This window comes from Algoriphagus sp. A40, from assembly GCF_002002735.1.
Classification (GTDB): Bacteria; Bacteroidota; Bacteroidia; order Cytophagales; family Cyclobacteriaceae; genus Algoriphagus.
Genome location: NZ_MUNY01000037.1, coordinates 1 through 57,671, shown reverse-complemented (window position 1 = coordinate 57,671; position 57,671 = coordinate 1). Strand labels below are relative to the sequence as shown.

Sequence of the window (57,671 nt, the reverse complement as noted above, 5' to 3'; positions counted from 1 at the left end):
ATTTTACTTATACAACCAGGATGAATTGCTCGAAAAATTGGAATTGCTGAAGACGGGTTCCAAAAAAGTTTTATTGCTGGGAGTGACCTTTGCACTGTTGGATTTGGCAGAATCCGGTAAGATTTTTTCTCCCATTGATAACTTGATGGTGATGGAAACCGGAGGGATGAAGGGGAGGAGAAAAGAAATGATCAGGGAAGAAGTTCATGATAATCTTAAATCCTTTTTCCGGGTAAAAACCATCCACTCGGAATATGGAATGACGGAACTGATGTCCCAAGCCTATTCAAAAGGGGAAGGAAAATATACGCTTCCGGCTTCCATGCGCGTTATACTTCGGGATGTGAATGATCCGCTCAGCTGGTCAACGAGATCACAAGGCGGAATCAACGTGATTGATCTGGCCAACTTCCATTCCTGTGCATTTATTGAAACCCAGGATCTGGGTAGATTTGATGAAAATGGGTTTCTGGAAGTATTGGGGCGATTTGATAATTCTGAAATTCGAGGCTGCAACTTGTTGGTGCAGTAATTGCTATCTTAAGATTTAATAGACATATTTGAAAAGCATAAAAATTGACCTATGAAATCGAGCATGACTCAGTAATCACCAAATGTGACGCTTATTCATCATGCGAGATTCCATCTGACCTTTAAAAACAAATTATAAACAGATGAAAAGATTAGCCACGATTGCACTATTGGTCGGGATTTTAGCTTTGGGAGCATGTGCCTCCAGCAAACCTTGCCCTGCCTACGCAAAAGCACCTACAGCGCAAAAATCCAATATCTAAAAAATATGCTGACCTTTAATAGTCAGCATATTTTTTTATGTCTTCGAGGCTGATTACCGGTTCTCCCAGAATCACCAATCTCTCCACTACGTTTCTGAGTTCTCGGATATTTCCAGTCCATGGAAATTCCTGCAGCATATGTAGCGCATCTTTAGCGATGCTTTTCTTGGCATCTCCGCTTTCCATAGCGATATCCTCCAAAAACTTGTCCACTAGCAAGGGAATGTCATCTTTTCGGTCTTTCAAGGCAGGTACCTGCACTAGGATCACACTGAGCCGATGATATAAATCTTCGCGGAACCTTCCGGCTTCAATTTCCTTTTTCAGATCCTTGTTAGTAGCAGCGAGTACCCTAACATCTACTTTGATGTCCCTGTCACTGCCGACTCTGTTGATCAGATTTTCCTGAAGCGCCCGAAGTACTTTGGATTGAGCCGAAAGTGACATGTCTCCGATTTCGTCCAGAAATAAAGTGCCTCCTTGGGCCTGTTCAAACTTACCGTTACGCTGCTTGTGAGCAGAAGTAAAAGCTCCTTTTTCATGGCCAAAAAGCTCCGATTCGATCAATTCTGAAGGGATTGCTGCACAGTTGACTGCTACAAAAGGTTCAGCCTGACGGTTGCTTTTTTGGTGAATCCAGTGGGCAACAAGTTCTTTTCCAGTTCCGTTTGGTCCGGTGATCAAAACCCGTGCATCAGTAGGAGCGACTTTTTCAATGGTGTTTTTTACTCTGGCGATAGCAGGAGATTCACCTACCATGTCAAACTTTTTGGAGAGTTTTTTCTTAAGCACTTTAGTCTCGGTGACCAGTTGCTTTTTGTCCAGCGCATTTCTGACTGTGAGCAAAAGTCTGTTTAGATCTGGGGGCTTGGGGATAAAATCAAATGCACCCTTTTTGGTTGCCTCAACGGCTGTCTCAATGCTACCATGTGCGGAAATCATGATAAACTGAGGAGGGCGATCCATAGCTTTGGCATGATCCAAAACCTCGATTCCGTCCATTTTGGGCATTTTGACATCGCAAAGCACCAGGTCAAATTCTTCTTCCTGTATTTTGGCCAAGCCTTCTTCTCCGTCTTGGGCTTCTGATACTTCAAATTTTTCGTACTCTAATATTTCCCTAAGGGATGCGCGTATAAAGCGCTCGTCATCTATAATCAGAATCTTTGGCATAGCGTAAAATAAAGAAAAAAGTGCAAGTCTGTAAGCCGGGTTCTGTATCCCTTTGCCGATAAAATCAGCCCAGAGTTTTTGTCATTTATCTAGTCCCGGCCTTGCGATCGGGATCCATCGATCTACCCACCCCGGAATCCCGAATGAACGAGAATCGAACGAGCAGCTCTTTGCCCGGGGCCTATTTGATCTTTCAACCCATAAGGTTTGCCTAGCTTCCGATGTCACCACCGGACCGGTGGGCTCTTACCCCACCTTTTCACCCTTACCCTTCGACAAACTCAGGGCAAGCCCTGTATCGATTGGCGGTTTGTTTCTGTGGCCCTGTCTGTATTCCTATCGTCACCAATAGAAATCCTTCCCGTTAGGAAGTATGGCGCTCTGTGTTGCCCGGACTTTCCTCCCTCCCGACCCCGGTAGCAATCGGGGTAGGACGGCGACAAAACGACTTGCACGCTGCAAAGTACGGCAATTTTTACCGATAGGTTTGTTCACAGAAAGGAAAGTCTACTAAGGGCTGAATTAATTTTCTGTTTTTTCAATGGGTTTAAACATTCCAAAGGCTATCCTGTTATTAAAGTATTAAAGGCTTTCTTTATAGTGCTGGGTTGGGCCGCTCCGAAAGGGGCGGTTCTTTTTTTAGATATTTCCCTTATCTTTTTTCATGAAAAATTCGAATCAAAGGAAATTCAAGCGCCTGATCCGTTTGATCAATTGGTATCCGCCCTACTTTTTCTCAGGAATCAAAATAGTGGACCATGCGCCTGATTTCTCCATGTTTCGATCCAGACTCAAACTGACCTGGTATAATAAAAATCTGGTTGGAACAGCATTTGGAGGATCGCTCTATTCGATGTGTGATCCGTTTTTCATGTTTATCCTCATCATTCATTTGGGAGAGGATTACATCGTTTGGGATAAATATGCTTCGATAGAATTTGTCAAACCCGGAAAAGGAACCGTTTTCGCAGAGTTTAAACTATCAAAAGAAGAAGTGGCTGAGATCAAAACGAAAGTGGATCTGGAGGGAAAGTCAATTTGTGAATTCCCCTGTGAAATCAGAGGTGAGTCAGGCGAATTGGTGGCGACACTGAAAAAAGGCATTTATATCCGAAAGAAGACTTCCAAAAAGGAGGAATAGGATTAGGCGACTTAGATTTTTACCTTTGTCCAAACCAATAAAGCGTATGATTCTGGTCGGAAATGCCGTGCTGTCGGACGATATCAAAGAAAACTTTTTCGTGTGTGACTTAGAGGCGTGCAAGGGTGCTTGTTGTGTGGAAGGGGATGCCGGTGCTCCGCTTGAAGACGATGAAACCAAAATCCTGGAGGAAATCTATCCGATTGTCAAGGATTATATCACCGAAGAAGGGCGCCAGGCAATTGAAAAGCAGGGTGTTTGGGTAATTGATAAGGATGGGGACAAAGGAACTCCCACAATCGGTGACAACCGGGAATGTGCTTATGCCTTATATGACAACCGGGGGATTCTCAAATGCGGAATCGAACAAGCCTACATCGACGGAAAAATCTCCTGGAAAAAACCGATTTCTTGCCATCTCTATCCGATCCGGGTCACTAAATACGAGCAGTTTGATGCGCTCAATTACGACCGTTGGCATATTTGCGATCCTGCCTGTCAGTTGGGACAAAGCTTGAAAGTACCGCTTTACCGATTTCTTAAGGACGCATTGGTCAGGAAATACGGAGAAGATTGGTACGCGGATCTCTTGGAAGAGATTGAGGGACCTAAATAGAACTCACCCTCCGGATTTTTTAGCGCCATATCCGGACTGATGCAATACCTGTAGAACTTTGTCCCGATGGTCACCCTGAATGAGGATTTCGCCGTCTTTAGCAGAGCCACCCACACCACATTTGTTTTTGAGCAGTTTTCCCAATTCTTTCAGATCATCCTCGGTTCCGACAAATCCCTCTACCAAAGTAACCTGCTTACCTGCTCTAGCTTTTTTGTCCAGCAAAACTTTTAGTTTTTGCTGGGAAGGGGGGAGGGTTTCCGACGCTTCCTGATCTCCAAAATTGTATTCAAAATTATCACTGGTGGAGTAGACCACTCCGTCCCGTTTTTTCCAGTCGTTGTTTTTCTTGCTCATGAGAAAATGAAAAGGCCTGCATTTTGGTGCAGGCCTCAAATTTAAGTTTTAATCACCGGGTTTTGTAAGTCCAAACGGGTCTTTTTGAATGATTGACCACATCCTCAGCAATGCTTCCTGTGATCAGATGCAAAAGTCCGGTTCTGCCGTGTGTGGTCATCGCGATCAGGTCTGCGTCTACATCGTCAGCAAATTCGATAATGCCAGACTCCTCGGACATTGAATTGTAAACTTCAGCTTTGATGTTTTCGAAGTGATATTTTTGGACAAACATTTTGATCCGGGCTATTGACTCTCTGGTGGTTTCAAAATTTCCAGGAGTATTGACTACTACAAAATAGAATTCCGCATTGAATATCGCCTGCATTCGTTTGATCCTTGCAGCTACTTCATCGTCGGATTCTTTGAAATCAGAGGCAAAAACCACTTTTTTCATTTTTTCAAAAGGAGTATCTGCCTTGATGGTGACTACAGGGCAGGTGGCATTTCTGACCACTTTTTCGGTATTGCTACCGATTAGCACTTCTTCGAGTCCGGAGCTTCCTTTTGAACCCATAATGACCAGATCAGGTGCCTCCTCTTTGATTGCCTCTACAATCCCTTTGAATACATTTCCAAGGACCAATTTGGTTTTAAAACCGTATTTGGATCCGATATATTTCTTTTCCAATTCCGCAAATTGCTTTTTGCGGGTTTCAATCAGCTCCATATAAAAAATATTGTTTTGCAGATCAGGAAGGGCATCAAATCCACCTCCCATCGTACTCATGCCGGTAGAGACAGGAGTTTCAACTACATGGAATACAGTAATTTCAACCTGGTGATAAGAGTCTGCCATACTGGTGGCAAAATTGAGTGCGTGTTGTGCTGTTTGGGAAAAATCAAATGGAACAAGGACTTTGATCATGGCAGTTTAGGGTTGTTGTTATTCCCCAAATTAGCCATTTAAAGCGACAGGAAAATGATTTTTGCCAGCTTTTGCTAAAAAAGCAAGCCCACTCCAAAAAGGATAACCCAAAGTAGCGTGCTTAGGGCCATTTTTTTGAGAAAAGGATCTGTTTCAGCAGAAGATTGTGCGTGCTGAACACCATATCCGACCTTCATCATCAATGGCCAAGCTAAAATTGCCAAAAGAGAAAATAAGTGGTCACTGAAAATGGCAAAACCGATCAGGCAAAAATAGCCCCCAGCCAATAGCCCCCAATTGTACCGAACAGCAGCTTTTCTGCCAATGCGTACCGGAATTGACTTTTTGCCGGCTTTTTGGTCGGACTCGATGTCCCGGATGTTGTTGATATTGAGTACAGCTGTACTAAATAATCCCAATGAAATGCCGATCAATAAAATGAGCGGCTCAAAGCTCAGGGTATGAAGAAAGAAGGTGCCCAATACTCCAAGTAAACCAAAAAACAGAAAAACCGAAATATCCCCCAAGCCGGCATAACCGTATGGATTGCTTCCTGAAGTATAGGAAATTGCAGCCCAAATCGCAGCTAATCCAAGCCCCAAAAAGAGCGCAAACAGCTTCCAATCCTGAACTGCAAAATAGAGCAGCAGCAATCCTGAAACCAGCGACAAAATCCCAAACAGGTACATCGCCCGCTTCATCTCAGCCAAAGAAATCATCCCGGATTGGACGGCTCTGACAGGGCCTTTTCTTTCGGCGGAATCTGCCCCATGGACTGTGTCACCATAGTCATTGGACAGATTGGACAAGATTTGGAGAAAAATGGTTGTGAGTGAGGCAAGGAGGAGGATTTCCCAGCGGAAGCTTTCTTGCCATTCTGCAAGAAAAGAACCTGCAAAAATGCTGGCTAAAGCCAAGGGTAAAGTCCGAAGCCTGACCGCGTGCAGCCAGGCTTCTTTTTTGGATTTAATTTCTTTTTTCAAAGCAAAAATACTGGAATCAGGCTCCGATTAAATTAAGGATTTCTTCATCCAATGGAGTCACAGAAGATGGGAAAAACTTAACCAGTTCGCCTTTTTCATTGATGAAATACTTGCAGAAATTCCAGCTCGGTTCCTCGTTGTTCCAGCCGTTTTGGGAAGCATCGGAAAGCCATCTGTAAAGCGGATGCTTATCAAAGCCTTTGACGGAAATCTTCTCAAACATCGGAAAAGTGACTCCATATTCAGTGGAGCAGAACTCCTTGATTTCCTCGTTGGAGCCCGGTTCCTGGCCACCGAAGTTATTGGCAGGAAAGCCAAGAATCAGGATATCGTCTCCGTGCGTGGCATACAATTCCTGGAGTTGGGCGTACTGTTTGGTATAGCCGCATTTGGAAGCCACGTTGACCAGGAGGAGTTTTTTGCCTTTGAATTCGGAGAAGTCAACTTCTTTGCCGTTGATGTCTTTCAGCTTGAAATCATAAAAGGAACTTTCCATTGTTTGATCAAATGAGGGGTGAAATTCAGCCTGGTCGCTTGGTCTTTCGAGAGTTTGGCCACAGGCAAAGAGGATAATGCTGATAAATAAGAGGGTAGTCTTCATAATTACATTCGTTCTGGGACAGCTATTCCTAGCAAACTCATTCCTTTTTTGATTGTTTTGGCAGTCAAGGCTGAGAGTGCAACACGAAACGCTTGAACCTGTTGTTCTTTTTCATGGAAAATAGGAAGATCCGCGTAGAATCGGTTGTATTCTTTTGCCAAATCAAAAAGATACTGAGCAATGACCGCCGGGGAAAATTCCTCAGCTGCCACTTGAATTTTCTTTTCGAAGTCATTTAGAAGCAAAATCAGGGCAATCTCAGATTCAGCCAATTCGCTAATGCCAGAGAAATCAGCGTTTTGGTAGGCCACACCGATCTGATCTGCTTTTCTTAAAATAGCTGCAATTCGCGCATGGGAATATTGAACGAAAGGCCCTGTGTAGCCTTGAAATTCGATTGATTCCTGAGGATTGAACAGCATCCGCTTTTTCGGGTCAACTTTAAGCAGAAAGTATTTCAAAGCTCCCATGCCCAAAATTTCATAGAGGATTTTTGCCTGCTCTTCGGTGAAGCCTTCGATTTTGCCGAGTTCTTTGGTATGCTTTTCGGCAGTTTCGACCATTTCCTGCATCAGGTCATCGGCATCGACCACAGTTCCTTCTCGGGACTTCATTTTTCCGGTAGGCAAATCGACCATTCCATACGACAAATGATACAATCCATCGCCATACGACCTGCCCAATTTCCGCATGATCTTAAACAAGACCTCAAAGTGGTAATCCTGCTCATTTCCAACGACATAAACAGATTTATTTATTTGAAAATCTTTGTATTTCAAATCGGCGGTGCCAAGATCTTGTGTGATGTAAACCGAAGTCCCATCGGCACGTCGGACGAGCTTTTCATCCAGTCCTTCATCAGTTAGATCCACCCAGACAGAGCCGTTTACTTTTTTGAAAAAGATGCCCTTTTCCAGCCCTTCTTCCACGATATCTTTACCCAAAAGGTAGGTGTCTGACTCGTAATAGAACTTGTCAAAGTTGACCCCCATCTTTTTGTAAGTGGCATCAAATCCAGCATACACCCATTCGTTCATTTGCTTCCATAGGGAAACCACAGCTTCGTCGTGAGCTTCCCACTTTCGGAGCATTTCCTGGGCCTCCAGGATTATAGGAGCATTTTTTTTGGCTTCCTCCTCAGTTTGTCCAGAGGATTTCAGTTCGTCAATTTGTTTTTTGTATTCCTTGTCGAAGAGCACATAATACTTTCCTGCCAAGTGGTCACCTTTCAATCCTGAAGACTCAGGAGTTTCGCCATTTCCAAAGTGCTGGTAAGCCACCATGGATTTGCAGATATGGATTCCGCGGTCATTGACCAAATTGGCTTTGATGACCTCATATCCGTTGGCTTTGAGGATTTCCGCGACAGAAAATCCGAGGAAGTTATTGCGCAAGTGGCCCAGGTGAAGCGGCTTGTTGGTGTTAGGAGAGGAGTATTCCACCATCACTTTTTGGCCGTTTAGAGGAAGTTGACCAAGATTTGGGTTGGAATAGATTTGCTGAAAAAGGTCTACCCAAACCAGTTCGTTCAAGACAAGGTTTAGAAATCCTTTGACGACGTTGTAGTCCGTAACTGCCGGAACGTTTGCTTTAAGATATTCTCCGATTTGCTTGGCAGTGGCCTCAGGATTTGCCTGGGAGATTTTCAAAAAGGGGAAAACCACAAACGTATAGGTTCCCTGAAATTCCTTTCGGGTAGGAGCGAGGGCAATCTGATCCAAAGGCAGATCATGATTGTAAATATTCTGAAAAGCCAGCTGAATGCCCTGGATGATATTTTCTTGAATGTTCATTTTCTAATTTTCAAACCGCTTTTTACCACGGAGGATTTTAACCGCAAAGAACGCGAAGGTACGCAAAGAATGCTTTTAGAATTGTCTTGGGCCTTTAGTTAAAATCACTCTTTTGATACCTGATTTCAAATGAGCAACATTAAAGTTGAGGATAAGCCCCAATTTAAAATTGCCCAATTTTAAATAATTTATTGCTTGTGCCACATGGACATTTGTAATCTCCTTTACTGATTTCAATTCAAGGACAAGTTTGTTTTCTACCAGGAGATCTATTTTATAACCCAAGTCAAGGTGGATTTCGTCAACCTGAATTGGCATCGATTTTTCCATTTCAACATTGAACCCTTCTTTAAGCAGCTTATAATAAAAGACTTGTTTGTAGACATTTTCCAATAATCCCGGACCTAGTTGGGAATGAACATCAAAAGCAACTCCAATGACTTAATTGCTAAGTTCGTCTTCGGTATAAAGGCCAAAATCCCCCATTTTCCTTTGTGCAACTTTGCGTCCTTAGTGGTTAAAAAATCCTCAGTGTTTAAAGTTAAAAATTTTCTACCAATGATTTCGTGGTGGTTTCCAGGACTTCGAAGGCTGCTTCGGCCATGGTGTTTTCGGTGTCGAGGGTAGGGTTGACTTCCACGATTTCCCAGCAGCAGACGCGCTTATCCCGGATCAAATGGGCATTGAGCTGGATGGCTTCCTCAACGGTCAGTCCGTTGGGAACAGGCGTACCGGTTCCCATAGAAATGGAACTGTCCAGACTATCCACGTCAAAGGAAATGTAGATTTGCTGGCAATCTTTTAAGGTTTCCAAAGCCTGAGCCGCGACTTTTTCAATGCCTTTTTCCCGTACTTCCTGGGTGCTGAAGTTTTTGATTCCGTATTTCCGGATCAGATGGTTTTCGGGTTCTTCTGTGTCCCGGACTGAAATAAAAACAATATCCTTCGGGTCAATTTTCGGAAAATCACCACCGATTTTTTTGATTTTTTCCCAATAAGTAACCGTCTCGGCTCCAGGTTCATTGACTTTGCAATCGAAATTGTCCAAGTGGGTTGCCATGGCAAGAGGCATGCCGTGCATATTTCCAGATGGGGTTGTAAAAGGCGTATGAAGATCTGCATGGGCGTCAATCCAAATCACACCCAGTTGCTTTTCTGGATTTGCGGCTTTAATACCCATGATCGTACCGGCTGCCGTGCTGTGATCGCCGGCAAGGACAATCGGAAATTTCTTTTCCAGCCGGAGAGATTCGATGGTAGAATACACGTTCTTCAAAACCTGATAAACTCCATCGATGTATTTGGCATTTGGATGCTTGTTTCCTTTCCAGAGAAAACTGTTGGCATCGGGAACATTAATCGGATCAAATTGGGTGAAAAAGCCTGACTTCTTGTCTAGGCTGGCAATTTTCAAAGCATCGATCCCCATGCTGGCTCCGCGTGTACCCGCAGCAATTTCGGATCGTACTTCTACGAGTTTGATTTTTCTCATCTCTGAGTTGGTATTTGGGCTTTTAAACAGGGTTATTTTTCTTGAAGTAAAACTACATAAAAGGCCTCAGATTTCAATTTTGGCCCTTTTTACAGGAAAGGCAAAATTTTTCCTTATCATTAGTCTATAAAAATTATAGGGAATGTAGGAAAATAGAAAATCACGCTTTACTTTTGGCTTGTAATCTAATTCAATATCTATCATCATGAGCGCTGTAGCACAATTCATCAGTTCCGATTTGAAATCAAATACCTGGACTGTTACTACGAAACCTGAATTGGCTCATTTCAAAGTGGGTAAACAGGAAATCCTGAAAATTTTTTCGCAGCCGGTTGCCAATCAAATGCAGGGAATGTGCCGTTTCGAGAAAGGTTTTGAGCAACTTCTTCCGCTGTTTAGAGGCTTGGTTTTGTTGGGAAAGCCGAAATCATTGAGTTTCATTTATGACTTCGACAGAACCCAGGCTTTCTTCACATTTTCCCAAAATGAGAAAAAAGAAGTGGTCCGGTTTTTTAACCAAATCATCGAACTCCTGAAAAAGGAAGTGAAGTTTAAAGAGATACTGGGTAAAGTAATTGAGAACAATAAGCGCTTTCGGGCAGAGCAAGCTTTGTTGAATTCAGCACTTCATGGTGCGGCTTGGGATTAAGCAAATATTAACTTTCAACTATAAGGGACAAATTCGAATAGGATTTGTCCTTTTTTCGCTTGAAATCCGCCAATAAAAGGGCAATTTTTGCAGCCTTATTTCATGTATTCTAAACCCCCGGTAAATGAACAGATACATTGACCTGATCCAGCAGACCTTTGATTTTCCAACCAAAGAGTTTCATGTGGAGAACAATGAGCTTTTTTTTAATGGTGTCAATCTGATGGAGATAATCGAAACCTACGGCACACCGCTCAAATTGACCTATTTGCCCAAAATTTCGGAAAGCATTCAGAATGCGAAGTCCTACTTCAACAACGCGATCCAAACGCACGATTACCACGGGAAATACACCTACTGCTATTGCACCAAGTCCTCTCATTTCAGCTTTGTTCTGGACGAGGCCCTGAAAAATGACATTCATATTGAGACTTCGTCCACGTTTGATATTCCTTTGGTGAGAAGTTTATATGCTAAGGGAAAGATTACCAAGGATACCTATATCGTCTGCAACGGCTTCAAACGTGAGTTGTACAAAAAATACATCAGCGAATTGCTGAATGACGGTTTTGTAAACTGTATCCCAATCCTGGACAACCTTGGCGAGATCGATTATTACCTGGAGCATGTGAAAGTTCCCTTTCAGGTTGGGATACGGATCGCTGCGGATGAGGAGCCAAAGTTTGGTTTCTATACGTCCAGACTTGGGGTGAGATACAATGATATCCTCAGCCTGTATGAGGAAAAAATCAAAAACAATCCTCAGGTCAGCCTGAAGATGCTTCACTTTTTCATCAATTCTGGAATCAAAGACACCGCTTATTACTGGTCTGAACTGACCCGTTTTATCCAGAAATATGTAGATCTGAAAAAGATAGCTCCAAGCTTGGATACCATGGATATAGGTGGCGGTTGGCCGATCAAAACCAATGTGTTTTTCGATTATGACTACCAATATATGGCGGATCAGATCGTGAAAAACATCAAGTGGATGTGTGCCAAAAACAACACCACCGAGCCTAACATCTTTACCGAATTCGGAAGCTACACAGTAGGAGAGAGTGGAGCGGTTTTGTATTCGGTATTGGAAGAAAAGCTCCAAAACGACAAGGAACTCTGGTACATGATCGACGGATCCTTCATCACTCAATTGCCGGACAGCTGGGGATTGAACCAAAAATATATCATGCTGGCTGTAAACAACTGGGATGAAACCTATCAGGGGATTTCACTGGGTGGTCTGACCTGCGACAGCATGGACTACTACAACTCTGAAGCCCACCAATTCAATATCTACTTGCCCAAGATCGAGCCCGGAAGAAAGCAGTACATCGGCTTTTTCCATACAGGAGCCTACCAGGAATCCCTCGGCGGATATGGCGGAATCCAGCATTGTCTGATTCCTGCACCCAAGCATGTGCTGATCGACCGGGACGAAAACGGCAATGTCACCCACAAACTTTTCGCCAAAGATCAGACCGAGGAAAGTATGCTGAAGGTGTTGGGGTATTGATTTAGATTTCGGATTTGTGAGTGAAGACACTCACAAAGGCTTGGAGGTATAAAACTCAAAAAGACCGCTGCGAGGCGGTCTTTTTTGTTGTCTGTCAATGGGAGAATTATCTCACCGTAATATGATAGCAGGCCTGCCTTCTCTCCTTGATAACATAGATTTTATTTGCCTTTTGGAAATGTTTGAGTACTGCTTCCAGGTTTTTTTGTGCCTTTTGGTCGTAGTTTCTTATTCCGTTGAATCGGATAAAGGAGATATCAAATGAGACTCCATAGGAATGGGAACTGGGACCGGCGGTTGCGTTTCGATTTCTCTTTTTTAGATTCTTTTGTTGATCTATCGTGCGAGTGGCCGAGGAAACAGTGAAATAGTTTCCTTCACCTGCCAACGCTTCGTAGGTTCTACCCAGCTCTTCCAGGACTTTTTTTGAATTTTGGGTAACAAAAGGAACACTATGTGTCAGGGAGTCAACTTTGTAACCTGCTCCTGCACTTGCTTCCACCAAAACTCCATTAGCCAAAAGTTGATTGAGTTGGTTTTCATTCTGAATCAATCCGATCCCAGAGCCTTCAGCAGCGATGAGGTGGTCTTCATAGGTGTCTTTTTTCAGCCTGCCCTTAAAATCTGGCAACTCGATGGGAGCGTGGATTTCTTCAGGAATCGGCTCAACTAATTCGATTGAATCTTGGTTCGTATTATTTTCGAGAAGGGTCGAATAGGTTTCCTTAAGTTTCTTTTTGAGTTCTGGCTGGTAGGTGACCATTGCCAGTGTTCCAATGGAAAAAAGGGTAATAAAGGAGAAAATAAAAAGGAGGGAGGTTTTCTTCATGAAGTAATGAAGCGCTTTTTTAAGCACTTAAGCAGGTTCCAATTTGACAGGTTTAGTGCAAGATATCGCGTTGCATTCAACTTATTCACAACATTTATTCCAAAAGATGACGGATGGTTGAAAATGAGGGAAGTATCTTTTTGGTCAAATCTATTTCCTGGCAGAACTTTTTTAAGTGTTAAGAAATAGACTTAGTATTTTCTTGTAGCCACGATGATCCCGGTAGACCAGTTCATTTTAGTGAGCGTCAAAAATCTGGAGGAATCGAGCTTTTCTATAAATTTTTCTGCCTTTTCCGCATGACCTTCCGGCCAATTGGGCTGAGGATTCATGTCGTCGACGATGTAAAAACCTGAGGGTTTCAGCATTTCCAAAATATGATCCAGCATCAGGTATTTTCCATGCCAGGTGTCCGCAAAGATGAGGTCAAATCGCTTGGCCAGGTTGGCATTTATCCAATCCTCTCCATCGATACATTGAAGATTAAGCCGGGGATCATTGCCCAAATACTTTTGCGCTATGCTCAGGCAGGCCACATCATTGTCGATGGTTGTCAGTCGTGAGTTGTGATCCATTCCTTCCAAAATCCAGGAAGTAGAAAGTCCAGTTCCGGTTCCAAGTTCCAAAAATCTTCCGCCTGGTTTGCTGACAGCCAAAGTTCTGAGCAAAGAACCTATGGCCAAGTCAGAAGCCATAGTAAAGCCACTTTCGACAGTGGCTTTTTGAATTTCTGAATAGGATTTGGGGATGGGAGAAAAGTCCTCGATCATGGGGATTTACGATTTTTGATTTACGATTTACGAGCTTTCGAATCGTTCACTATTTACTACTCACTACTCACTTCTCTCTCTTACTCCAAGCTTCCAGGCCTACTGCTTTTTCGCCCAAAGCAAGGCTTCCTCGACCCCTCTGATTTCAGCCAGGCCTTTCAAGCGACCAATGGCAGAATAGCCCGGGTTGGTTTTTTTGTGAAGATCGTCCAGCATTTGATGGCCGTGATCGGGGCGCATCGGAATGCTTTTCCCATATTTTTCCTGGGCATTCAAAATTTCATTGATCACAGCGACCATAGGCACATTTCCTTCCAGGTGGTTGTCCTCGAAGAAGTTACCTTCTGCGTCTCTTTTGGTGCTGCGCAAATGGATAAAATGGATTCGTTCTCCAAACTCCTTTACCATTGCAGGAAGGTCATTGTCTGCTCTCACTCCATACGAACCCGTACAAAAGGTCAATCCGTTGTGTTTGCTTGGGGTTTCGGAAAGAATCCTTCTGGCATCTGAAGCAGTGCTGACTACTCTTGGAAGTCCGTAAAGTGAATATGGAGGATCATCAGGATGAATACAGAGATAAACGCCAACTTCCTCAGCCACTGGAGAGATGGCATCCAGGAAAAGGCGCAAATGCTCGGCAAGTTTTTTGGCATCGATTCCTTCATAGGTTTTCAGCATGGCCTTGAACTCGTCCATGGTGTAGCCAATTTCCGAACCCGGTAGTCCTTTCAGGATATTGTCAATAATCAGTTGCTTGGCATCGGGAGAAAGCCCCTCGTAATAGGCTTTGACTGCGGCGATTTCGTCTTCAGAATATTCTGAAAATGCCTCAGGTCTTTGAAGAATGAAAAGGTCAAAAGCCTGGACTGCTTTTTTCTCATAAAGCAAAGCTTTTGCTCCATTCGGAAGCTCGTATTCCAGGTTGGTGCGGGTCCAGTCCAGAATTGGCATAAAATTGTAGCAAACTATGAAAACACCCTCAGCAGCCAGATTTCGAAGAGTTTGCTTGTAGTTTTCGATAATTTGAAGATAATCCCCGGTGCGGGTTTTGATCACTTCATGGACAGGCACCGATTCCACGACAGACCAGGTAAGTCCGGCTTCTTCGATCATGTTTTTTCGGGCCTGAATCTCTTCCCGGCTCCAAACTTCCCCGTTTGGAATATGGTGCAGGGCAGTGACGATACCGGTGGCACCGGATTGGAGAATATCTCTAAGACTAACGGGATCTTTGGGACCATACCAGCGCATGGTTTGTTCCATTTTGTAGCTCATGGAAAAAAGGTGTTTGGTTATTGGTTAGTTGTTATTGCTCTTTCAAGTTAAAGGTTAAGTGTTAAAAGTTAAGGGTTAATTCGATCAACGATTAACTTTTAACCATTAACTCTTAACCATTTTACACTCCGGAATAGGCGCTGAATCCGCCGTCAACAGGTATAATCGTTCCTGTTACAAATGCCGAAGCATCGCTGCAAAGCCACTGCAAGGCACCCAACAAATCCTCTGGTTTCCCAAATCGGTTCATTGGGGTGTGGGTCTTGATTTGATTTCCGCGTTGGGTTAGGCTGCCATCTGGTTCGGTCAGTAAAGTCCGGTTTTGTTCTGTGAGAAAAAATCCTGGAGCAATCGCATTTACCCTAAACTCAGGTCCATGCTTATGGGCCAATTCGACCGAGAGCCATTTAGTTAGGTTGTCGATTGCAGCTTTTGCAGAGGCATATCCCATCACTCGAGTCATGGGTCTGGATGCTGCCATTGAGCTGATATTGAGGATGTTTCCTTTCCCTACTTTAAGCATCAAAGGAAGCAATGCTTTGATGGGAAGAACTGTCCCTAGATAGTTTAGATCCATGACTTTTCGCAAAGCTTGGGAATCCAGATCCAGAAAATTCTGATCCGGTCGTATCACAGCTCCGGGCATATTTCCTCCAGCGGAATTGATCAGAACATCGATATGACCATGTTGAGATTCGATGACTTTGGCGACTTTTTCCAGAGATTCCTCATCCGTCACATCTGCAAAATATCCCCAGGCTTTGCCACTGGAAGCATTGACTTCAGCTACCAGTTCATTGACTTTCTCAGGTGTGCGGCCAAGTATCAGCAGTTCTGCACCTTCCGCGGCCAAATGAAGCGCCATGGTTTTTCCCAAGACACCAGTGGCACCTGAGAAGGCAATTTTCTTTCCTTCCAGGGAAAAAAGGGTAGATGTGCTCATTTAGAGTTTGTAGTTAGAAGGAGAAAAATCGAAGTAGTTTTTGGCGTTTTGGTAGCAAATGTCCGTGACCAATTGGCCAAGCCACTTTTCATCCCAGGGAAGTTCGCCGTTTTCGACATCCTTGCCTATCAGGTTGCAAAGGATTCTGCGGAAATATTCATGACGTGGAAAAGAAAGGAAACTGCGGGAATCCGTCAACATACCGATAAAACAGCTGATTAAGCCCATGTTGGAGAGGGCATTGATCTGTTTTTCCATGCCGTCTTTTTGATCCAGATACCACCAACCGGAGCCAAACTGGACTTTTCCTTTTACTGATCCATCGTTGAAATTTCCGATCATCGAAGCCAAAACTTCATTGTCGCGTGGATTAAGGTTATAAAGGATCGTTTTGGTCAGTTGGTCAGAGGAGTCGAGCTCATTGAGAAAAGCCGCCATTGCCTTTGCCTGGTCAAAATCCCCGATGGAATCAAAACCTGTATCTGGCCCCAATACACGCAGCATTCTGGTATTGGTATTTCTCAGAGCTCCCAGGTGAAACTGCTGAACCCAACCCTTGGCGTGGTATATTTTGCAGAGTTTTTTGAGGACTTTGAATTTGAAATATTCAACTTCTTCGACAGAAGGGATATTTCCTCGGAGAACTTTGATCAGGATGCTGTCTGCTGAAAGCTTGGTTTCTGAAGAATAGACCAGGTTTTCCAATCCATGGTCAGAAAGTCTGCAACCCATAGTATGGAAAAAATCAATCCGATTTGACAAAGCCTCAATCAAAAGGTCGAAGGAGGAAATTTCAAACCCAGCAGCAGATCCAAGTCTGTTGAGATAGGATTTATAGCTTTCAGGGTTCTCGATTGCGAATGATTTGTCGGGTCGGAAAGCGGGGTAAAGTTTTACTTTTCCATTGGCGTAGAAATAATCCACATGATGCTCCAGGGAATCTGCAGGATCGTCGGTGGAGCAGACCACTTCCACTTTCATCCTTTCCAAAAGCCCCTGTGCACGGAATTCCTGATTTTGAAGCATTTCGGAAGTGTGTAGATAAACTTCTGTAGCATTGGCAGAAGTCAACAACTCATCCACCCCGAAATACCTTCTCAATTCCATGTGCGTCCAGTGATAAAGTGGATTTCGCATGGTGTATGGGACTGTGTAAGCCCACTTGTCAAACTTCTCGGTGTCGGAGGCATCTCCGGTGATAAACTTTTCTGAGATCCCGAGGGTCCGCATGGCCCGCCACTTGTAGTGATCTCCTGCCAGCCAGATTTTGCTGATATTTTCAAACTGCCTGTTCTGGGCTATTTCAGCAGGAGGGAGGTGGTTGTGATAATCGATTATCGGAAGATTTTTAGCATAATCATGATAAAGGATTTTTGCAAAATCAGTATGCAATAAAAAGTCTTCGGTAAGGAAGGAGCTTTGGGTTTGAGTTGGTATCATAAAGGAGGTTAGGAGCTAATCAGGGGTCATATTGCCAAGTTAAATTTACCCTGAAATAGCACCTGAACGGCATTAAAATACGGAAACGATTGCGAAATTATATAAGTGGATTAATTTCTTTAAATTGACCCCCTCGAATTTATTCGACCAACCAATTGCACTATTAACCCATTATACCCTATGAGTACCGGAGTCAATCTGAAAGAGCTGGCAGCAGAGTTGAAGCTATCGCCTTCGACAGTGTCTCGTGCCCTAAACGACAGTTACGAAATCAGCGAGGAAACCAAGAAAAAGGTTGTCAGCATGGCTGAAAAGATGAATTATCAGCCCAATCCATTTGCCCGAAGTTTGAGAGAAAACAAAAGCAAGACCATCGCAGTGGTCATGCCGGAGCGGATGAGCAGTTTTTTTTCAAAAGTTATTGACGGAATCGAGGAAGTAACCCAACAGCATGGATATCATCTTCTGGTTTACAGCACACACGAGGATGTGGAGCGTGAAAAGAAAATTGTCAATTTGTTGATGAACGGTCGGGCGGATGCGATTGTGATGTCAGTTTCCAGCCAAACCAGTGATATTTCGCATTTGGCTAGGCTGCATGAGCGGGGATTTCCTTTGATATTTTTTGACAGGATTTGCGAAAGTATCCCAACAACCAAGTTCATTACGAATGATTATGAAAGCGCCTTTGAAGGCACTAAACATTTGATCCAGCAGGGGTGCAGAAGGATTGCTTTTCTGATGCTTTCCAAAGAACTGTCCATCACCAAGGAAAGGTACCGCGGCTACCTGGATGCTTTGAAGGCTGCCGGACTTTCGCCTACTCCTTCACTTCAGGTGACTTGTGCACATGAAGAGGAAAATAACATTGAGGCAATCCGTAAGATGTTGCTTTCAGAGGATCGCCCAGATGGGCTGGTTTCTTCGGTGGAAAAATTGGCTTTGGCCACCTACCATGCTGTCAAAAGAACAGACATCAAGATTCCTGAGGACCTAAAAATCATCAGTTTCTTTTCCAATTTAAGTATTGCAGGACTTTTGACTCCTTCTTTGACTACCATCACTCAGCCGGCATTTACGATCGGGGAGGAATGTGCTAAGCTTTTGATGAAAAAGCTGACAAAGCCCCGTCAACCAGACCTTCCCAATCAGTTGATTAGTATTCCTTCAAAAATCATCATCCGATCATCGACCATCGCAGTTTAATTTGTTTGGTTGCCTAAAACGAAAAACAGCCCCGAAATATTCAGGGCTGTTTTGTTTATGAGGGGAATTAGAAATCAATACCCTTCGTTCTGAGGAAAGGCACTTGCACCGCCCTGAGTTCTGTCAATTTGATTCTGAGGGATAGGTCTCAATACATGGTGGTTCTTTATGTTTGGAGCAGCTTGCGCATTGTAAAGTTTTACTCGCTCTACCAAAACTCCCCAGCGTCTCAGATCCAACCATCTGAATTGCTCACCGATCAATTCTCTCGCTCTTTCTTCCATGATGAATTCCATGGTCATTTGAGCAGGTGTGATTTCCATTGCTGCTGCTTTTCCAGAGAATGCAGCTCTTCTTCTCACTACATTGATCGTGGCTGTTGCATCTGCAACTTTCCCAAGTTTTAGCTGCGTTTCGGCAAGTAGGAGGTAAGTCTCACCCAATCGCATGGCGGGAAAATCCCGTCCACCTTGTTCCTGTGTCAAGTCTACTCGTCCCGGATCGAGGTGTTTTTTCAAAGCTGGGAATAATCTCTCGTCATATCGACTAGGAACCAATACCTGATACTTTTTGGTGGCTCGTTCAGCAAGAGACATTTCATATCCCGGAATATAGATTGCAGTATCTCCTTGAGCAAAAGTGACTGAGGTTTTAGAAAGGTCAAAGTTGGTATTGAAGGTCCCTGGTCTGTTGGAATAATACGTGTCTTTGAAGGAGGCTTTGTACCGACTGTCATTTACCCTGTCTGCAAACACGGTGTTAATTGCATAAGGAGTCATTCGGAATCTTTTGAATGGCCGGCCGTTTTCGGTATCCCTTCTCATTCCTGGCTGGACGTCATATTCCATCAGAAAATAGAGGTGGGAATTGTTTCCGTTGTTTAGAACAGGATTAGCTGCGGTATTTGCTTGCTGGTTTGTCAACGGATCACGGGTGTATTGAATAGCCCAGACGATTTCGTCATTTCTTTCATTTCCAAACTGGTGAATTTGAGAAAATTGTGGCAACAAAATAAATCCATAGTCACTGATCACGCTTTTCAACAAAGGCTCAGCTTTGGCAAAATCATCTGGAGAAGCTGCCTCAGAGGTTGCTTTGGTCATATAGACTTTGGCCAACAAATGCTGTGCAGCTGGCCTTGTCACCCTTCCATATTGGGCAGATGCCTTCAAAGCCTCCAAATCCGGAATGGCGGTTTCCAAATCAGAGATAATCGCGGAGTAGATCTCCGAAATCGGTGCACGGGTTACTTCTTTGGTAGGAGCAAGTGTTTCAGTGAGCCGCAAATCAACTGGTCCAAAAAGCTGAACCAACAGAAAATAGTGGTGAGCCCGGATAAACTTGACCTCTGCAATCCGCTGCTTGAGGGTTGTCTCATTGACACCTGTGACATTCACCGAACGGTCTATGACTGCATTACAGGTGTTGATACCCCGATAAAACTCATCCCAAATCTCTCGAACGAACCCGTTTTGGGAGTCAAAGTCAGTGGTATAGGTATTCATAAACTTCCATGACCCATCCGCTCCGTTGGTATAAATATCGGTACCAAACTCTGTTAAGCTGTGTCCTCGCTCTGTACCATACCAAGCTCTCAATGAGGTGTAAGCAGCATTTACTCCGTCATCCAGTCCTTTTGCTGTGTTCAGATAGTCGTTTCCGATATTGGAGACGACATCTTCCTGTAGTGCATCCTGGCATGAAACGGCCAAAGAAAGCGTCAAGCCCAAAGCTCCGGTCTTGATCCAGGATATCATTTTATATGTTTTTGATATTTTTTTCATCGTCAAATTTTCTTGGTGTTAAAATTTCGCGTTGATACCGAAGGTGAACTGAACGGTCGGCGGGGTAATATTCGCGTTGACAACTCCTGCTCCTACACCTTGCTCTCCATCCATAAATACTTCAGGGTCAATTCCCTTATGAACTTTTCGATAGTTTGCGAAAATGAACGGATTTTGGATGCTGCTGTATAGTCTCAAACTGGACAGACCGATTTTTTCCAAAGCGTTTTCTCCGAAGTTATAGCCCAGATTGATGTTTCTGACTTTGACAAACGTACCGTCATAATACCTGAGAGACGTATTGTATTTCGGAAACTCCTGGTTTTGGTTAGGTCTTGGATAAAGATTTGTTGGGTTGGTTGGTGTCCAATAGTCAATATCCAGGTTATTGTATCGACCAGCCAAATAGTTGGTGTTGGTGTGGAACTCACTGTTGATCATCGAACCAAAACGTCCAAAGATGAAGAATGAGAAGTCAAAGGATTTGAAACTGAATCGGTTGGTCATACCCATAGAGAAATCAGGGACTGTTGAACCCAAGATCACCCGGTCTGAGGCATTGATCTTGCCGTCATCGTTGGTGTCCTGTATCTTGATCGTCCCAGGTACATCAGAATAAACTGCAGCTTCGTCTTTCTCCTCTGTTTGCCAGATGCCTAGTTTTTTATAATCAAAGAAAACGGTCAATGGCTGTCCAATAAATCTGCCAGCCGCAATATCGTCTCCGTTGGGAAGCGATAGGATTTCTTCCCGGTTACGGGTAAAGATAATGTCCGTCTGCCATACAAAATCGCCTCTCTCAATGTTCAGGGTGGACAAACTAAGCTCAACACCTCGGTTTTGAGTTTCGCCGATGTTGGTAGTGAATCCTCCAAAACCAGTGGAGTTAGGTAAAGGCTGGGGAGCCAAGAGATCTGAGGTATTTGTGATGTAATATTCCAAGGAACCGAAGACGCGGTTTTTGAAAATAGAGAAATCCGTACCCACGTTGAATGTCGTGGACGTTTCCCACTTCAGGTCAGGATTCCCGATGGAGCTTGGGCGGTAACCAAATGCTGCGGTATTATCCCAGGCATAGCTGGTTCTTCCCAGCAAAGCCTGAGTTTGGTAAGGGTTGATCGCCTGGTTTCCGATAGCCCCATAACTTGCTCTCAATTTCAATTGATCTATAAAAGAGGAGTTTTTCAGGAAGTCTTCTTGATCGACATTCCAGCCAAAAGCCACAGAAGGGAAATATCCAAACTTGTTGTTTTCACCGAAACGAGAGCTTCCATCAGCCCGGATAGTACCTGTTATGAGGTATTTTCCTTTGAAACTGTAATTCGCCCTAGCCATGTAGGAGAGGAGGGCCCACTCTACCAAGTTGGTATTTGCGCCGGTGATTTGGGAAGCGTCGCCCAATCTGTGATATAATTGGGAAGGTGCAGGAATTCCCAATACGCTGATGGTGCTTTGCTCCCACTTGTCCTTCTGGAATGACTGCAGCAAGTCGATTTTCAGATTGTGATTTTGACCGAAGACTTTTTGGTAGGTCAAAATGTTTTCAATGGTGTAATTAAACTGGAATCTTTCGTCCACACTTCCAGTAGGGGGTGCACCGCGTCGTTCATTAGTCTGAGAACCAGTGAATCGACCGGATCTGCTGACGTTGAAGTCAGGTCCCAAGACCAATCGATAGGTCAAACCTTTGGTTATTTCCCAGTTTAAGAAGACACTGTTGAAAATTCTAGTTCTGAAGGTTTCATCGACTTGTGCGCCCGGCACCACTTCTGCAAATGGATTGGTTCTTAATCCATCTGATGTTGGCATAAATATTATGTTGCCTTCGTCATCGTAGGGTTTGCCAAGTGGGTTTTCAGCCAAAGCTCCTCCGATTGGGTTGAAATTTTCCCCGTTTCTTTCACTGTAAGTGACTAGAGTAGAGGTTCCGATCTTTACCTTTTTGTTCAGCTGATGGTCCAGGTTGATACGGAAAGTATACCGAGTGAAGTCTTGATTCTGAATAATACCCACATCTTTGAAATAGTTACCTGATACGAAGAAGGTAGTCTTTTCACTACCACCACTCACACCGATCTGATGGCTTTGGATATTTCCCCGTTGCATCAAACCCGCTACATAGTCAGTACTGCGGCCCATTTGGATGCTTTCAAGCTCTACCGGTTCAAAAATTTTGGCATCCGCTTCTGGAGTTGCAGCTCCTGCAGGATAGGTTCCGACAGTTCTTCTTGATTCTCTTTTGTATTCTGCAAACTCTTCACCATTAAATACGTCGATTCTGCCCATTTCCTCATTGATTCCATAATAGGAATCAAGGGAAACTACGGTTTTACCTACACTTCCTCGCTTGGTTGTGATCAGCACAACCCCGTTGGATCCTCTTGAGCCATAGATTGCTGTGGCAGAGGCATCTTTCAAAACTTCCATGGACGTAATATCTCCAGGGTTAATGTCGCCAATCCCCCCAACGGTTGGAATTCCATCCACAACGTAGAGTGGTTCGTTGGAGGCGTTGAAGGAACGGCGTCCACGGATACGAACCTGTGGAGCTGAACCTGGTTTGGAGCCTGCCTGGGTTACATCCACGCCTGCTGCCCGGCCTTGAAGGGCCTGTCTTGCATCGGTGATCGGAAGTTCCTGGATTTCTTTAGTTCCAACTGAGGAAATTGCGCCGGTAAGCTGACTTTTTTTGACAGTACCGTATCCGACTACGACGATCTCTTCCAGATCAGCTAAGTCAGGACTGAGACTTACATCAATTAGACTTCGGTTTCCGATTGTTTCTTCCAAAGGAGTGTAACCGATAAATGAAAATACCAGCACGCCTGTGGCTGGACCAGAGATGGAATACTTTCCATCTAAATCAGTGGTTGTGCCTTTAGTGGTCCCTTTGAGGAGAATCGTCACACCCGGTAGGGGTGATCCTGATTCATCCGCAACAGTACCGCTTACTTGGACATCCTGTGCTTGCGCATAGCCAGCGCTAAGCAACAGCATCAACACCACCGATAGGTAGGTGTAAAATTTTGTACGCATAGTTAAGTGGGTTATTGTTATAAGATAGAATTGGTTCAATCATTGGGTAATTTTTGGAAAAATGATGAGCGGAAAAATTCATCTATTTTCCTACATAAAAGGTAGACAGAAGGTCAGTGATGTTCAAAACTTCAAAAGCTGTAATTACGGAATCGATTGCGGCTGAAAAAATGACAATTCCAAAACCCGATTTTATTTTAATTTTTACCTAAAAACTTTCAATTGATTGAATAAATGTTAATCGAATGATTGTATCGTTATGATTATTGTAAAAAGTTAGTAAGTCATGAATTCGGGATCCAATTTGAAAAAAAACACCTGCTCTCGATTCGAAAGCAGGTGTTGGATAAAAAAGAAAACCAATCAGTTATTTTATTCAAATTTTTGGAGGTTCCCAGCCCTTTTCATACTCCCTTGTCCAAAGGGCTTTGGCTTTTTCAGAGTTCTGGATGTGGCCGTTTTTAGGGTCACAAATCAAAGTTTCCCCCGTTCTGCTGCTGATATTCGCCAAATGGCAAAGGAGCGTTGAAACAGCCCCGTCCTCAATGTTGGAGTTTTGTTTTTCAAGTCCCCGTACTGCATTGAAGAAATTGACCACGTGAGTGGTACTCATGTCTCCTCCACCTCCGAGTTGGGTACCACCTTCAGTTCCACCACCCATGTTTTCCTTTACCATTTTTCCGCTCCGGTCAAATTGCTTGTATCCGCCTCGGTCCACGTAAACTGAACCTTCAGTCCCATAGATAATTGTACCCCGGTCAGAACCGTATGTTTTGTAGGAGTTTCGGCTTTTTCCGTCCCACTGAATGACTTTGTTGCCCCCAAACTTGAAGGTAGCATCCATGGTGTCGTACATCGTCCAGCCGTCTTCCGGAAAGTGCATTTTGCCGGCCACTACCATCACTTCACTCGGATAATCCACCTGTAAAGCCCATCGTGCCACATCCAGTTCGTGAGTCGCATTGTTTCCTGTTTCGGCAGTTCCATAATCCCAACCGTACCAGTGCCAGTTGTAGTCCCAGGTATCATGCATGTAGGGTTTTCGTGGAGCAGGTCCTTGGAAAAGGTCCCAATCCAAACCAGCTGGGGCAGCCTGGGCTACGGGGTTTGGAACAGTCCCACGATTATTGCTGTAGAAGGCTTTCGCCATAAAGGCTTTACCAATCGCCCCGTTGTGAATCGCAGCGATTATTTCCCGGCTTTCGGGAGCCGAGCGCTGCTGGTTTCCCATTTGGACGACTTTGTTGTATTTTTTTTGCAACGCGATCAATAGCTCCCCTTCATGGGGATTGTGGGAGCAGGGCTTCTCGACATAGACATGTTTTCCTCTTTCCAAAGCCAGCCAAGTCCCCGGTGCATGCCAGTGATCCGGGGTTGCATTGATCAATACATCGAGCTCTTTATCATCCAATACTTTCATGATATTCTGCTCAAGTTTTGGAGCATAGCTGATGTATTTCTCAAAGTTTTTGGCCGCTTTTGGCATCTGAGACTGCATTGCATCACAGAGGTACATCAAGTTTACATTGCTCGATTCCAGACCGATTGGTTCATAGAATGCGCCAAGCCTACGGCCCAAACCAGCGATCGCTACATTCAACCGCTCATTTGCACCGATGATCCTACCATAGGATTTCGCGGAAAAACCAACCGCACCCAAGGCCGAAAGGCCCAAAGTAGCAGCAGTGCTTTTCTTGATGAATTCTCTTCTGTTTTGCTTACTCATGGTATTAGAGGTTTATTTCAGTTTTCTGATTTTGATGTTTTTGTACCTCACATCATCAGAATGGTCTTGAAGCAGAATGAATCCCTCAGAAGCTTGTCCAAAGTTTTTGATTTCCTTATACTTTGAATTTGCCACCAAGTCAAGATATTCCTTTGATCCACGCACATATTCAAGGACTTTCACGCCGTTGAGGTAATGTTCTACCCGGTTGTCTGGATAGGCAACAATACGGCCTTTGTTCCATTCTCCAGCACCTTTTGTGTGACGTGCGGTTTTGGAGGATGTGATCAGGTCATACAGGGAAGAAAGTGTTCGGTTGCCGGCAATTCCGTTTTTTGCATCCGGATGTTTTTCGTCATCCAAAACCTGATATTCCAAACCGCTGGCAGAACCGGTGTTTCCTTCGGAAAGCGTTACAAAGTATTTCACTCCGCTATTGGCTCCTTCGGCAAATTTGAAGTCAAAAGAGAAATCGAATGCAGCGTATTTTTCTATGGTCACGATGTCGCCAGGACGCTTGTCATCCCCTCGGGTAGCTGCTATGGCAAGTTCACCGTTTGTTGTTGACCAGCCGAATTCAGGAAAACTTTCACTTTTGCCACTTCTCCAACCCTCACTGGTTTTTCCATCGAAAAGCAATTTCCAACCGTTGGATTTTTCATGGGCAGTCAGTTCATTGTCGCGTGTGTTGACTACATAAATGGGGTTTTTGAATGGTTTTGGATCCAGGTTAGTTGTTTTGATTCGGACGTTCCTGAAGTAGGTTTTCCTTCCTGCGTGCTCATCCTTGACACTATGAACCTGCAAGCCGATAAATCCGGTCTTGTCCATATCATCCACCACGTAAGCCACCTCTTGGTCATTGACCCAAGTTTTGATCTCTCCACCGATCATTTCAATGCGATATTTATTGTACTGACCCATTTTAAAGGCAGTTTTTGCTGCAGGGTTTAGATCCAATGGATACAACCATCCTCTTCGGGCTTCATCGTAAATTCCACCTGTCCAGGCTCTTTCCAATGGATCACATTCGATCTGATAGCCGAAAACAAGTCCTTTGCCTTCACGGGCAGCGGGGTCAAATTGTCCTCTGACCATCACACCGGAGTTGCTGGTGAGGTCTTCTACTTTCAATTCCAATTCCAGGATAAAATCCCCGTAAGTCTCTTCGGTGATCAAAAAGGTATTGGGAGATTTGGCCACGGAGGTACCTACGATTTCTCCGTTTACCACTTCGTATTTAGCAGTTCCTGCGACGGCTTTCCAACCAGTTAGATCTTTGCCATTAAATAGATTTTTCCAATCTTTTTCGCCTTTTTGAGCTTGGGCACTATTCAATATTGCCAAACTTGAGAGAAAGAAAATGCTCTTTCTTAACATGTAGTTCATTGTTTTTTTGGTTTTGGGTACTGGTTAAAATTCCTGATTAAGTCCTGCTTGGGCAACCCAATTCATTTTCAATTTACGGAATCGATTGCGAGTTTTGTATCCGAAACGGATAAATGGTCAATTGCTTCATTTTATCGGAAAACTCCCGAGCCAATTCTTACTTTTGCGCATGATTGATTTTAACATAAAAGGAAAAGTTTTTATCACCTGCAAAGATCGTTCGGTCACTTACCTGGAGCAGGAAGTTCGTGAATTGGGATTTGTGCCGACCTCTGTCATTCGAACCGGGATCGAACTTCGGGCCAGTTTGGAGGATTGCATGGATCTCAACCTTCATTTGCGGACAGCCTCGCACGTGCTGTATGAGATTAAATCCTTTTACTTGCAGAATGCAGAGGACATCTACCGAAAATTCAAATCCATCGCCTGGGAGGAATACCTGGATGTGGATGGCTACTTTTCGGTGAATTCAGTTGCGGAGAATGAATCCATCACCACTCCGCTCATCGTCAATGTCAAGGTGAAAGATGCGATCGTGGACCGTTTTCGGGAGCAAAAAGGGAGAAGGCCGGACTCCGGTTCGGATTTCGACGGTCTGGTGATTCAGGTATATTGGAAAGAAACTCAGGCTTCGGTTTACATCAACACTTCCGGAGAGACATTGGCCAAGCATGGCTATCGCAAAATACCTGGAAAAGCTCCGATGATGGAAGCTTTGGCTGCTGCAACGATTTATGCTACCGAATGGAATACCCGTGTACCCTTCATCAATCCGATGTGCGGTTCGGGGACTTTGGCAATCGAAGCCGCGCTGATGGCCACTAAGCGCTATCCGGGTTTGTTTCGGGATCATTATTCCTTTCAACATATTTTGGGCTATAGTGAGGAAGCTTTTCAGGCTAAAAAGAAAAAACTGGAAGGTAAAATCGTGGAAGCAACTGAGGTAAAAATCATTGCCTCTGATATTTCACTTCAGGCGATTTCCTTCGCCCAGGAAAATGCAGCCTTCTCCGGTGTGGACCACATGATTGAATTTCAAACCTGTGATTTTGCAGAGACTGAAATTCCGGAAAGACCCCGTGGCGTGATTATGTTCAATCCGGAATATGGCGAGCGATTGGGTGAAAACGACGAGTTGGAAATCACCTACAAGCGGATGGGGGACTTTATGAAGCAAAAGTGTGCGGGTTATCGGGGCTATATTTTTACCGGAAATCTGGAACTGGCCAAAAAAGTCGGATTGAAAGCAAGCCGAAGAATTGAATTTTGGAACGGAACGATTGATTGCCGCCTTTTGAAATATGAGCTTTTTGAAGGAACCCGGGAACCGAGGAAAGGAAGTGAGCAGTGATCAGTTTGCAGTCGCGGAGATCAGTGATTAAAGTTCAGTTCTAGGAATGGCTCTTAAGTTCCAGTTTTCATAAAAAAATATCTGGTTATCCGCTTCTTTGCCAAAAGGTCAAAATGGCCTCGACTTCGCTCGGCCACCGAGATTGTGGCTAATAAGGGAATGGGAGGAAAATGCGGCTCAGCCGCATTTTCCTCCCATTCCCCAACTTTAAACAATATTCCGGTGGTCGAGCTTGTCGAGACCAATTGGTAAATTTTTTAATACTGATGTAAAATCGGATCCACAAAAAAATAAAAAGCCCGGGGGAATTCAATCCTCCGGGCTTTTGAATTTATCGCATTCGGCCTCCGCCTCCTCGTGCTCCGCCGCCTGCACGGGCACCACCCATATTACCTCCTCGGTTGGTTTGCTGAAAGCTTTGGTTTTGAGTAGTGCTTCGCTGGCGATTTTGGTAGTCTTTATTCATCTGGGAAGGCTGATTATTGGTTTGTTGCCAAGAATTTCCCTGCCGCTGACTCCAATTTCCGTTAGTATCCCGGTTATATACGTTTCCGCTTTTGTCTGAATATACATCTCGGGTCCCGGCACCAGCCATTGCCCCCCGGTTTGCTGGCTGTTGGGAAGCTGAAGGTGTTCCGGCACCAGAAGTTCTGTTTCTGTCATTGGTGGAAACTCCAGGTTGCGTGCTTGGTCTTTGTCCTGTTGCAGGTCTGGTAGTTGCTGAATTCCCTCTGTCTCCACGCTGAACATCACGGGTGGACACATGGTCTCTATTATTGTAGATATTATTGGAGCGGTCGATATTGATATCCCCGTTGTTGATAAAGACATTGTTTCCATATCCTCCTCCATAATAAGGAGGTCTGTAGGCTCCAGGTCCCCAGTATCCGCCCCCACCATAAATACCAAAGGTGAAAAATCCATAACTCATAGTGAAGCCCATGCTCCAGCCGGTCCAGGGATTGTAATGCATACTGAATCCATAAGTTACCGGACGGGGATAGTAATAGGGTCCGTACCATGGATTGTAATAATAACCGGTGCCATAAACCACAGTTGGACCATAGACGTAGCTTCCCATATATCCCGGAGTGTATCCTACATAGATCACCTCAGGAGTTGATTCATAGATGTAGACATATTTGACATTGTAGGCAGGTGAAGTGGCTGGAATATCATCTACATCTTTTGGTCGTTCGTCACTTGCCTTCCAGGGGCCTTTGGCATTGGAGGCTACAAACCAGATCCCATTGTCTACCGCGTAATACTTGTTGCCGGATTTAAGTACAGTGCTTTTGGTGTTCATTGCCAAATCCAGGGAAGTCCCCTCAATCTTTTCAAATTTGGGCTCGCCATCGTAAGTGACTTCCAAAGTCGCTTTTGCACGGTCTACTTTGGCTGTCTGTGGAACCTGTGCATCGTGAATCGCATCCAAACTGGCCTGGGTGCCCGGCACACTGGCAAGGACAATTCCTTTTTCAGAATTTTCAGGGATTTTGGCGAATTCAGTAGGTAACTTTTCCGCAGCGATGTATTCCCATGACCCCTCCAGTTTTCCTGAAGCGTACCATCTGCCGGAAAGCAACAAATAGTATTTTTGGTCATCGAGGTATCTGAAGATATTATTGTCTGAGTTGGACATATAAAGCAAGTTCGTTCCCTCGATGCTTTTAAAATCTGCCTTGCCATCGGATTGGATGATTTCGGCAGGGGTAGTGCTGGAAATCACCTTTTTGGGAGCTTTGACCTTAGTGTTGGGTTTTTCTGTTTGTTGCTCTTTGATTTGCTTATCCACCTCAGTTATGGACTTGGGAAGCTTGGATGTCAGGGCATAGCCCTCCTTGATCTGAGACGAGGAGTACCAACCTTGACCGGCATATAAGTAGTACTTTTTGTCTTCAGCGGCTTGTAAAATCAGGAAAGCTGTGTTGATTACCCGGCTCATTTTCAGGTCTTTGTCCTGCTCTGTTTTGGGTTCTCCGTCAAAAAGTAATAACAAAGTCGGTTCTTCGGCATAAAAAATATCCGGAGCTTCATTGTTAAGTCCCTCACTTACATTGATTTGATCAATTTCAATTGTTGCGTTGATTTCTTCTAGGGTGGATTCGAGTCCCCAAAGCGGAATTTCAGTTTCCAATAAGGATTTCAGTTTGGTAATCTTTTCCTGGTCTTCAACTCCCGGCAGTTTTACGTCAGTAATTTTTATGCTTTCCAACGTCATCATGTGGGAGTCCCGATCTGTATGCATGGTGGCAGAATACCAGAATACTCCAAATATCAATTCACTTCCGGTTGTTTCCTCTACAGAAAAGGCGGAGCGCCCCACCATTTGGTTGCCAGTCATGGATTCCGGTTGCGGTTGATAAACCGTAATTTTTGCTCCGTTTTTTGCAAAAATATCCTTGGGCCAGCCCACCTGAGCAAGGCTTATGGTGGCAGAAAGGAGCAAAAGTGCCAGCGTCAGGCAAATCCTACTAATACTATTTTCAATTGTTCTGAGTTGATTCATGTTCGATAGAACTTTAAGTTTTTTCTATTTCTAAATTTCAATCACATCGCCGATTTCAGGAAGTTCCGGACGGATTCCGAATTTTTCCTCAATCAATTGGGCCAGGATCACACGAGCGCGGTCTTCCCCATGTACCAACGCCAATTTAGGCTTGGAGGGTGCGAGATAAGAAAACCATTCCAATAATTCGGATTGTCCAGCATGAGCACTGAAGCCATTTAAGGTGTGAACTTTTGCATTCACTGGAATCTCTTCGCCAAAAATCCTTACCGATTCGGCCTTTTCCACCAGTTTTCGGCCCAAAGAACCCTGGGATTGAAATCCTACAATAACGATATGGGTATTTGGATCCCTGAGGTTGTGGCGGAGGTGGTGCAAAATCCGGCCACCGTTACACATCCCCGCACCCGCCAAAATCATACAGGGGCCGCTAAGCTCATTGAGGGCTTTGGATGATTCTCCGCTTGGACTGGAAATAAAATAGTGCTCATCGACCGGGAAAGCGCCTCTTTGTTTTAGAACTTGAAACTCCTCATCTAACAAATCCTGGTGATTTCGATAAACTTCCGTGGCACGGATTGCCATCGGGCTGTCCAAATAGACTGGAAATGGCTTTATTTTTCCGGAATTGTAGATTTCAGCCATATGATAAAGCAATTGCTGAGCTCTGCCGATTGCGAAAGTCGGAATTAGAATCTTTCCCCCGTTTTCACTTACATCTTTGACGATCTGCTCAAAATCAGCAACTGTTTCCTCGTAAGATTTATGGTTTCTGTCTCCATAGGTCGACTCCATAAAAACCAAATCCGCCTGTTGGAAATGTTCAAAAGGGCGAAGCAAAGGCAAATTCAATGGGCCAAGGTCACCCGAAAAAGCAATGACTTTCTTTTTTCCATCCTCTTCCACTATCAGCTCAATGCATCCTGAACCCAGCATGTGTCCTGCTTCGATCCATCTTGCTGAAATATCTTCCGTGATCTGAATCGAAATCCCAAATGAAATAGGCTTAATCAAGTCCCTCATTTTTTCCACATGCTCAGGTTCATACAGGGGTTCGACAAGAGGTTTGCCGGGTTCCCAATGCTTTCGGTTTTGGCGCTCAGCATCGGCATCTTGGAGTCGGGCGGAATCTTCGAGAATAATCTGACTCATTTCCAGGGTTTGGATGGTGCTAAAGATCGGGCCTTTGAATCCATGTTTGATCAAAAGAGGCACTCTTCCGGTATGATCCAAATGTCCGTGGGTTAATAAAACCGCCTGAACTTGGTCGGGTCTTGCCCCTTCGGGAAGCAGGTTTTTGGCTTCTGAATCTCTTCCGCCTTGAAACATCCCGCAGTCAATTAAAATGGCGGACTTTTCTGTTCGGACTAAGTAGCATGAGCCGGTCACTTCACCTCCAGCAGCACCAAAAAGTTTGACTATCATTTTATAATTTTAATGGAGTTAAATAATTATTGGGTTTAAGGTATTGTACCAAAGTTGAACAAAAACGTTTTTTTTATTCGGCTAACTCTGGTCTCCCGTCTTTTTTACTTCTTTGACTTTTTGGACTTTCGAGGCTTCAGCTTGTTTTTTTCTTTATCCAGGATTTTTTGAAGATCCTTGGGAATGCTTTTCAGAACTAACTCCACGGCTTCTTCCGGAGTGTCCACAATTTTGGAAAACCCAACTTCTTCAGGGGAGAACACCCCTTGATCGGCCATGAAGCCGACAAAATCCCGTAAGCCTTTCCAGAACTCCTGACCTATCAAAATGAGTGGAAATGGACCGATTTTCTTGCACTGGATTAAGGTAGCTGCTTCAAACAGCTCGTCCAAAGTTCCCAATCCTCCAGGCACTACGACGTATGCACAGGAATACTTGACCAACATCGTCTTGCGCACAAAAAAGTGATTGAACTCAATCGTATCGTCCACATAGGGATTGGGGTCCTGCTCGTTAGGAAGGATGATGTTGAGTCCGTAGGTTTTTCCTCCCACTTCAAAAGCCCCCTTATTGGCAGCTTCCATGGCACCCGGACCACCGCCTGTCAATACCGAAAAGCCTGCTTTGGCAAACACTTCTCCGGTCTTCCTGGCCAGTTCGTAATATTCATCTCCGGGTCGAAATCTTGCCGAACCAAACACAGTCACCGCAGGCCCGATTTTGTCCATTTTTTTTAAAGCCATTTCAAACTCCTTGTTGACTTTTTCCAGCTTCTTTTTGTCCTTTTGAGGACTTCTGGTTTGGGAAAGAAACTCCCTTTCATCCTTTAGTTTTTTACTGAGGTTGGGAGGTAATTCATAATTCATCTGGGATTTCGCCCAGTGCTCTTGCCATGATTTTTCCCACTCCTCAGGACTTAAGGGCTTGATGTCTTTAGCGCTTTTGCTCATACAAAAAGGATTTTGAAAAGAAATTAAGGGATGTGTCGTGCAATCTATCCAAACTCAACAGCAGATTTCATGACTTTTATCAGCCCCAAAGAATGGGCTAGTGGAGGAGGGAATTTGAGCCGGATTAAAAATGTGCTTCTCAATTTTACTTCCGGATTTAAATCAGGTAACTTCCTGATGATCAATTTATATAACTCTTTTTTAGCCATGTTTTTAAAACTCAAAATCAACCCAGCCCTGATCTTTGGGGCTATTTTAGTTTTTTCCTGTACTCAGGAAGAAAAGCCGTCGGTCTCCCTTTCGGAGAAAAATGAGGTGAAAAATGACCTGATTCCCCAATCGGAAATTGATCAGATCATTCTCAAGTCAATCCAGGAAACCGGAGATTTTGTATGGATGGAGCAAAGTGACCTGCTGCTTTTCAGTGCACTGATGTACGGGGATTCTATTTTGACAATCGGGTATAAACCTTCCGAGCTCCAGCAGCCAAATTCCAGGATTGGGCTGGATGATGTGAAGAGCGAGTCCTGGCAATTCTCAGCTTCAAAGATTGTAAGTATGATCTCTGAGACTTTGGAGAAAAATGAAAGCCCAACTTACCGGGTGAAGGGTCAAGAGGCAGAAATCCATGGATCACTTCCTTACCTCGAAGTGAAAATCGCGGATTTTGAAGTGCTTCAGAATCTCCGTAAAATGCCCGAGGTGAGGTATTTTGAGCCGGTAGGTTACCAGTTTAATTACGAGCTGCTCAACGGTGATAATCCCTACGGAAGGATCACAAGTGATTCGGGATGCTCCAATGAACCTCAGTCAAATCTTTCTGCTTCTGATTATTCCGTCGTTTCTCCCGAGGCAAAAGCTTCCTGGAACTATCCCCAAATGGGAATCACCCAAGCTTGGGCTCAAAGTACCGGAGCGGGAATTACAGTTGGAGTGATTGACACCGGACTTTCTCCCAACCAGTCCTTGTTCGGATCTTCCTTCAATTCGGGAGAATCTTCGGGCAGGACACTTCTGAAATTCGGAACCTTCAAAACCGGATTTTTGATCTGGAAAAACTATGATGGTCCAAACGACCAATGCGGACACGGTACAGCAATGGCCGGAGTTGTTGGTTCTCCTCGAAATACCGTTGGCAATGCTGTAGGTGTCGCTTACAATTCCAATCTGATCTCGGTCAGAGGCACAAGCGATGTGATCGTTAATACTTCAGATGAAAAGAATGGTGTGGCAGAAGCCTTAGTCTTGCTAGGTAATAGAACTGATGTCAAAATTATCAGCATGTCCATCGGTGATGTTTTTTCCAATTCCAAAGTTGCTGATGCGGTTCGTTATGCATACAATCGTGGCAAACTGATCTTTGCTGCAGCTGGGACTTCCACTTCATTCACCAATTGGTTTGGAGTGATATTTCCTGCCACCATGGCCGAAACTGTGGCTGTGACCGGGGTGAAAGAAGGTATCGGCTATCAACGATGTGATACTTGTCATTCCGGTTCAAAAGTTGAATTTACAGTCATAATGGAAAGGGCTGGAACCAACACCAAACCGATCACAGTCGCAGACTCCGGAAATAGCCCTTCTACAGTCGGTGGTTCCTCTGTAGCTGCATCAACCGCTTCCGGAATCGCAGCTTTGGTATGGGCAAAAAATCCCGGGTGGAATCGGACACAGGTGTTGGATAGGCTAAGGTCTACATCGGCGCTTTTTCCGAATCGAAATTCACAATATGGTTATGGAAATCTAAACGCTGGAGCAGCTGTTGGGGTGAATTAATTGGATTTGTAGGAATGTGAAGTCCATTTTCTTCGGGAAATGGACTTTTCTATTTTACTCCCAAAATCCGGAAGGGGAGCATAAAAATATTCCGAACCAGGTCAAAGCTTAGCTCAACAGCAAATCCCAATAGTCGGAAGGGGAGCAACAAAAGCCAGACAAATGGATAGAGGATCAGTGCAGCAATGGCGATAGGCCAACAAATGATAAAGAGAATGCACCAGAGGATGAAGGTCAGCATGGATTTGTGGTTTTACATCAATGACTCAAAAGATGTTCCAAGCGATAAAATGTGCCTCTCTTTCCAAATCCAACCGTTCGCATCAAAGGGCCTGTCACGATATCGAACAATAGATTTGAAATTCTGAACAAATCCAGGGAGTTGGAAGTGATTACTTCAGTAAAGGCACAGACCAGAGAAGGAAATATTTGCTAAAATCAACTAGTTTACTGATTATTAGTATTCTAATGCCCAATTGACCTAAATGCGTAAAATTCTTTTTGCTGTTTTTTTCTTTTTGACTCATTTAGCTGTTTCGCAGACCATCACTGGATTGGTGAAGGAAAAGAGTACAGGTCTTCCGCTTCCTTTTGCAAACGTTTTTATCAACAATTCCACCATTGGGGCTGCTACAGACAAGGACGGCAGATTTGAAATCAAGGGTAAGATTCCGGAGGATTTCGAGTTGGTGGCATCTTTTATAGGCTACAAAACTTCCAGTGTCGTGATCAAGCGGAGTGGAAAACAGGTGATCAGTCAGGTATTTGAACTGGAGTTTCTCGAAGACAACCTTTCTGAAGTAGAGTTGAAAGCCAAACGTGACAGGAGTTGGGAGAGAAATTATAAGATGTTCAAAGAGGTTTTTTTGGCGGTGCCCGATGATCCTTATGGCCGTGACATCGAAATCCTGAATCCCTGGGTACTTGATTTTGAAACGGTCAAGCCAGACAAGGGATTCAACTACACCCAGGCAAGTGCACAGCAGCCTTTACAAGTGGTCAATAAAGCTTTGGGCTACCAGATTGATTATCACCTGCAGGACTTTCGTATGCTCCGAAATGCCTCAAGGTTTTACGGACAGGCATTTTACCAGGAGCTTGAGCCTGAGGATTCTGTCGCGGAAGAGAATTGGAAGGAAGGAAAAGAATTGAATTACCTGAATTCGGTGAGGCATCTGGCTCTTTCCATGCTCCTTAAAAATTCCGGTTCCCAAGGTTTTGAACTCTATCAGGCCAAACCAGGCATCCCGCGTGAAGACCGGACCAACGACTTCTACTATGAACTCAACAAATCAATCATTCCGGTCATGCTTGAATTTGTCTATACTAAACCACTTGGCAATGGAATTTACAGGATCTTTCTGCCTGAGAGGATAGAGGTTCATCATCTGAACAAGCCTTGGCTAAATGATTATTACACCAATATTTACCATGCCATCTCCTGGATTATGGCCCCATCCGGCTACTTTGACGTGGATCGAAGCGGTACCCTGCTACATCCCACCCAGTTGGTGCTTTCCGGATTTATGGGTCGGCAGCGTGTCGCCAGATCTCTGCCTTTGGATTTTATGCCGGATGAGAGTTTTGCCGGATTCATGGAGGATTTTCAGGTTTTCCAAAACAGGTACATTAAGCTTAATAACCTACGAGAAAAGCCTTGGTTGACAACCAATAAGTCTTTTTACTATCCAGGAGAGACCCTTTGGCTTGGCGGGAAAATGCTTTACCAAAATCCCGCCATGCAGGATACCCTGAGCCGTGTGGTCTATGTGGATATTCTAAATGATCAATTGAAAACTGTCCACAAGGAGGTTTACCCGATCCAAAACGCCAAAATCTCCGCCGGATTGGTGCTTTCTGATACGCTTCGCAAAGGGAATTACCTCCTCAGAGCCTATACCCGCTGGAGTCTGAATTACGGTGAAATGGATATCTTCCAACTTCCTTTTCCAGTTTTGGATTCCAATGAAATCCTAGCGGACCAAGAATCGGATGAGGAAGTCCTTTTTGGCAATATTGGGCTTGTTCATGACTATGAATTGGTGGATTCGGTCTCCTATCGCGTCTTGGATTTGGTGTTGAACGCCAGTGATTCTTATGGGAATCCTGTGGAGGCAGATCTGCTTTTCGCCGGATTGGAAGGGACCCATTTCACAGAGTCAGACCCCAAATTTCGACTGGAGAATGGACTTGACTGGGTGGACCAGGACCTGAAAGAAACGTTTGACAGCGAAATGCCCTTCCCGATTGAGTATGGGATTTCGGTTGAGGGGAAATTTTTTCCGGAAAAGAAAAAGGATCCAATGGCTTCAGCTATTACTGTGGTCCGAGGTGACTTGGAGGATTATGGACAAGTGCAATCTGACTCTTCCGGAAGGTTCTGGGCCACAGGACTCCAGTTTCAGGATTCTGCCCAGATTGCCATCGCTGCTGTGGATGAGAAACTAAAACCCCATGGCAAAGTGGAATTGGTGCCTTTTGCAGCTCCTGTTTTCAGGGGTTCATTTCCCAAGATACCTTATCAAGTCATATTGAAACCTAAGGAGGAGGAAGCTTTGCTAGATCTTTCCGGGGAATTTTTTGAGTTGGAAGAATTTGTCAAAGAAGGCGAAAAGGAAGAAGAGACGCTGGCGGATCAGAATTACGGGTATGGAGATCCCAATCAAGAAATCGGTCCCGGGGATCTGGAAACAAAGAGTTGGGGGGAAATCCTGGGGCTGTTGAGGCTAAATATGTCCACGCTTAAGTTTAGAAACTTCACCTACGGTGAGCAAACGGGTTCACCTTTATTGATTATTGACGGAGTATCCCGGCCTTTTTTGGGGAAAGAGGAATTCAGGGAAATAGTATTGGGATTTGATCCCTCACAGCTCAAATCCATCAAGGCTTACAATGACAATATTTCGAATGTAGTCTTTGGGATGGCTGGCTACTCAGGAGTCTTGATGATAGAAACCAAAAACGGTTCCCGCACCGGTCCGGAAAGTGAACGAAAGTTCAATTCCGAGGGATTTGGGATTTTTCCAATCAAAGGCTATACTTCATTTCCTGAGTTCCCAATAAACCCACCCAAAGACCAATACCTTCGGAAAAAGGCCACACTATATTGGGACCCACTGGCCAAAACTGAAAACGGAGAGCTGAAACTCAGCATCAAGATTCCTTATGGAATATCCAATATCAAGGTGCGAATTGAAGGGATTACTGAGGATGGGGATCCAATTTATCAGGTGATTCCGATTGAATTAAAGTGAGATTTGGATAAAATGAATTCACGAAAAAATCCGAATGGAAAGAACCGCTGAAAATGGGAAAGCCTTTTCAAAAATGTTTAAGGTTGAATCCTAGACTTCCCTCACAAAGATCTTTTTACCAACCCGTTCGATATGCTCTAAAAGAGAATCGTTTTGAATTTGGTGGAGTATTGCCACATCAAAAAAATAAGGCTGGTAGCTGTCGTCCAGATCATTCCAAAAAGAAAGTTGGTCTGCCAGTTTGAGATCTTTTCCCACCAAGATCAAATCCACATCACTACCCGGCCGATAGTTTCCTTTAGCCCGAGATCCATAAACTATCACTTCCTCGATTGCAGGATTTTTATCGGCAAAGTTTCGGATTTCCTCCAATTGAGAGTCTTTCAACCCCAATTCAGAAGCCAGGACATTATGTTGAGTGGATTGGTTCATTGGATAGTTTCCAGCTTGTTAATCAGTTGTTTTAATAGAGGGTAATAAGTCGTAATCACATCTTCTTCAATCGATTCGGCTGTGTCTTGATTATAGGTGTGGGAAGTTAGATTTCTACTTTTGACCATTTCCATCCACACCTCACCATCAGAAATTAATCCAGTCTGGAATGCTTGCCGAAAGGTGTCTTTTGACCCAATCAATTCCGCGTATCCCATTTCTACCAAATAATCCTTCAAAGTAGTCCAAGCTAATTCATAGGTAAACTCAAATGCTTTAATCAATCCCTGCCGTTCCAACTCATTCAAATCAGGAGTATTTACCGCTTTTTCTAGCTGAAGAAAGGCTTTCTTGAAATTTTGAAACCGTTGTTTCCAGCGGACATCTTTGTTTTCCATAGTTAAATTTAATCACAACTTATTGAATGAAAAAAACCGCCAAGTTCTCACTCGGCGGTTTCGGGTTTATCTGATTTTTTTAGGTTCCAAAAGCTTGGTCAGCTGATCGATCTTTTTGCTCAGATCCAAAATAGCCTTGGCATATCGCGTATCCCATTCTTCCAGTCGGGCGGTGTTTTTGATGGCCACCTCATACTGGATCCCAGGAAGAATCCAGGATGCATAGCCTGAAAAGGGGTCATTGCAGACATAGAGCGATTTGTACCATTCACCGTAGTACATTCCTTTGGGATCAATCCAGCTTTTTTCCAAACCAATCAATCCGGTATTGATTTTCGGTAAATGGCTGGAATGGATGGTTTCCTCGGAAATGGATTGATGAAGTATCTTTTTGTATGCTTCCGAACTGGCCTCCAGTTTGGCCAGAGCAGCCTCAACTTGGTCAAAGCCTGCGAAGTTGGGATCGATGGTTTTGACGTTTTTTACGGCTTGCTCGAAATGCCCTTTGAGGTCTTTGGAATAGCGGGGGACGTCGTATGGAATCACAGCGGCATTGGCTTGGCGGATAGCGACTAATCCAAAGAGTTGAGCTACTGCTCCGCCCATTTTGAAGCTTGGATCAGAAAACTTCGAATAGTAGTGGAGGTTGTCATAGTTGGAGTGATAGGCTGTCGGTCCGCCTGAACCACCACTGAGAGAAGGGACACCTACATGCATATAAAAAGCGATGTGATCCGATCCTCCGCCAAGATTTCCGATACCCGGTTCAGGATTTTTTCCTGCCCAAACATCAAAAACTGTTTTTGCAGAATCCGGATAGGCCACTTCCTTAGAGGCATCGATGATCAGTTTCTTCAAAGTAGGAGCTGCTGCGGCACCGAAGTTTCGACCGGATACACCACCATCAAAATTCATGTAAGAAACAGCCTTTGCACCCAGTTCTTTCTTCAGATGTTCTACCCATTCCGTGGAACCGATTACACCTTGCTCTTCGGCATCCCAATGTCCAATCAGGATTGATCGAGCAGGTTTTTGGCCATTTTTATACAATTCTCCCAAAGCTTCTGCAAAAGTCAAAAGCATGGCAGTGCCTGAGTTGGGGTCTGTGGCACCAAAGGACCAGGCATCGTAATGGCTTCCCAAAATGATCCATTCATCTGGAGACTCGCTTCCTTCGAAGGTGCCGATCACGTTATTGGCACGGATAAAGTCAGGCTTTTGGTCTACCATCACGCGAACTTTCAGCTCGGTGCCTCCAGTAATTCGGTATTTGAAATCCAATCCTCCCTGCCAGGCTTCGGGTGCTTCCGAACCGCTCATTCTGCTCAGAATTTCTTTGGCAGCACCGTATCCGATTGGCGTCACTGGGATGGTGTGGAAGGCGACATCAGCCGGATCATCCCGCTTAACTTTCTTGGACCCATCCAAAGGCAAAGCCGGTCGGTTGGGAGTCAGGGGATCGCCGGTGAAATCCAAGGTCAACATTGATCCACGCTGAATGGTGGTTTCATTGAAAAATGGACCTTTCGGATAAACTTCCCCCCGGGTAAATCCCGAGTCTTTTGGATCAGTGTAGACGACCAAACCGATCATGCCGTATTGCTCGGCGTATTTGGCTTTGTATCCACGGAAGTTGCCTCCATAACGTGCAATGGCCACTTTTCCAGCGAGAGGAACGCCCATATCAGCGAGTTTCATAAAGTCTTCCCGGGTGCCGTAATTCACATACACCACTTCAGCCGTTACATCTCCGCTGCCGGAGAAAGCATTGAATCCCAAATGAAGTCTTGGATCATCTGAAAAAGGGTCCTCAGGAAGTTCACCTTCCTTTTGAGAAAGGGTCATCTGAACTGGACTTATAATCTGAAGCTCGGATTTGCCGGGATGGTTTGGAAGGTAGACGTCATAAGGCCAAACTTTCACTCCCATGCCTGCATCACCCATGATTTTGACCAAATAGTCTTTGACCAGTTCATTCTCCGGTGTTCCGGCAATGTGCGGGTTTTTGGTAAGTTCTGTCAGGTGGACTTTGAAGCGGTCAGGTTTGACTGCGTTCAGGAAGTCGACTTCAAACTTTTTCTGCTCCGCAAACTGGGAGGGAAGGAATCCGTCTTGCTGGGCAATAGCACTGATTGAAAGGAGGGAGGCGGTAGTTAGGGCGAGTAGTTTTTGTTTCATTTTTTAGAATTGAAAGATTGCAAAATTTGAAAATTGAAAAATTGGGAAAAAGGAACCGAAGGTCATAATCTTCCAATTTTCCAATATTTCAATTAGAAAACAAAAAAAGGCCACAGAATCACTTCCATGGCCTTTTTTGATCAATTGGCTTTCAAGCCCGGGGATCTTTCCAGGAATTCCTGATACAAGCGGATGTGTCTGTTGGACATCGGGATTCGGTATCCATCGATGAATACATGCATGATCTGGGATTTGGTTTCCAGCGGATCACCGGTCGATACAACCAAATTGGCACGTTTTCCGGCTTCCACAGAACCGTATTGGTCCTGGATTCCGAAAATCTCAGCGGGGTTGATTGTAATGGCCTTCAGCGCTTCTTCTTTTCCCAATCCATAAGCTGCCGCAAAAGCAGCATGGAAAGGCAGATTTCTCACGTTTTCTTCCTCATCTGTACGGATGGCAACTTTTACTCCAGCTTTCGCCATTTTCCCTGCATTAGAATAAGCTGCATCATATCGGTCAGACTGACGGGAAGGAAGCTCCTGAACAGGTCCGGTGATTACCGGAATTCCGGCTTTTGCGATTTCATCAGCGACTCTCCAACCTTCGGAAACACCAGAGAAGATCACTTTGATGTTTTTGCCTTCTACCCATTTGATGGCATTTTGAATATCGGAGGCAGCATCCACCACAATCAATAGTGGAAGCTCTCCTGAAACGGCTTTGGACAATTGGTCCATTTCTGGATAGTACTGCAATTCAGCGCCAGCATTCTTGAGTTCGAGGTATTTTTTGGCATTGTCCCAGATCTCATTTGCCTCTTTCAGAGCTTTCTCGGAGTCTTTTTTGATATCTTCGTCAGATCTGCGGTCAAATCTACCGCGACGTCCTGAGCTTGGGAAGTTCATGACGATAGCCTTAAATCCGCCATACATCTGGTCAGGGGTATAGCCATTGAGATTGATCAGAGCGGCAGTTCCTGGGAAAAGTCCACCGGTAGGAACTGTAAGAACTGTGGTGACACCTGAAACCCGGGTAATTCCGATGGCCTCAGAATTTGGATTGACAGTAGTCAAAGCCTGCATGTTTGGAGTTACATTTCCAAGTTCAGCATAGTCAACAGTCTCGGGAACGGAACTTACTTCGACCAAGCCGAGTCTTGTTCCGCCGTCTATCATTCCCGGATAGATGAACATTCCGGAGCAATCGATGACCTCAGCATCTGCTGCGCTGATATTTGTACCGACCTGAGAGATTTTGCCATTTTCCAACAATACAGAAGTATTGTTCAGTGTGCCTTTGGTGACAGTCACCACGGTGGCGTTTTGGAGCAGGAATTTTCCTGTACGAGGTTTTACAAATTCCCCGTCGATCTGAGCCATTGCAGCCACTGGAAGCAAGGCTAACAGGGAGGCACAAAAGGTTTTTAAAATTCGGTTCATGATATTCTTGAATTTTCGGGGTGATTAATTTTTTTCTTCCAGGAAAGCTCCCTGAAACGCTTCGAAATAAGCATCGACATCCTGGAGACACTGATGATCTTCTTCGCTGTGAAGGAAAACCGGTTCCACCATTTCGGTAGCACTTACAAACTGACGCTGATCGTCTTTGTCAGCTTTGATGTCAAAATACTTGACCCCGTCGACAAATGTCATTTGTGGAACAGCGTAAGAAGAAAGTGGGTGACCTTCGAAAATCACCAAATCCGCCTGCTTGCCAACTTCGATTGAGCCAACTTTGTCAGCGATTCCCAATTGCTTGGCAGGGTTGATAGTAATCATGGACAGTGCTTCATCGTCAGTCAATCCTCCATAACGCTGCGTTTTGGCAGCCTCATGGTACAAGTGACGGATAAGCTCAGCAGAATCTGAGTTGATAGAAGTGATTACACCGTTTCTCTGGAGAATTGCAGCATTGAAAGCAGTGGAGTAATAAACTTCCATCTTGTATGCCCACCAATCTGCGAAAACAGAAGCGCCCATAGTGTATTCGGCGATTTCCGGTGCTACTTTGAATCCTTCGTTGGTATGCTGGAAAACAAGCTTAGTGATTCCAAAATCCTTGGCCACGTTGATCAGCATGTAGATTTCGTCAGCGCGATAAGAGTGGCAATGCACGATGATTTTTCCATCCAGGATATCCGCCAAAGTCTGAAGGCGCTCATTGTAAACCGGAGGAGTCAAGGTATTGCCTTTTTGACCTTTTCCTGAATTGTAGGTTTCCCATCCTTTTTTGTATTGAAGAGCTTCATTGAAACCGTTTCTCAAAACAGCTTCCACACCCATACGGGTTCTTGGCTGGATGCCATTTCCACGACCGTGAACGCGGGTTGGGTTTTCACCCAAGGCAAATTTGATCGTCCTAGGAGCATCCTGCATGATAATCTCAGCAGGGTCATCGGAACCCCAGCGATGCTTCAGGGTGGCATTTTGACCACCGATCACGTTTGCAGACCCGTGCATCGCGTGAGAGATAGTCACCCCACCGGCTAGAGCCCGATAGATTCCAATTTCAAACGGATTGACCACATCTTTCATCCGCACTTCGGCTACGATTGGGGCGGAGGCCTCATTGACCACGTCAAGTGCTACGTGCGAGTGAGCATCGATAATACCCGGCATCAGAAATTTACCGCTTGCATCTATCGTTTGAATTCCAGATGGAGCTGCAAGATTTTGTCCCACTTGCTTGATGATTCCATCCTGCACCAATACATCTGTGTTTTCCAGATTTCCTTTGGTGACGGTTAGCACAGTGGCATTTTTTATGAGTACACTGCCTTTTGGCGTTTGGGCATAGGAATAATTCAACCCCAGTCCCAACAAAGCAGCAAGTATAATATTGAGCTTTTTCATGTGTTTAATTACTTAGGCTAGGTGAAGAGAGTTTAGCAGTAAGCGGAAATGAGCCAAATTGAGCCACAGACATGGTTCCTTCCATAGTGGCTCCTATGATTTCTCCGGTGATGGTGACAGTGAGGTTATTTCCACCTGCATTGACATCAAATTCGAAAGAGAGCGTCTTGCCGTTTACCGATACATTTTTTATCGGTGCAGTTACTTTACCTGACCCGGATGGGTCGTCATAAGAAATACTTCCTGTATAGGCTGATCCTTCTTTAGTGAGTGTGATTTCACCACTTGAAGAACCGGCAGGAGTTTCGGAGGTATATTCCCAAACGCCTGCCACTGTCACAGGTCCAATTTCGGATTTTCCGTTTCCATTGGCAGCTTTTTTCTTCACTTCATAGTCGAACAAATGCCCGTCTACTATGACATGCTTAATCTGTGCATCTTCTTTAAATATTGAATCTGTGCTGACAACGAAATTGGCCATTTTGCCTTTTTCGATTGTTCCTGCTACTCTGCTGATACCCAAAATGGAGGCGGGATTGGTGGTAAGTGCAGCCAATGCTGCTTTCTCGCTCAGTCCGTTTTTGATCATAGCCTGCACAGCCTTCATGGCATCGCCTGGCTTCGCATCGACCGTGGAGAAACCAAAAGGAATTCCAGCTTTTTCCAGAAGTGAAGCTTGCTTCAAGGCTTTATCATAAGCTTCCTTTACTCGCTCGTATTGGGCTTTAGTATCAGAAGTAACCACACTGTCTGCCTTTTGACTTTTTACAGCTTTGTCATCCGGTACCTGCAATTTGATCAAAACCGGAATACCTGAACTTTTGATCAGGTCAATTACGGATTCGTAGTTTTCCAAACCGGACAGGATCAGTTTGAAGCCCAATTCCTTTTGAAGTGAAATTGCTCTTCGCACTTCCAAATCAGTAGCGGCTGTGAAAATCACAGGGATTTGTTGTTGAACAACAGCTGACATACCTGCTTGGGTCGGAGTCATTTCAGGCCTTTTTACCCCGGTAGAGGAGGCATAAAGCTTGGAATGATCCAAAGCCAATGTGGTATTTTGGTACACTTCACGGAATTTCGCCATGACACCGACAGGAGTGGAAGGATACATTCCTCTTGCACCTCTGAAATTTGCCGCAAGGGCGGTGTTTTCGAGGAGAACGTTGACTGAACCTGTGCTTCCCAATAGCATGACAGAAGCTTTGCCAGGGATCATCCCACCATCCGGCATCACCTGACTGATAGTGAATCCTGCTTTTCTCCAGTCCTCTACTTGATTTCCTGCAATAGAAAACTGGTCGGACGCTGATCTCCATGGGGTAATTCCGGCGATTTCATCCGGTGGAGAGGAGGATACAAAATCCTTGGGTCTCTCAAGATCCTTAGGCTTGGTGATTCCGGTGGTTCCGGCACCATCTATGAATCCCGGATAAATAAAGAGTGAGTCTCCCGGAATCACTTGTGCTTCTTTGGGAAGCGAAAGATTGGCGCCCATTCCAAGGATTACACCTTCCCGGAAAAGCACCGTTCCTTTGGTCCCTTGCTGACCCGGAGCTGCAAAAATTGTTGCGTTGGTAATTGCGTAGGTGGCTGACACTCTTCGCTTTCCTGTTGGGTCACTCTGGGACCAGGCAGATTGCGAGAGAAATCCGGCCATCAGCAATCCAACTATTCCTGCTTTCAGAAATTGTTTTTTCATTCGATTGATGGTTATTCTTCAATCAGCAAGCTAACAAAAGCTATTTCACCTTCTAGAAGGAATTATTTCTAGAAACTTTTTTTTTGATTAGTGGTCAAGAGGAAGTATCAAAATGCGATAAAGTGCATTTGATTTACAAACCGTTGGGAAAGCCCTTATTTGAACGGTTATAGAAGCTTGGATTTTATTCTTTGATGTTATATTTAGGTTCGGATCACCCCCAATTATGAAAAGAATCCTGATTATCGAGGACGATTTGTTGATTTCCAGTCTAGTACAATTCAGGCTTAAAAAAGACGGATACGAAACTTTCCTAGTCAGTGATGGCAATGAAGGGATCAAGGCAATTGATGCCCTTGTTCCTGATTTGATCATCACAGATGTGATGATGCCGTTTCGGAGTGGGATAGAAATTATCCATCATGCCCGGCAATCCCAGCCAGATATTCCCATCATTGTCCTGAGTTCTTTGGGTGAGGAGGAGCAAGTGGTACTTGAAGCATTTAATCTGGGAGTAGCAGACTTTATACCAAAGCCATTTAATCCCAATGAGCTGGCCATACGGGTCAAGCGGATACTCAAGTAGGAATCTATGAAGAAAATTTTACCCTGGTTTATAGTTTTCCTATTGTTCTTTTTGCCCGGAGTGATTCAAGCACAGAGTCAGATAATTCCTGAAGATTCGATTGGTTTTCGGGACTTTTTGATTGTGCAAAAAGAAGTGCCTGGCCTGAGTTACCGATATGTTCTAGGTGAAAAGAGTATTTCAGATGAACTCGCTTCTGATTCAATTTACCAGTTTTCAAAAACAGATACTGGCTATGTATCCCGATTGATATCTGATTTTGACCTTGCTGAAAGGTTGGAAAACCGCCTGGTAGCCGACAGTCTTGACTATCAACTCGTCTACTTTGTTTTTTCAAATCTTTCTTCACATGAAAGCACCTATGAGTACCTGGCGAATCTGATTAGAAATGGAGATTATCAGGTAAAATTTGACGAAGATGGGCCCAAAGAAGATCTAGTATCTCTGGCTTCCAAAGCTCCTTATTCTCCATTACAAAAGTTCAAACTGAGGTTTTTTTCAGATTACCAGCTTTTTGGAGTCACATTGGTAATATTCTTTTTCTTTTTGGTGGCTTTAGGTATGATTGTTTTTATGCTCGTCATGAAAGCGAGGAAAAATAAGAGAGAAAACCTCCTCAAAGAATACGAGCGGATTATTATTGATCCTTTGACATCTCTACTTTTTGAAAAGGAATTAAAGGAAATCCAAGAAATGGATCAAAACGAAATTGAATTCTATTTTCCCCAAACTCTGCTATCCAAATCCTTATACAAAGACGTTTTGGTGGAGCGAATTATTGGTCTGAACAAAAGGATGAAAGGTGAATTCAAGGATAAACTGAAATCCTTGTATAAAAAACTTGAGTTGGATAAAAATTCGATGGATTTACTTCGAAACAAAAAGTGGGACAGAGTGACGATGGGTTTGGTCCAAATCAATGAAATGGATTTGGTTGAAGCGCTTCCGGAAGTGAAAAAGTTCACCAACTCATCCAATTTCCACATTCGTTCACAGGCAGTGGCTATTTTGTTAAACCTTTCGGATCAGGTGGATTTGACATTTCTACGTGACCAAACCTTTCCGATTTCGCTTTGGCAGCAAATGAACTACCTGAGGATCATCAGGTTTGCCAGTCTTCAAAAGGACCTTAAGCTGGAGGTTCTTTTTGATTCCCAAAATTCTTCCATCAGGATTTTCGGATACAAATTGGTCAGAATGCTTGGAAGAATGGACCTGATCGGAGTTTTGTCAAGTATTGCAGGAGGTGTGGCAGAGGAAGAGAAGATTGAAATCCTGGAAACTTACTCCACATTAGGTGCCCATATGGAGGTGGATTTTATCAATGAATGTCTACACGCTCAGAACCCAAACCTTAATCTAGCCGCAGCCAAAGCTGCTTCCGTCTTAGGAAATTCAGAATCTGCGGAAATTTTGTTTGGGCTTATCAAAAGTGAAACCTCTTTCGGTAATAAACTACACTATCTGAAGAGTCTATATGAATTGGACAGGGAGAAATTTGACCAGGCTACTCTGGATAATTCCAGTAATGAAATTCTCAAAATAAAGGACCACATTCTAGATCCCATGTTGCAAAATGTATAGTTTTTTATTTTACCTGATTCTTGAATTTTTGGGATTGATGTTTTTGATCCTCAGCTTTTCGGTGATTGTGATCTATCTGATATTGATGATCCTCAGCGCTTTTGAAATGCGGGATTATATTCGGAAAAACAGGTTTGCCGATTATGGAGACATCATCACTTCTCCAATTGCTCCCGGAGTGTCCATTCTTGCTCCAGCCTTCAATGAAGGTCAGAATATTGTTCAGAATGCACAGAGTTTGCTTTCTCTTCACTATGGAAAATTCGAAGTAATCATCATTAACGACGGATCCAAGGATGATTCACTTGACAAACTGATCCAGGCCTTTGAGCTGGAAAAGACAAATTACGCCTACAACGCAGAGATTGAAACAAAGCCTATAAAAGCTATTTACAGATCCAGAAATATGTCTTACCGACGGCTTACTGTGATCGATAAGGAAAATGGGGGAAAAGCAGATGCCTTAAATGCCGGGATTAATATAGCCGACCTGGAAATTTTGGCCTGCATCGATGTGGATTGTATCCTTTCCAGCGAATCTATTTCAAGAATGGTCCGGCCATTTATGGAGGAAACAAACAAGAAAGTAATAGCCGTAGGGGGAGTCATCGGCATTGCCAACAACTGTGATGTAGTGAATGGCACTGTGACGACCTACCGAGTGCCAGAGACGCAATTGGGCAAATTTCAGGTCATTGAATATTTTCGCGCATTCCTCATGGGAAGGATGGCCTGGTCTAGGATCAATGGACTGATGCTGATTTCCGGAGCTTTCGGATTTTTCAGAAAAGACTTGGTGCGAGCCGTTGGCGGCTATTTTCCAAAGACGGTAGGAGAAGATATGGAATTAATCGTCAGGATGCGGCGCTACATGGATGAGCAGAAAATCCCTCACAAAGTCGGATTTGTCCCTGACCCGCTTTGTTGGACAGAAGTACCTGAAGATGAGCAGATATTGTCCAGACAGCGCAACCGGTGGATGAGAGGAACTATCGAAACCCTACAATTGCACCAAGCCATGCAGCTCAATCCCAAATACGGAATTTTGGGAATGATTTCTTTTCCCTTTTGGTCTATATTCGAAAAATCCGCACCGATTTTGGAAGCTTCAGGAGTGATTTATACCCTGATTTTGCTGGCAATCGGCGACTTCAGCGCGGTGTATTTCATCGCATTACTTGCGATGATGTATCTGCTTTCCTTGTTGGTTTCCTCCTTTAGCGTGCTTTACGAGCAGATTGCCTTTAATCATTACAAGGACAAAAAAGACCTCCAAAAGCTGATCTGGATGATCATTACTGAACCTATTCTAGTTCATCCGAAAATTGTCTTCTGGGGCGTAATGGGCCATATTGACTTTATCAAAGGAAAAGGCGGTTGGGGCATAATGATCCGTTCGGGATTTAAAAATGCAGAGGAAAAGAAAAAGTTAAACCCTCAAGTTACCTCGTCATGAAACAGGTTTTATTAATTGGAATTGCTCTGTTTTTGGCAATCTTTTCAGCAAAAGCCCAGGATTCTTTTGATCCGGATGAGCTTTTGGTTCAGGCAAGAGATCTGATTTTTGAAGATAAATATTATGAAGGGCGGAAGATTGCATTCCGTGCTTTGGAAAAGTATCCAAACTATGCTGATATCCTGATTCTCGTGGGCAGGAGCTATGCCTGGGAAGGGAAAAATGACTCAGCATCCATTTATTTGGAGCGGGCAATTGTGGCCTCTCCGAATTATGTCGACGGATATGTAGCCTATTTGGATAATCTGTTTTGGTCCGACAATCTCTCCAAGTCGGAAGAAATTCTCAACCGCGCAAAATCCAACCTTGGGACTCCCACGCCCGATGAAATCACCTATCGGGAATCCCGCTTGCTTTATTATAGGGAAGACTACAATGCAGCCTATGATTTGGTTGAGCCTCTTTTTGACAAAGGATTTAATCAAGAAGAAATGCTCAGCTACCTCAAGAATCTTGAAAGGCTGAAGAGCATCAATGCCGTGGGGGCCACCTATGATTACGACACATTTCAGGATGAAATAGACGCCTGGCATACTTGGTCGGTTTATGGACGGACCAGGACAAAGCTAACTGGTTCACTAATCGCCCGGGTTACCCAGTCTGCACGGTTTGATGATTTTGGTACTTTGGTGGAGTTGGATGCCTATCCTTCCATTGGGAAAAATGGCTATGCGTACCTGAATGTCGGAGGTTCTGGGGCTTCCTTTTTTCCAAAATTCCGATTTGGGGCTTCTTATTTTCACAATCTGAAAAAAGCCTGGGAGGTAGAAGGCGGATACCGATACCTCGGTTTTTCTGAAGTCACACACATCTTTACAGGTTCTGTGGGAAAATACCTTGGTAACTGGTGGTTTAATGTCCGATTAAATGTAATACCCGACGATGCCGGTACCAGTACTTCCAGCCAGTTTACAGCCAGATACTACTTCAAAACTGCCGAGGATTTCTTCAGCTTACAGCTCGGCACCGGTGTTTCGCCGGATGAGGAAACCCGGGATCAGTCCCAATTGCTCAATTCCTACCGGGCCAGGTTGGGATATCAGCAGCTAATCTTTCCCAGATTTCAGATTTTCGGATATACCGGATATAGCCGGGATGAATTGAGCACTGACAATTACAGAAACAACCTCAACCTTTCCCTGGGATTTGAATATCGCTTCTAGGGTGATCCAACATGAAAGAAGAATTTAAACTCTTTACCCGTAAGCTTTGGCCTGCATTCCTGTTATTGTTCGGATTGCCCTTGATGAGCTATTTCATCTGGTTAATATTTCCGGAAAGGCAGCTTGAGGTGTTGATTTTGGATAAGACAGTAGTGGATAATTCTTACCAGGAGCATGCAGGACTTTTTTGGGCTTTGGATCATCTCAAATACAAAAAAAATTCAGGAGAGTTTTATTCCAAGGACCGGGATTATCTGGGTTTTTTCCCAAACGGAAAACCAGATTTTGGAACTTCCAAAGACTTGACCGGCAAAACAGAACAACAAATCCGGGAATTGGCAACTCAAAGTGACCTCATCTATCTGACAGATTCCTATGGTGTATATGAAGGAGATTTCGATGAAGCCAAACCAGTGGGCTTAAGTAAAAAGGTGTATGGAGGATTGGAATTCACAGATATCCAGTTGATCAGAATGGCCAAGGAAGAAGGTAAAGTAATGGTGGCTGAGTTTAATTCGATTGCCTCACCCACTCCCAAACCGATCCGCACTGAGTTTGAAAACCTGATGGGTTTGAAATGGACCGGATGGATCGGGCGATACTTTGATGAACTGGATACCACTGTCAATTTGGAGATTCCCAATTGGATGATCCGACAGTATCAACTTCAGCACGAAGCATGGAGTCTTAGTGGTCCGGGGCTTATTTTCATCAAGGAAAGTGGAGAAATTGAGGCTTTTCTGTTTCAGACTGACTATCAAAACAAAGTGCCCCTCATCAGAACCCAAAAAGTGAACAAACACGGATTCAGTCTCCCGGAAGTGGTACCATATCCGGATTGGTTTGATGTGATGATGATCGAGCGTGATTATCAGGTGATCTCCTATTATGACATTAATCCAACTTCAGAAGGACTGCAGAAGCTGAGAGACATGGGATTGCCCCGGTTTTTCCCAGCAGCTGTGGTCAGACACCTAGAAAAAGGAAGCCAGTATTATTTTTCCGGGGATTTCTCCGATCTGCGCGGAGATTTGGGTTCTTCCCGGTTTTATGGGGTGCCGACGCTTTGGAGAGGATTTTATGTAGCCTCAGATTACCCTGACAGACAAAGTTTTTTTTGGAATTACTATTTTCCTTTAATCTCCCAAATACTGCAAGAATCCCGAAAGAAGGCTAATTAATCAGGGTTTCCTGGAATCAGGAGGAGGGAGCAGCTTTCGGGTTTGGACCATGTAGGTGTTTTTGTTTTTGAAATCCTCAAATTCTCCGGTCAGCCGGTTTAGAACATTCCCGTCTTCGATGGGATCGATATTCAAGCCGTCTGATACAAGGAATACCTGCCCGTCGGATAGGAAGAATTCCCCATGGATGTAATCCACCAATTGATTTTTGTTTCTCATCAGAGGCATGGCTACCAGTGATTGGAAATTTCGGGCGGTATCCAAAACCTGTCCCTGCCAGATGACTTCTTCCGGAAGATCGATCAAATCTTGATTTTCAAGCAAAGCAAGAAGTGACGGAGTGATTTCATAATGGCTGGAAACTCCCTTAAAATAATCTCTTCGCTTCAAAAGAGGAGAATAGATCATCATAGGAACATGAAAACGATCCAGTCTGGATGACATGGGGATTTCCGGAAGCCGATGATCTCCGGTGATCACAAATATGGTATTGGCGAACTCCGGTCGGTTTTTGTACTCATCAAAGAACAATCTGATTGCATCATCGGCATACAGGATGGTCATATAGATGTCTTCATAGGCGAGGTATTCAGCCACTTTTTCCTGATCCAAACTGAGGTGATTGGTCAGGTGATCTCTGATCTTTTGTTTATAAAATTCCCGCTCGGGGACTAGATAAGGATCATGGGAAGTCTGAGTTTGAAAGATCCTTAATTGAGGGGCGTTGCGCTCCTTTGGAAGTTTTTCTAACCCCATTCTAAAGAGATCTTTGTCAGTATACCCCCAGGAAAAACCGCTATTTGAAGGGGCTTTTTCAAGTCCTGGAGGAAAGCTGTTTTGATCCTCTATTTGAACGGGCTCTTGATAGATCAAAAAATCAGATTCGTGATCAAAATTGACATCAGTTCCAATAAAAAACCTGGATTCATAGCCATTTTCCTTTAAAATGCTGAGTAACGAATTATGATAAGGAAATCCCTCATAAAGTTCCAGGAATCCTTTTTCCCCAAAAGGCAGGCCCCCAAATACTCCCGGTAGAAGACCAAAAGTTCGGCCGGTGGAAGAAAGGGCATTGGTCCAAACCAGGCTATGCTGCTCAAGAGAATCCAGAAAAGGGGTAAAACTTCCCAAATATGCGTCTTTGCCTGAATAGGCCTTTCCCAAACTTTCCACAAAAATAAACACAAGGTCAGGAGCTTGAGTCAAACTGTCGAAAAAAGGACTCAGGACATCCGGATAGTTATTTTTGTGCAGAAAAGGATACTCATCATTGGTGAATTCCTTTTTTACTAACAGGTCATCATTTGTGCTGCGGAGGTAAAAGTCAAAGTAGAATTCCCCGCCGTACATCCATTGGTCAAATGCCGCCTCGGTCAGAAATCGGGATTTGTTGAGTTGAATATTATGTTTGGTCTCACTGGCTTCTAATCCCTTGGACGGTGGGGTCAAAGTGACCGCCATCAAGGCTGCAAAGTGCAAACCGGATAAAATCAGATAAGTCTTCAGCCCAAAGCGGAATATTCTAATGCCAAGGTACAGCAAGCCTAAAATTAAGACGATAAAGACCCCTCCTACGATCAGATTGAGCGAATTCAATTGGCCGGAAGCCGAAATGGTCAGAACCAGATCATTATAATTGTAAGCAAAAAGGTCTTCGCCAAGAGGCACAAGTGTTTTCATAAAATAAAAAACCAGAGCCATGTGGGCTATCAAAAAAACAGTAAAAATAGATTGAAGTAAGTACCTCGCAAACTTGGCAGAAACCAGGCTAAACAAAACATGAATAATGAACACCAGTCCCAGGAAATATAGAATCCATTCAAAATCCTGAAAAATCCCCAAAAGGATGACATCTTTTGCTGAAAAATCCAGCACGTGGGATTGAAATACCAAAACAGTCTCAACAATTCGGAATAGGATCATCAACCCGATAAAAATCAGGGCCATACCCCAAAAATTCCTTAAAATTGTCTGTAAACGAAGCGGTAAAGTGGAGCGAATTTCAGCCTTTTGGGCCATAGGGTACTGTTAAGTTTTTCGAGTGAGGTCGAAAATATAAGTCAAAATCGGGTATCTTCAACGGTCATTTTCAATTTATGAGTAAATCGGATTTATTGTTGGAACTCTATTCCAATCTGAGTACCACAGGAGCCCTAGCCTTTAGTTCCAAAGCTTTAGTCAATAAAATGCTGTCCTTCACCGATATCGAACATGCCAAATTGGTCGTGGAATTGGGTGGTGGAGACGGTAGTATTACCCAAGGGATCATAGACAGACTTTCCCCGGATTGTGAATTGTTAGTGTTCGAAATCAACAAGTCATTTTGCGATTCGATGAAAAAGCAGTTTCCTCAGTCAAACGTCAAAATCATCTGTGATTCTGCCGAGCACATTGACAAGTATCTGCATGGGAGAAAAGCTGACTACATTCTTTCTTCTTTGCCTTTCATCATTTTGCCTAAGGATGTGACTGACACAATTTTGTCAAATAGCAGGGATTCGCTTGCCCCCAAAGGAAAGATGGTCATTATGACCTACTCTTATCATCTGAAAAAACTGTTTAAGCGTTTCTTTTCCCATATGGAGGTGAAGTTTACCTTTAGAAATCTGCCACCGGCTTTTGTGATGATCTGCCATTAAACCCAAGCCATGGAAGTACTCCGCGTGGCCATTTTGGATTTTTGCAGGAGGAAAAAAGGCAAGTCGTTTTCTCCTTCGGAAGTGATCCAGCAGATGTTTCCCGAGGATTGGGCCCTTTTCTTGGATGAAATCCATTCAGAAATGCTGCTGATGCACAAAGAGGGCCAAATCCATGTCACCCAAAACGGAAAACCTCTTGAACCTGATGAAAATACCCAAGGTTCCTATAAGATTGTCGGTCGAGTTAAACCAAAGTGAATTTATGGTTGTTGACCTCCTAAAAACAGCACGATGAGCAATGAACTGAATCTACCCAAAACTACTGTTGAAATTCCTGCGGGACAAGAAGTCATTACCTTGGGTGCGGGTTGCTTCTGGTGTACCGAGGCGGTTTTCCAACGTTTGGAAGGAGTGGAAAAAGTGGTTTCAGGATACGCTGGAGGTTTGGTTGAAAATCCTACTTACCGGCAGATTTGTACCGGAACTACAGGACATGCAGAAGTAATCCAGGTTTTTTATGATCCGAAAAAAGTCAGCCTGGAAAGTTTGCTTGAGGTCTTTTGGGCCACTCATGATCCCACCACACTCAATCGTCAGGGTGGAGATGTCGGGCCTCAATACCGATCGGCTGTTTTTTGCCATTCTGATTCCCAAAAGGAAATTGCCTCCCATCTGAAAGCCGAACTTAATGCCAAGCAAGTTTTTGAGAAGCCTATTGTTACGGAAATCACGGCATTTTCCAATTTCTATTCCGCCGAAAACTACCATCAGGATTACTTCAATCTCAATGGGATGCAGCCTTATTGCCAGTTTGTGGTGAAACCAAAAGTCGATAAGCTGAAGAAGTATTTTGCGGAAAGATTGAAGGGGTAGTCAGCGCTATGCTGCTTCTCCAGAAACAGCATTTGAATGTAATGCATGGTCCAGCTTCTGGAGAAGCAGGACAACAGGAGAGTTTATTTCTCGCTATGCTGCTTCTCCAGAAGCAGTATTCGAAGGAATAGTCCAGCTTCGAAGGCCATCGCGGGAGAGGTAGGACAACAAGATTTGCTTCGAAAATTACTTAGTGTCTTAAATTTTTTTTTACCTACCAATTTTCAGTAGTTTGGCGAAAGACTTTATTTTTAAACTTGTTCTTATGAATTTTACTTCCTATTTCAAGACTTTCGGATTACCCATTTTTTTCATGGCCATTTCTGTCGGTTGGGCGGGAGCACAAGATTCAAAAACCAACACTATTGGGGTTTCTGTTTTGGCAGAACATGAATTTATCAAGGGATTTTCACCTTCCGTCGGTTTTGTTTTTGAGCGAAGCCTTACCAAAAGGAGCGGAATCGAAACCGGGATTTTTTATAAAACTTACCGGAGTGATTTCAATGCTTTCGTTCCTATTCCAGAGGGAGGAGGCTACTATGAGTATATCAAGGTCAGAGAATCCTACCTCAATTTTCCTGTACTTTATCGGTTTTACACCAAATCGGTGACAATTTCCCTAGGACCAGTTGTCGAAGCTTTCGTAGGATGGGATCAAATAAGCTCTGGCAACTCAGAAGTCACCAGTTACGAGATCGATCCTTCTGTTGATTTTGGACCATTGCTGAAAGTTTCCAAAACCTTCACCCTTGGAGACAATCTGATAGCAGAGCCGGAATTCAGGTTTGGGATAATGGCCAAAGCTGCGATTTCGTATTTTGGTTTCGGGGTTCAGTTGAAACAGGGGTTGTTGCAGCAGAAATAAGCTATGGGTATAATCTCCCGATATGCTGCTTATCAAATTATGCTGCTTCTCCAGAAACAGCTTTCGTAGGGCGTGCATAGTCCAGCTTCAGGAGAAGCAGGACAACAGGAATATTCACAAACCAAAAGAGTGAAAATGAGGTTTTATGCCTAATTTCACTGAATTTAACCTTTTTTGCAAAGCATGAAACGAACCCGAGCACAGGAATCCAGAGGAGCTATTGAGCGGCTTTATATCACGATGCGCCATCTTTTTAACAGGGGTAGCTACAAGCCCATGGGGATTTCTGGTGAAGGCCTGATCAATGCCCTTATGATCCTCAGTCCGGAGATTTACGGTTCGGTGACTGATCCTGAAAAGTTGGAATTGGACGGACTGCTCTACGTGATGGAGCGTCTGCCAAAAGGAATCGAAGAGTGCCGCTATGTGAGACTGGTCAGCAGAGAGGGGTATGAAACCTCACATTTGACTCCGCTGATTCCTCCTAGAAGAAAGCGGAATTGCTACCGACTTGATGAGCAGATCATGTATGTGGAGATGACCCGTGGGCGCTCAGATATTTATGATATTCTGACTCACCTGACCTTTCTCTACATCGAATCCCGCAAAATCCTTCGAAACAGCACTGACCCAAAGGGAAGGATTTCTTCCAACTGGATCATGCTGGAAGAATTTGTGAAAAAGGAGCTGTCCGGGGAAGAGTTTGACAGGGAAACAGCCAGTGCATACCTCAGCCATATAATCGGGCGGACTTTTGAAGAGACGATGCGGGCAGTGGATAAATTTTCCCGTAGCTCCAATTCCAACAGCCTTTTTTCCATTGTTTATCATTTAGGGAAACTTGCAATGGATGAATCCACAAAGGGCTTAGACCGGGAAATCAGCTTTTCTGCCACCTTACGCGAAAGAGTTGGACACCATGTTTACGGAGAACTTTGGGCTGATCGGATCAAGGAGACGCTTATGAATTTGGATCTGCTCAGACGACCGATTCATATCATCTCAGCCAACCTGCATTCTGTGCTCAACACGATTTATGGGCATCAGACTTTTGATCTGAAATCTTATGAAGAGATCGAAAAGATCGTGATGGATATTTCTGTAAAAGGAAAAAACAACCAAGGCAAGGTCATCCGGGAATATGCCGAAAAGCACGGCTTCATTGACCTTCCCGATGAATCCGGAACCAATATAGGAGCCCAGATCATCGATACGGCCTGGCTCGAAAAACCGACCCTGATTCCCGGGATCGCACTTCCAGAGGATAAGGAAAAGAGACCGGTCTTTGTGGTGATGGATTATGCATTTGGTGAGCAGGCCTATGAATGTTTTGATGAGCTGCTAAAGGCCTATTCCAAGGATGGAAAGAAGTATCCCCTCAATGTAATCTCCACTTCCATTATGGGCAAGGCAGGGATTTTGCATGGAGGAAAAGGGGACTTGATGGTGCCAAATTCCCACGTATTCGAGGGGACGGCAGACAATTACCCTTTCCGAAATGAATTGAAAAAGTCCGATTTTGAAGGATATGGACTCGGTGTCTACGAAGGATCGATGATCACTGTGCTGGGTACTTCCCTTCAAAACCGGGATATTCTGACCTATTTCATGCAATCCTCCTGGAAAACCGTCGGACTGGAAATGGAAGGTGCCCATTACCAAAAAGCCATCCAGTCTGCCTCCAAAATCCGGGGTAGTATCAAATCCAACGTCAAAGTGCTTTATGCCTATTATGCCTCTGATAATCCTCTTGAAACTGGCAGTACCTTGGCTTCAGGGGCGCTGGGAATGGAAGGAGTGAGGCCAACCTATTTGATTACCTACAAGATTTTGGAGAAGTTGTTTAAGTAGGAATTAGTGTAGTAAACAAGAGCTTGTTATGTAGTTATTTTTACTAATTTTTAGTAAAAATAACTACATGAAAATATCATAGATAGTTGTATTAATTTTTCAAGGTTAAGTCACCAAAAATAATTTAAACTAATACTTCGATTCATGAAGTGTTAAACCTAAATTG

Annotated in this window: 47 protein-coding genes and 1 other RNA gene (1 of these 48 running past the window's edge); 19 read left to right on the top strand and 29 right to left on the bottom strand. The window is 44.1% G+C overall.

The window, feature by feature from the left end:
- Positions 1-532 carry the 3' portion of an acyl transferase gene (locus tag B0E43_RS25795; RefSeq protein WP_077346961.1) on the top strand. It extends 464 nt beyond the left edge of the window, so the window shows 532 of its 996 coding nt (coding positions 465-996); its start codon lies off the left edge, out of view; the stop codon is at positions 530-532.
- Positions 533-809: 277 nt separating this feature from the next.
- Here B0E43_RS25795 and B0E43_RS25790 read toward each other — a convergent pair whose 3' ends face one another.
- Together B0E43_RS25790 and rnpB are read right to left on the bottom strand one after the other, a co-directional pair.
- On the bottom strand, positions 810-1,967 hold the full coding sequence (locus B0E43_RS25790; protein ID WP_077346959.1) for a sigma-54 dependent transcriptional regulator: 1,158 nt from the start codon (positions 1,965-1,967) through the stop codon (positions 810-812).
- 15 nt (positions 1,968-1,982) lie between these two features.
- Positions 1,983-2,423: RNase P RNA component class A (gene rnpB / locus B0E43_RS25785), an RNA gene on the bottom strand.
- A 208-nt stretch (positions 2,424-2,631) separates the two neighbouring features.
- Here rnpB and B0E43_RS25780 point away from each other — a divergent pair.
- Positions 2,632-3,108: a PaaI family thioesterase gene (locus B0E43_RS25780; protein WP_077346957.1), complete on the top strand. Its 477-nt coding sequence runs from the start codon at positions 2,632-2,634 to the stop codon at positions 3,106-3,108.
- Between the two features lie 46 nt (positions 3,109-3,154).
- Positions 3,155-3,724 (top strand): DUF3109 family protein, encoded by a 570-nt coding sequence (locus B0E43_RS25775; protein WP_077346955.1) that lies wholly within the window; start codon positions 3,155-3,157, stop codon positions 3,722-3,724.
- Between the two features lie 3 nt (positions 3,725-3,727).
- On the opposite strand, the gene B0E43_RS25770 is transcribed toward B0E43_RS25775, so the two are convergent.
- The 7 genes from B0E43_RS25770 to rocF all read right to left on the bottom strand — a co-directional run bounded on the left by B0E43_RS25770 (position 3,728) and on the right by rocF (position 9,857).
- A complete protein-coding gene (locus B0E43_RS25770) occupies positions 3,728-4,081 on the bottom strand; it encodes a translation initiation factor (protein WP_077346953.1) in 354 nt (117 codons plus the stop codon).
- 52 nt (positions 4,082-4,133) lie between these two features.
- The gene (locus B0E43_RS25765; protein WP_077346951.1) at positions 4,134-4,988 is read right to left on the bottom strand and encodes a universal stress protein; all 855 of its coding nucleotides are present in this window, start codon (positions 4,986-4,988) and stop codon (positions 4,134-4,136) included.
- A 74-nt stretch (positions 4,989-5,062) separates the two neighbouring features.
- The gene (locus B0E43_RS25760) at positions 5,063-5,971 is read right to left on the bottom strand and encodes a 1,4-dihydroxy-2-naphthoate polyprenyltransferase (RefSeq protein WP_077346949.1); all 909 of its coding nucleotides are present in this window, start codon (positions 5,969-5,971) and stop codon (positions 5,063-5,065) included.
- A gap of 16 nt (positions 5,972-5,987) precedes the next feature.
- Positions 5,988-6,572: a glutathione peroxidase gene (locus B0E43_RS25755; protein ID WP_077346947.1), complete on the bottom strand. Its 585-nt coding sequence runs from the start codon at positions 6,570-6,572 to the stop codon at positions 5,988-5,990.
- A gap of 2 nt (positions 6,573-6,574) precedes the next feature.
- Positions 6,575-8,365 (bottom strand): arginine--tRNA ligase, encoded by a 1,791-nt coding sequence (gene argS, locus B0E43_RS25750; protein WP_077346945.1) that lies wholly within the window; start codon positions 8,363-8,365, stop codon positions 6,575-6,577.
- A 75-nt stretch (positions 8,366-8,440) separates the two neighbouring features.
- Positions 8,441-8,803, bottom strand: a complete 363-nt coding sequence (locus tag B0E43_RS25745; RefSeq protein ID WP_256386899.1) for a GxxExxY protein — start codon at positions 8,801-8,803, stop codon at positions 8,441-8,443.
- A gap of 103 nt (positions 8,804-8,906) precedes the next feature.
- Positions 8,907-9,857: an arginase gene (gene rocF, locus B0E43_RS25740; protein ID WP_077346943.1), complete on the bottom strand. Its 951-nt coding sequence runs from the start codon at positions 9,855-9,857 to the stop codon at positions 8,907-8,909.
- 205 nt (positions 9,858-10,062) lie between these two features.
- Here rocF and B0E43_RS25735 point away from each other — a divergent pair, with 205 nt between their 5' ends.
- Together B0E43_RS25735 and B0E43_RS25730 are read left to right on the top strand one after the other, a co-directional pair.
- A complete protein-coding gene (locus B0E43_RS25735) occupies positions 10,063-10,506 on the top strand; it encodes a hypothetical protein (RefSeq protein WP_077346941.1) in 444 nt (147 codons plus the stop codon).
- Positions 10,507-10,630: 124 nt separating this feature from the next.
- Positions 10,631-12,019: an arginine decarboxylase gene (locus tag B0E43_RS25730; protein ID WP_077346939.1), complete on the top strand. Its 1,389-nt coding sequence runs from the start codon at positions 10,631-10,633 to the stop codon at positions 12,017-12,019.
- A 106-nt stretch (positions 12,020-12,125) separates the two neighbouring features.
- Here B0E43_RS25730 and B0E43_RS25725 read toward each other — a convergent pair whose 3' ends face one another.
- From B0E43_RS25725 to uxaC, 5 genes are all read right to left on the bottom strand, one after another.
- The gene (locus B0E43_RS25725; protein ID WP_077346937.1) at positions 12,126-12,848 is read right to left on the bottom strand and encodes a DUF5715 family protein; all 723 of its coding nucleotides are present in this window, start codon (positions 12,846-12,848) and stop codon (positions 12,126-12,128) included.
- Between the two features lie 191 nt (positions 12,849-13,039).
- On the bottom strand, positions 13,040-13,618 hold the full coding sequence (locus tag B0E43_RS25720) for an O-methyltransferase (protein ID WP_077346935.1): 579 nt from the start codon (positions 13,616-13,618) through the stop codon (positions 13,040-13,042).
- Between the two features lie 99 nt (positions 13,619-13,717).
- Positions 13,718-14,893: a mannonate dehydratase gene (gene uxuA / locus B0E43_RS25715; protein ID WP_077346933.1), complete on the bottom strand. Its 1,176-nt coding sequence runs from the start codon at positions 14,891-14,893 to the stop codon at positions 13,718-13,720.
- A 121-nt stretch (positions 14,894-15,014) separates the two neighbouring features.
- Entirely contained in the window at positions 15,015-15,836 is an 822-nt protein-coding gene (locus tag B0E43_RS25710; protein WP_077346930.1) for an SDR family oxidoreductase, read from the bottom strand.
- Positions 15,837-17,276, bottom strand: a complete 1,440-nt coding sequence (uxaC, locus tag B0E43_RS25705) for a glucuronate isomerase (RefSeq protein ID WP_077346928.1) — start codon at positions 17,274-17,276, stop codon at positions 15,837-15,839. It abuts the gene before it with no gap.
- Positions 17,277-17,456: 180 nt separating this feature from the next.
- Between uxaC and B0E43_RS25700 the strand changes: the two genes are divergently transcribed.
- Positions 17,457-18,482 (top strand): LacI family DNA-binding transcriptional regulator, encoded by a 1,026-nt coding sequence (locus tag B0E43_RS25700; RefSeq protein ID WP_077346926.1) that lies wholly within the window; start codon positions 17,457-17,459, stop codon positions 18,480-18,482.
- A 74-nt stretch (positions 18,483-18,556) separates the two neighbouring features.
- On the opposite strand, the gene B0E43_RS25695 is transcribed toward B0E43_RS25700, so the two are convergent.
- The 4 genes from B0E43_RS25695 to B0E43_RS25680 all read right to left on the bottom strand — a co-directional run bounded on the left by B0E43_RS25695 (position 18,557) and on the right by B0E43_RS25680 (position 26,408).
- Complete coding sequence (locus B0E43_RS25695) at positions 18,557-20,239, bottom strand: RagB/SusD family nutrient uptake outer membrane protein (protein WP_254423356.1); 1,683 nt, start codon at positions 20,237-20,239, stop codon at positions 18,557-18,559.
- A gap of 45 nt (positions 20,240-20,284) precedes the next feature.
- Entirely contained in the window at positions 20,285-23,302 is a 3,018-nt protein-coding gene (locus tag B0E43_RS25690; protein WP_077346922.1) for a TonB-dependent receptor, read from the bottom strand.
- Between the two features lie 376 nt (positions 23,303-23,678).
- The gene (locus B0E43_RS25685) at positions 23,679-25,028 is read right to left on the bottom strand and encodes a Gfo/Idh/MocA family protein (RefSeq protein ID WP_077346920.1); all 1,350 of its coding nucleotides are present in this window, start codon (positions 25,026-25,028) and stop codon (positions 23,679-23,681) included.
- Positions 25,029-25,040: 12 nt separating this feature from the next.
- On the bottom strand, positions 25,041-26,408 hold the full coding sequence (locus B0E43_RS25680) for a DUF1080 domain-containing protein (protein WP_077346918.1): 1,368 nt from the start codon (positions 26,406-26,408) through the stop codon (positions 25,041-25,043).
- 178 nt (positions 26,409-26,586) lie between these two features.
- Between B0E43_RS25680 and B0E43_RS25675 the strand changes: the two genes are divergently transcribed.
- The gene (locus B0E43_RS25675; protein WP_077346916.1) at positions 26,587-27,768 is read left to right on the top strand and encodes a class I SAM-dependent RNA methyltransferase; all 1,182 of its coding nucleotides are present in this window, start codon (positions 26,587-26,589) and stop codon (positions 27,766-27,768) included.
- 331 nt (positions 27,769-28,099) lie between these two features.
- Here B0E43_RS25675 and B0E43_RS25670 read toward each other — a convergent pair whose 3' ends face one another.
- The 3 genes from B0E43_RS25670 to B0E43_RS25660 form a co-directional block, all read right to left on the bottom strand.
- On the bottom strand, positions 28,100-30,277 hold the full coding sequence (locus B0E43_RS25670; RefSeq protein ID WP_077346914.1) for a hypothetical protein: 2,178 nt from the start codon (positions 30,275-30,277) through the stop codon (positions 28,100-28,102).
- A 30-nt stretch (positions 30,278-30,307) separates the two neighbouring features.
- Positions 30,308-31,702 (bottom strand): MBL fold metallo-hydrolase, encoded by a 1,395-nt coding sequence (locus tag B0E43_RS25665; protein WP_077346912.1) that lies wholly within the window; start codon positions 31,700-31,702, stop codon positions 30,308-30,310.
- Positions 31,703-31,806: 104 nt separating this feature from the next.
- Positions 31,807-32,652, bottom strand: a complete 846-nt coding sequence (locus B0E43_RS25660) for a TIGR00730 family Rossman fold protein (protein WP_077346910.1) — start codon at positions 32,650-32,652, stop codon at positions 31,807-31,809.
- 69 nt (positions 32,653-32,721) lie between these two features.
- Between B0E43_RS25660 and B0E43_RS25655 the strand changes: the two genes are divergently transcribed.
- Entirely contained in the window at positions 32,722-34,428 is a 1,707-nt protein-coding gene (locus B0E43_RS25655) for a S8 family serine peptidase (RefSeq protein WP_254423354.1), read from the top strand.
- A gap of 49 nt (positions 34,429-34,477) precedes the next feature.
- Here the strand turns inward: B0E43_RS25655 and B0E43_RS25650 are convergent, their stop codons facing one another.
- Entirely contained in the window at positions 34,478-34,669 is a 192-nt protein-coding gene (locus tag B0E43_RS25650) for a hypothetical protein (protein ID WP_077346908.1), read from the bottom strand.
- Between the two features lie 244 nt (positions 34,670-34,913).
- Here B0E43_RS25650 and B0E43_RS25645 point away from each other — a divergent pair, with 244 nt between their 5' ends.
- Entirely contained in the window at positions 34,914-37,682 is a 2,769-nt protein-coding gene (locus B0E43_RS25645; RefSeq protein ID WP_077346906.1) for a carboxypeptidase-like regulatory domain-containing protein, read from the top strand.
- Positions 37,683-37,772: 90 nt separating this feature from the next.
- Here the strand turns inward: B0E43_RS25645 and B0E43_RS25640 are convergent, their stop codons facing one another.
- The 6 genes from B0E43_RS25640 to B0E43_RS25615 form a co-directional block, all read right to left on the bottom strand.
- Positions 37,773-38,114 carry a nucleotidyltransferase domain-containing protein gene (locus B0E43_RS25640; RefSeq protein ID WP_077346904.1) on the bottom strand — a complete coding sequence of 114 codons (342 nt, stop codon included), beginning with the start codon at positions 38,112-38,114 and terminating at the stop codon, positions 37,773-37,775.
- Positions 38,111-38,512, bottom strand: coding sequence for a nucleotidyltransferase substrate binding protein (locus tag B0E43_RS25635; protein WP_077346902.1), 402 nt, complete (start codon positions 38,510-38,512; stop codon positions 38,111-38,113). The genes B0E43_RS25640 and B0E43_RS25635 overlap by 4 nt, the downstream gene beginning before the upstream one ends.
- A gap of 66 nt (positions 38,513-38,578) precedes the next feature.
- Complete coding sequence (locus B0E43_RS25630) at positions 38,579-40,690, bottom strand: M28 family peptidase (RefSeq protein ID WP_077346900.1); 2,112 nt, start codon at positions 40,688-40,690, stop codon at positions 38,579-38,581.
- Positions 40,691-40,830: 140 nt separating this feature from the next.
- Positions 40,831-42,132: an amidohydrolase family protein gene (locus B0E43_RS25625; protein ID WP_077346898.1), complete on the bottom strand. Its 1,302-nt coding sequence runs from the start codon at positions 42,130-42,132 to the stop codon at positions 40,831-40,833.
- A gap of 24 nt (positions 42,133-42,156) precedes the next feature.
- Positions 42,157-43,545 carry an amidohydrolase gene (locus tag B0E43_RS25620; RefSeq protein ID WP_077346896.1) on the bottom strand — a complete coding sequence of 463 codons (1,389 nt, stop codon included), beginning with the start codon at positions 43,543-43,545 and terminating at the stop codon, positions 42,157-42,159.
- A gap of 4 nt (positions 43,546-43,549) precedes the next feature.
- Positions 43,550-45,247 carry an amidohydrolase family protein gene (locus B0E43_RS25615; protein ID WP_077346894.1) on the bottom strand — a complete coding sequence of 566 codons (1,698 nt, stop codon included), beginning with the start codon at positions 45,245-45,247 and terminating at the stop codon, positions 43,550-43,552.
- A 226-nt stretch (positions 45,248-45,473) separates the two neighbouring features.
- Between B0E43_RS25615 and B0E43_RS25610 the strand changes: the two genes are divergently transcribed.
- The 5 genes from B0E43_RS25610 to B0E43_RS25590 are packed head-to-tail and all read left to right on the top strand — an operon-like array spanning position 45,474 to position 51,277.
- Positions 45,474-45,833 (top strand): response regulator transcription factor, encoded by a 360-nt coding sequence (locus B0E43_RS25610; RefSeq protein WP_077346892.1) that lies wholly within the window; start codon positions 45,474-45,476, stop codon positions 45,831-45,833.
- Between the two features lie 6 nt (positions 45,834-45,839).
- Entirely contained in the window at positions 45,840-47,417 is a 1,578-nt protein-coding gene (locus B0E43_RS25605; protein ID WP_139352655.1) for a hypothetical protein, read from the top strand.
- Positions 47,410-48,873, top strand: coding sequence for a glycosyltransferase (locus B0E43_RS25600; RefSeq protein ID WP_077346888.1), 1,464 nt, complete (start codon positions 47,410-47,412; stop codon positions 48,871-48,873). The genes B0E43_RS25605 and B0E43_RS25600 overlap by 8 nt, the downstream gene beginning before the upstream one ends.
- The gene (locus B0E43_RS25595) at positions 48,870-50,096 is read left to right on the top strand and encodes a YaiO family outer membrane beta-barrel protein (RefSeq protein ID WP_077346886.1); all 1,227 of its coding nucleotides are present in this window, start codon (positions 48,870-48,872) and stop codon (positions 50,094-50,096) included. Before B0E43_RS25600 ends, B0E43_RS25595 begins: the two co-directional genes overlap by 4 nt.
- Positions 50,097-50,107: 11 nt before the next feature.
- A complete protein-coding gene (locus B0E43_RS25590) occupies positions 50,108-51,277 on the top strand; it encodes a hypothetical protein (RefSeq protein WP_077346884.1) in 1,170 nt (389 codons plus the stop codon).
- Here the strand turns inward: B0E43_RS25590 and B0E43_RS25585 are convergent, their stop codons facing one another.
- Entirely contained in the window at positions 51,278-53,224 is a 1,947-nt protein-coding gene (locus tag B0E43_RS25585; RefSeq protein WP_168171888.1) for an LTA synthase family protein, read from the bottom strand.
- A gap of 149 nt (positions 53,225-53,373) precedes the next feature.
- On the opposite strand from B0E43_RS25585, the gene B0E43_RS25580 reads away from it, so the two are divergent.
- The 5 genes from B0E43_RS25580 to B0E43_RS25560 all read left to right on the top strand — a co-directional run bounded on the left by B0E43_RS25580 (position 53,374) and on the right by B0E43_RS25560 (position 57,505).
- Complete coding sequence (locus B0E43_RS25580) at positions 53,374-53,916, top strand: class I SAM-dependent methyltransferase (protein ID WP_077346880.1); 543 nt, start codon at positions 53,374-53,376, stop codon at positions 53,914-53,916.
- Positions 53,917-53,925: 9 nt separating this feature from the next.
- Positions 53,926-54,174, top strand: a complete 249-nt coding sequence (locus B0E43_RS25575; RefSeq protein ID WP_077346878.1) for a DUF3253 domain-containing protein — start codon at positions 53,926-53,928, stop codon at positions 54,172-54,174.
- Between the two features lie 33 nt (positions 54,175-54,207).
- Complete coding sequence (gene msrA / locus B0E43_RS25570) at positions 54,208-54,789, top strand: peptide-methionine (S)-S-oxide reductase MsrA (protein ID WP_077346876.1); 582 nt, start codon at positions 54,208-54,210, stop codon at positions 54,787-54,789.
- A 265-nt stretch (positions 54,790-55,054) separates the two neighbouring features.
- The gene (locus tag B0E43_RS25565; protein ID WP_077346874.1) at positions 55,055-55,654 is read left to right on the top strand and encodes an outer membrane beta-barrel protein; all 600 of its coding nucleotides are present in this window, start codon (positions 55,055-55,057) and stop codon (positions 55,652-55,654) included.
- Between the two features lie 183 nt (positions 55,655-55,837).
- The gene (locus B0E43_RS25560; protein WP_077346872.1) at positions 55,838-57,505 is read left to right on the top strand and encodes a hypothetical protein; all 1,668 of its coding nucleotides are present in this window, start codon (positions 55,838-55,840) and stop codon (positions 57,503-57,505) included.
- Positions 57,506-57,671 lie beyond the last annotated feature (166 nt).

Excerpts from the sequence above, each read along its gene's own strand:
- B0E43_RS25720 (WP_077346935.1), bottom strand. The coding sequence starts at position 13,618 with ATGATCGAGGACTTTTCTCCCATCCCCAAATCCTATTCAGAAATTCAA.
- B0E43_RS25645 (WP_077346906.1), top strand. The coding sequence starts at position 34,914 with ATGCGTAAAATTCTTTTTGCTGTTTTTTTCTTTTTGACTCATTTAGCT.
- B0E43_RS25575 (WP_077346878.1), top strand. The coding sequence starts at position 53,926 with ATGGAAGTACTCCGCGTGGCCATTTTGGATTTTTGCAGGAGGAAAAAA.
- B0E43_RS25670 (WP_077346914.1), bottom strand. The coding sequence starts at position 30,277 with ATGAATCAACTCAGAACAATTGAAAATAGTATTAGTAGGATTTGCCTG.
- B0E43_RS25635 (WP_077346902.1), bottom strand. The coding sequence starts at position 38,512 with ATGGAAAACAAAGATGTCCGCTGGAAACAACGGTTTCAAAATTTCAAG.
- B0E43_RS25610 (WP_077346892.1), top strand. The coding sequence starts at position 45,474 with ATGAAAAGAATCCTGATTATCGAGGACGATTTGTTGATTTCCAGTCTA.
- B0E43_RS25640 (WP_077346904.1), bottom strand. The coding sequence starts at position 38,114 with ATGAACCAATCCACTCAACATAATGTCCTGGCTTCTGAATTGGGGTTG.
- B0E43_RS25735 (WP_077346941.1), top strand. The coding sequence starts at position 10,063 with ATGAGCGCTGTAGCACAATTCATCAGTTCCGATTTGAAATCAAATACC.
- B0E43_RS25630 (WP_077346900.1), bottom strand. The coding sequence starts at position 40,690 with ATGAAACAAAAACTACTCGCCCTAACTACCGCCTCCCTCCTTTCAATC.
- uxaC (WP_077346928.1), bottom strand. The coding sequence starts at position 17,276 with ATGATACCAACTCAAACCCAAAGCTCCTTCCTTACCGAAGACTTTTTA.
- rocF (WP_077346943.1), bottom strand. The coding sequence starts at position 9,857 with ATGAGAAAAATCAAACTCGTAGAAGTACGATCCGAAATTGCTGCGGGT.
- B0E43_RS25660 (WP_077346910.1), bottom strand. The coding sequence starts at position 32,652 with ATGAGCAAAAGCGCTAAAGACATCAAGCCCTTAAGTCCTGAGGAGTGG.
- B0E43_RS25775 (WP_077346955.1), top strand. The coding sequence starts at position 3,155 with ATGATTCTGGTCGGAAATGCCGTGCTGTCGGACGATATCAAAGAAAAC.
- B0E43_RS25595 (WP_077346886.1), top strand. The coding sequence starts at position 48,870 with ATGAAACAGGTTTTATTAATTGGAATTGCTCTGTTTTTGGCAATCTTT.
- B0E43_RS25765 (WP_077346951.1), bottom strand. The coding sequence starts at position 4,988 with ATGATCAAAGTCCTTGTTCCATTTGATTTTTCCCAAACAGCACAACAC.
- B0E43_RS25725 (WP_077346937.1), bottom strand. The coding sequence starts at position 12,848 with ATGAAGAAAACCTCCCTCCTTTTTATTTTCTCCTTTATTACCCTTTTT.
- B0E43_RS25600 (WP_077346888.1), top strand. The coding sequence starts at position 47,410 with ATGTATAGTTTTTTATTTTACCTGATTCTTGAATTTTTGGGATTGATG.
- B0E43_RS25675 (WP_077346916.1), top strand. The coding sequence starts at position 26,587 with ATGATTGATTTTAACATAAAAGGAAAAGTTTTTATCACCTGCAAAGAT.
- B0E43_RS25710 (WP_077346930.1), bottom strand. The coding sequence starts at position 15,836 with ATGAGCACATCTACCCTTTTTTCCCTGGAAGGAAAGAAAATTGCCTTC.
- B0E43_RS25580 (WP_077346880.1), top strand. The coding sequence starts at position 53,374 with ATGAGTAAATCGGATTTATTGTTGGAACTCTATTCCAATCTGAGTACC.
- B0E43_RS25615 (WP_077346894.1), bottom strand. The coding sequence starts at position 45,247 with ATGAAAAAACAATTTCTGAAAGCAGGAATAGTTGGATTGCTGATGGCC.
- B0E43_RS25585 (WP_168171888.1), bottom strand. The coding sequence starts at position 53,224 with ATGGCCCTGATTTTTATCGGGTTGATGATCCTATTCCGAATTGTTGAG.
- B0E43_RS25680 (WP_077346918.1), bottom strand. The coding sequence starts at position 26,408 with ATGTTAAGAAAGAGCATTTTCTTTCTCTCAAGTTTGGCAATATTGAAT.
- B0E43_RS25780 (WP_077346957.1), top strand. The coding sequence starts at position 2,632 with ATGAAAAATTCGAATCAAAGGAAATTCAAGCGCCTGATCCGTTTGATC.
- B0E43_RS25690 (WP_077346922.1), bottom strand. The coding sequence starts at position 23,302 with ATGCGTACAAAATTTTACACCTACCTATCGGTGGTGTTGATGCTGTTG.
- B0E43_RS25650 (WP_077346908.1), bottom strand. The coding sequence starts at position 34,669 with ATGCTGACCTTCATCCTCTGGTGCATTCTCTTTATCATTTGTTGGCCT.
- B0E43_RS25730 (WP_077346939.1), top strand. The coding sequence starts at position 10,631 with ATGAACAGATACATTGACCTGATCCAGCAGACCTTTGATTTTCCAACC.
- B0E43_RS25620 (WP_077346896.1), bottom strand. The coding sequence starts at position 43,545 with ATGAAAAAGCTCAATATTATACTTGCTGCTTTGTTGGGACTGGGGTTG.
- B0E43_RS25625 (WP_077346898.1), bottom strand. The coding sequence starts at position 42,132 with ATGAACCGAATTTTAAAAACCTTTTGTGCCTCCCTGTTAGCCTTGCTT.
- B0E43_RS25695 (WP_254423356.1), bottom strand. The coding sequence starts at position 20,239 with ATGATATCCTGGATCAAGACCGGAGCTTTGGGCTTGACGCTTTCTTTG.
- B0E43_RS25700 (WP_077346926.1), top strand. The coding sequence starts at position 17,457 with ATGAGTACCGGAGTCAATCTGAAAGAGCTGGCAGCAGAGTTGAAGCTA.
- B0E43_RS25560 (WP_077346872.1), top strand. The coding sequence starts at position 55,838 with ATGAAACGAACCCGAGCACAGGAATCCAGAGGAGCTATTGAGCGGCTT.
- B0E43_RS25665 (WP_077346912.1), bottom strand. The coding sequence starts at position 31,702 with ATGATAGTCAAACTTTTTGGTGCTGCTGGAGGTGAAGTGACCGGCTCA.
- msrA (WP_077346876.1), top strand. The coding sequence starts at position 54,208 with ATGAGCAATGAACTGAATCTACCCAAAACTACTGTTGAAATTCCTGCG.
- uxuA (WP_077346933.1), bottom strand. The coding sequence starts at position 14,893 with ATGAGCTACAAAATGGAACAAACCATGCGCTGGTATGGTCCCAAAGAT.
- B0E43_RS25685 (WP_077346920.1), bottom strand. The coding sequence starts at position 25,028 with ATGAGTAAGCAAAACAGAAGAGAATTCATCAAGAAAAGCACTGCTGCT.
- B0E43_RS25590 (WP_077346884.1), top strand. The coding sequence starts at position 50,108 with ATGAAAGAAGAATTTAAACTCTTTACCCGTAAGCTTTGGCCTGCATTC.
- B0E43_RS25565 (WP_077346874.1), top strand. The coding sequence starts at position 55,055 with ATGAATTTTACTTCCTATTTCAAGACTTTCGGATTACCCATTTTTTTC.
- B0E43_RS25770 (WP_077346953.1), bottom strand. The coding sequence starts at position 4,081 with ATGAGCAAGAAAAACAACGACTGGAAAAAACGGGACGGAGTGGTCTAC.
- B0E43_RS25655 (WP_254423354.1), top strand. The coding sequence starts at position 32,722 with ATGACTTTTATCAGCCCCAAAGAATGGGCTAGTGGAGGAGGGAATTTG.
- B0E43_RS25755 (WP_077346947.1), bottom strand. The coding sequence starts at position 6,572 with ATGAAGACTACCCTCTTATTTATCAGCATTATCCTCTTTGCCTGTGGC.
- B0E43_RS25790 (WP_077346959.1), bottom strand. The coding sequence starts at position 1,967 with ATGCCAAAGATTCTGATTATAGATGACGAGCGCTTTATACGCGCATCC.
- argS (WP_077346945.1), bottom strand. The coding sequence starts at position 8,365 with ATGAACATTCAAGAAAATATCATCCAGGGCATTCAGCTGGCTTTTCAG.
- B0E43_RS25605 (WP_139352655.1), top strand. The coding sequence starts at position 45,840 with ATGAAGAAAATTTTACCCTGGTTTATAGTTTTCCTATTGTTCTTTTTG.